At 53.0% G+C, this 57,671-nt stretch carries 47 protein-coding genes (1 of these 47 cut by a window edge); 33 read left to right on the top strand and 14 right to left on the bottom strand.

Annotated features, from left to right (window positions below):
* A protein-coding gene (gene rpiA / locus QMO62_RS16230; RefSeq protein ID WP_284642528.1) for a ribose-5-phosphate isomerase RpiA crosses the window boundary here: on the top strand, nucleotides 1-40 show its 3' end. Its footprint begins 629 nt before the window's first position; only the last 40 of its 669 coding nucleotides appear in the window; the start codon falls outside the window, past its left edge; the stop codon is at nucleotides 38-40.
* 47 nt (nucleotides 41-87) lie between these two features.
* On the opposite strand, the gene QMO62_RS16225 is transcribed toward rpiA, so the two are convergent.
* The 4 genes from QMO62_RS16225 to QMO62_RS16210 all read right to left on the bottom strand — a co-directional run bounded on the left by QMO62_RS16225 (nucleotide 88) and on the right by QMO62_RS16210 (nucleotide 2,597).
* On the bottom strand, nucleotides 88-699 hold the full coding sequence (locus QMO62_RS16225) for a flavin reductase family protein (RefSeq protein WP_284642527.1): 612 nt from the start codon (nucleotides 697-699) through the stop codon (nucleotides 88-90).
* A 7-nt stretch (nucleotides 700-706) separates the two neighbouring features.
* Nucleotides 707-1,321, bottom strand: a complete 615-nt coding sequence (locus tag QMO62_RS16220; RefSeq protein ID WP_284642525.1) for an alpha/beta hydrolase — start codon at nucleotides 1,319-1,321, stop codon at nucleotides 707-709.
* 2 nt (nucleotides 1,322-1,323) lie between these two features.
* Nucleotides 1,324-2,268 carry a ring-cleaving dioxygenase gene (locus QMO62_RS16215; protein ID WP_284642523.1) on the bottom strand — a complete coding sequence of 315 codons (945 nt, stop codon included), beginning with the start codon at nucleotides 2,266-2,268 and terminating at the stop codon, nucleotides 1,324-1,326.
* Between the two features lie 65 nt (nucleotides 2,269-2,333).
* On the bottom strand, nucleotides 2,334-2,597 hold the full coding sequence (locus tag QMO62_RS16210; protein ID WP_284642521.1) for a winged helix-turn-helix transcriptional regulator: 264 nt from the start codon (nucleotides 2,595-2,597) through the stop codon (nucleotides 2,334-2,336).
* Nucleotides 2,598-3,020: 423 nt separating this feature from the next.
* Here QMO62_RS16210 and QMO62_RS16205 point away from each other — a divergent pair, with 423 nt between their 5' ends.
* The 3 genes from QMO62_RS16205 (at nucleotide 3,021) to QMO62_RS16195 (ending at nucleotide 5,562) form a co-directional block, all read left to right on the top strand.
* Nucleotides 3,021-4,361, top strand: coding sequence for an MFS transporter (locus tag QMO62_RS16205; protein WP_284642519.1), 1,341 nt, complete (start codon nucleotides 3,021-3,023; stop codon nucleotides 4,359-4,361).
* Between the two features lie 297 nt (nucleotides 4,362-4,658).
* Nucleotides 4,659-5,036, top strand: a complete 378-nt coding sequence (locus tag QMO62_RS16200; protein ID WP_284642516.1) for a VOC family protein — start codon at nucleotides 4,659-4,661, stop codon at nucleotides 5,034-5,036.
* A gap of 52 nt (nucleotides 5,037-5,088) precedes the next feature.
* The gene (locus QMO62_RS16195; RefSeq protein WP_284642515.1) at nucleotides 5,089-5,562 is read left to right on the top strand and encodes a nucleoside deaminase; all 474 of its coding nucleotides are present in this window, start codon (nucleotides 5,089-5,091) and stop codon (nucleotides 5,560-5,562) included.
* 3 nt (nucleotides 5,563-5,565) lie between these two features.
* Here QMO62_RS16195 and QMO62_RS16190 read toward each other — a convergent pair whose 3' ends face one another.
* Nucleotides 5,566-6,306, bottom strand: a complete 741-nt coding sequence (locus QMO62_RS16190) for an SDR family NAD(P)-dependent oxidoreductase (RefSeq protein WP_284642513.1) — start codon at nucleotides 6,304-6,306, stop codon at nucleotides 5,566-5,568.
* Between the two features lie 130 nt (nucleotides 6,307-6,436).
* On the opposite strand from QMO62_RS16190, the gene QMO62_RS16185 reads away from it, so the two are divergent.
* The 10 genes from QMO62_RS16185 (at nucleotide 6,437) to QMO62_RS16140 (ending at nucleotide 24,044) form a co-directional block, all read left to right on the top strand.
* Nucleotides 6,437-7,318: a LysR family transcriptional regulator gene (locus tag QMO62_RS16185; protein WP_284642511.1), complete on the top strand. Its 882-nt coding sequence runs from the start codon at nucleotides 6,437-6,439 to the stop codon at nucleotides 7,316-7,318.
* An 82-nt stretch (nucleotides 7,319-7,400) separates the two neighbouring features.
* The gene (locus QMO62_RS16180; RefSeq protein ID WP_284642510.1) at nucleotides 7,401-7,994 is read left to right on the top strand and encodes a TetR/AcrR family transcriptional regulator; all 594 of its coding nucleotides are present in this window, start codon (nucleotides 7,401-7,403) and stop codon (nucleotides 7,992-7,994) included.
* Between the two features lies 1 nt (nucleotide 7,995).
* The gene (locus QMO62_RS16175; protein WP_284642508.1) at nucleotides 7,996-8,340 is read left to right on the top strand and encodes a DMT family transporter; all 345 of its coding nucleotides are present in this window, start codon (nucleotides 7,996-7,998) and stop codon (nucleotides 8,338-8,340) included.
* Complete coding sequence (locus QMO62_RS16170) at nucleotides 8,340-8,654, top strand: DMT family transporter (protein WP_284642506.1); 315 nt, start codon at nucleotides 8,340-8,342, stop codon at nucleotides 8,652-8,654. Before QMO62_RS16175 ends, QMO62_RS16170 begins: the two co-directional genes overlap by 1 nt.
* A gap of 186 nt (nucleotides 8,655-8,840) precedes the next feature.
* Nucleotides 8,841-10,085 (top strand): S1C family serine protease, encoded by a 1,245-nt coding sequence (locus tag QMO62_RS16165; RefSeq protein WP_284642505.1) that lies wholly within the window; start codon nucleotides 8,841-8,843, stop codon nucleotides 10,083-10,085.
* A gap of 306 nt (nucleotides 10,086-10,391) precedes the next feature.
* A complete protein-coding gene (locus QMO62_RS16160; protein ID WP_284642503.1) occupies nucleotides 10,392-12,296 on the top strand; it encodes a sensor histidine kinase in 1,905 nt (634 codons plus the stop codon).
* A gap of 287 nt (nucleotides 12,297-12,583) precedes the next feature.
* A complete protein-coding gene (locus QMO62_RS16155) occupies nucleotides 12,584-21,277 on the top strand; it encodes a cadherin-like beta sandwich domain-containing protein (protein ID WP_284642501.1) in 8,694 nt (2,897 codons plus the stop codon).
* A 232-nt stretch (nucleotides 21,278-21,509) separates the two neighbouring features.
* Nucleotides 21,510-21,893: a MarR family winged helix-turn-helix transcriptional regulator gene (locus QMO62_RS16150; protein ID WP_284642499.1), complete on the top strand. Its 384-nt coding sequence runs from the start codon at nucleotides 21,510-21,512 to the stop codon at nucleotides 21,891-21,893.
* Between the two features lie 7 nt (nucleotides 21,894-21,900).
* The gene (locus QMO62_RS16145; protein ID WP_284642498.1) at nucleotides 21,901-23,517 is read left to right on the top strand and encodes an MDR family MFS transporter; all 1,617 of its coding nucleotides are present in this window, start codon (nucleotides 21,901-21,903) and stop codon (nucleotides 23,515-23,517) included.
* Nucleotides 23,518-23,588: 71 nt separating this feature from the next.
* A complete protein-coding gene (locus tag QMO62_RS16140) occupies nucleotides 23,589-24,044 on the top strand; it encodes a CBS domain-containing protein (RefSeq protein ID WP_284642496.1) in 456 nt (151 codons plus the stop codon).
* 24 nt (nucleotides 24,045-24,068) lie between these two features.
* On the opposite strand, the gene QMO62_RS16135 is transcribed toward QMO62_RS16140, so the two are convergent.
* Nucleotides 24,069-24,488: a MarR family winged helix-turn-helix transcriptional regulator gene (locus QMO62_RS16135; RefSeq protein ID WP_284642494.1), complete on the bottom strand. Its 420-nt coding sequence runs from the start codon at nucleotides 24,486-24,488 to the stop codon at nucleotides 24,069-24,071.
* A gap of 151 nt (nucleotides 24,489-24,639) precedes the next feature.
* On the bottom strand, nucleotides 24,640-24,831 hold the full coding sequence (locus QMO62_RS16130; RefSeq protein WP_284645027.1) for a hypothetical protein: 192 nt from the start codon (nucleotides 24,829-24,831) through the stop codon (nucleotides 24,640-24,642).
* On the opposite strand from QMO62_RS16130, the gene QMO62_RS16125 reads away from it, so the two are divergent.
* From QMO62_RS16125 to QMO62_RS16110, 4 genes are all read left to right on the top strand, one after another.
* Complete coding sequence (locus tag QMO62_RS16125) at nucleotides 24,782-26,173, top strand: MDR family MFS transporter (protein ID WP_284642492.1); 1,392 nt, start codon at nucleotides 24,782-24,784, stop codon at nucleotides 26,171-26,173. The genes QMO62_RS16130 and QMO62_RS16125 overlap by 50 nt on opposite strands.
* A gap of 103 nt (nucleotides 26,174-26,276) precedes the next feature.
* A complete protein-coding gene (locus QMO62_RS16120; protein ID WP_284642490.1) occupies nucleotides 26,277-26,744 on the top strand; it encodes an SRPBCC family protein in 468 nt (155 codons plus the stop codon).
* A gap of 41 nt (nucleotides 26,745-26,785) precedes the next feature.
* Nucleotides 26,786-27,154 (top strand): glyoxalase superfamily protein, encoded by a 369-nt coding sequence (locus QMO62_RS16115; RefSeq protein WP_284642488.1) that lies wholly within the window; start codon nucleotides 26,786-26,788, stop codon nucleotides 27,152-27,154.
* 158 nt (nucleotides 27,155-27,312) lie between these two features.
* Nucleotides 27,313-27,729 carry a VOC family protein gene (locus QMO62_RS16110; protein WP_284642486.1) on the top strand — a complete coding sequence of 139 codons (417 nt, stop codon included), beginning with the start codon at nucleotides 27,313-27,315 and terminating at the stop codon, nucleotides 27,727-27,729.
* A 94-nt stretch (nucleotides 27,730-27,823) separates the two neighbouring features.
* Here the strand turns inward: QMO62_RS16110 and QMO62_RS16105 are convergent, their stop codons facing one another.
* Complete coding sequence (locus tag QMO62_RS16105; RefSeq protein WP_284642484.1) at nucleotides 27,824-28,366, bottom strand: hypothetical protein; 543 nt, start codon at nucleotides 28,364-28,366, stop codon at nucleotides 27,824-27,826.
* Nucleotides 28,367-28,665: 299 nt separating this feature from the next.
* On the opposite strand from QMO62_RS16105, the gene QMO62_RS16100 reads away from it, so the two are divergent.
* Complete coding sequence (locus QMO62_RS16100) at nucleotides 28,666-29,616, top strand: macrolide 2'-phosphotransferase (protein ID WP_284642483.1); 951 nt, start codon at nucleotides 28,666-28,668, stop codon at nucleotides 29,614-29,616.
* A 73-nt stretch (nucleotides 29,617-29,689) separates the two neighbouring features.
* On the opposite strand, the gene QMO62_RS16095 is transcribed toward QMO62_RS16100, so the two are convergent.
* The 5 genes from QMO62_RS16095 to QMO62_RS16075 all read right to left on the bottom strand — a co-directional run bounded on the left by QMO62_RS16095 (nucleotide 29,690) and on the right by QMO62_RS16075 (nucleotide 34,660).
* Complete coding sequence (locus QMO62_RS16095; protein ID WP_284642481.1) at nucleotides 29,690-30,262, bottom strand: CBO0543 family protein; 573 nt, start codon at nucleotides 30,260-30,262, stop codon at nucleotides 29,690-29,692.
* A 114-nt stretch (nucleotides 30,263-30,376) separates the two neighbouring features.
* The gene (locus QMO62_RS16090) at nucleotides 30,377-32,968 is read right to left on the bottom strand and encodes an Ig-like domain-containing protein (protein WP_284642479.1); all 2,592 of its coding nucleotides are present in this window, start codon (nucleotides 32,966-32,968) and stop codon (nucleotides 30,377-30,379) included.
* A 287-nt stretch (nucleotides 32,969-33,255) separates the two neighbouring features.
* Nucleotides 33,256-33,777 (bottom strand): SRPBCC domain-containing protein, encoded by a 522-nt coding sequence (locus tag QMO62_RS16085; RefSeq protein ID WP_284642477.1) that lies wholly within the window; start codon nucleotides 33,775-33,777, stop codon nucleotides 33,256-33,258.
* A gap of 58 nt (nucleotides 33,778-33,835) precedes the next feature.
* Entirely contained in the window at nucleotides 33,836-34,324 is a 489-nt protein-coding gene (locus QMO62_RS16080; RefSeq protein WP_284642475.1) for an SRPBCC family protein, read from the bottom strand.
* Nucleotides 34,325-34,327: 3 nt separating this feature from the next.
* Nucleotides 34,328-34,660, bottom strand: coding sequence for an ArsR/SmtB family transcription factor (locus QMO62_RS16075; RefSeq protein WP_284642472.1), 333 nt, complete (start codon nucleotides 34,658-34,660; stop codon nucleotides 34,328-34,330).
* A gap of 166 nt (nucleotides 34,661-34,826) precedes the next feature.
* Between QMO62_RS16075 and QMO62_RS16070 the strand changes: the two genes are divergently transcribed.
* Nucleotides 34,827-35,411 (top strand): GNAT family N-acetyltransferase, encoded by a 585-nt coding sequence (locus QMO62_RS16070; protein ID WP_372516680.1) that lies wholly within the window; start codon nucleotides 34,827-34,829, stop codon nucleotides 35,409-35,411.
* Between the two features lie 148 nt (nucleotides 35,412-35,559).
* The gene (locus tag QMO62_RS16065; RefSeq protein WP_284642470.1) at nucleotides 35,560-37,281 is read left to right on the top strand and encodes a methyl-accepting chemotaxis protein; all 1,722 of its coding nucleotides are present in this window, start codon (nucleotides 35,560-35,562) and stop codon (nucleotides 37,279-37,281) included.
* A 46-nt stretch (nucleotides 37,282-37,327) separates the two neighbouring features.
* On the opposite strand, the gene QMO62_RS16060 is transcribed toward QMO62_RS16065, so the two are convergent.
* The gene (locus QMO62_RS16060) at nucleotides 37,328-37,864 is read right to left on the bottom strand and encodes a DoxX family membrane protein (protein ID WP_284642468.1); all 537 of its coding nucleotides are present in this window, start codon (nucleotides 37,862-37,864) and stop codon (nucleotides 37,328-37,330) included.
* Between the two features lie 409 nt (nucleotides 37,865-38,273).
* On the opposite strand from QMO62_RS16060, the gene QMO62_RS16055 reads away from it, so the two are divergent.
* The 12 genes from QMO62_RS16055 (at nucleotide 38,274) to QMO62_RS16000 (ending at nucleotide 57,664) form a co-directional block, all read left to right on the top strand.
* Entirely contained in the window at nucleotides 38,274-39,230 is a 957-nt protein-coding gene (locus QMO62_RS16055; RefSeq protein WP_284642466.1) for an ABC transporter permease, read from the top strand.
* A gap of 25 nt (nucleotides 39,231-39,255) precedes the next feature.
* Nucleotides 39,256-40,140, top strand: coding sequence for a carbohydrate ABC transporter permease (locus QMO62_RS16050; RefSeq protein ID WP_284642463.1), 885 nt, complete (start codon nucleotides 39,256-39,258; stop codon nucleotides 40,138-40,140).
* A 55-nt stretch (nucleotides 40,141-40,195) separates the two neighbouring features.
* Nucleotides 40,196-41,731, top strand: a complete 1,536-nt coding sequence (locus tag QMO62_RS16045) for an extracellular solute-binding protein (protein ID WP_284642461.1) — start codon at nucleotides 40,196-40,198, stop codon at nucleotides 41,729-41,731.
* Between the two features lie 227 nt (nucleotides 41,732-41,958).
* Entirely contained in the window at nucleotides 41,959-44,241 is a 2,283-nt protein-coding gene (locus QMO62_RS16040; protein WP_284642459.1) for a helix-turn-helix domain-containing protein, read from the top strand.
* A gap of 130 nt (nucleotides 44,242-44,371) precedes the next feature.
* A complete protein-coding gene (locus QMO62_RS16035; RefSeq protein WP_284642457.1) occupies nucleotides 44,372-44,563 on the top strand; it encodes a hypothetical protein in 192 nt (63 codons plus the stop codon).
* Between the two features lie 12 nt (nucleotides 44,564-44,575).
* Entirely contained in the window at nucleotides 44,576-46,288 is a 1,713-nt protein-coding gene (locus tag QMO62_RS16030; protein ID WP_284642455.1) for an S-layer homology domain-containing protein, read from the top strand.
* Between the two features lie 2 nt (nucleotides 46,289-46,290).
* Complete coding sequence (locus QMO62_RS16025) at nucleotides 46,291-50,949, top strand: 3-keto-alpha-glucoside-1,2-lyase-like domain-containing protein (protein ID WP_284642454.1); 4,659 nt, start codon at nucleotides 46,291-46,293, stop codon at nucleotides 50,947-50,949.
* A 387-nt stretch (nucleotides 50,950-51,336) separates the two neighbouring features.
* The gene (locus tag QMO62_RS16020; protein WP_284642452.1) at nucleotides 51,337-52,758 is read left to right on the top strand and encodes a glycoside hydrolase; all 1,422 of its coding nucleotides are present in this window, start codon (nucleotides 51,337-51,339) and stop codon (nucleotides 52,756-52,758) included.
* Nucleotides 52,759-52,887: 129 nt separating this feature from the next.
* Nucleotides 52,888-55,269, top strand: a complete 2,382-nt coding sequence (locus QMO62_RS16015; protein ID WP_284642450.1) for a sensor histidine kinase — start codon at nucleotides 52,888-52,890, stop codon at nucleotides 55,267-55,269.
* 16 nt (nucleotides 55,270-55,285) lie between these two features.
* Nucleotides 55,286-55,933 carry a response regulator transcription factor gene (locus QMO62_RS16010; protein WP_284642448.1) on the top strand — a complete coding sequence of 216 codons (648 nt, stop codon included), beginning with the start codon at nucleotides 55,286-55,288 and terminating at the stop codon, nucleotides 55,931-55,933.
* A gap of 179 nt (nucleotides 55,934-56,112) precedes the next feature.
* Nucleotides 56,113-57,057: a helix-turn-helix transcriptional regulator gene (locus QMO62_RS16005; RefSeq protein ID WP_284642447.1), complete on the top strand. Its 945-nt coding sequence runs from the start codon at nucleotides 56,113-56,115 to the stop codon at nucleotides 57,055-57,057.
* 103 nt (nucleotides 57,058-57,160) lie between these two features.
* Nucleotides 57,161-57,664, top strand: coding sequence for a DinB family protein (locus tag QMO62_RS16000; protein ID WP_284642445.1), 504 nt, complete (start codon nucleotides 57,161-57,163; stop codon nucleotides 57,662-57,664).
* The last annotated feature ends 7 nt before the right edge of the window (nucleotides 57,665-57,671 follow it).

The raw sequence follows: 57,671 nt of genomic DNA, 5'->3' as shown, positions 1-57,671 counted from the left end.
GGGGAGTCAAAGTGGCGTGGTTCAGACGAAAGTCAAATGAGGATGATTGAAAGAGCCGAGGGGAGCCCGAAGACTCCCCTCGGTTCTTTAATTCGGTCGGTCCAACGCAAACATGTCGCCCAGCTTAGCATAGCTGCTGCCGGCTAAGCGGCTGACCGCCAGTAATTTATTGGCATGTATGCGTCCATTTTCATACAAATCCTCTGCGATATGAAAGTAAACGACTTTACCGATTATTAAATCGCAAGCAGGGGCTGAGGGCGTTCCCCCGAGTTCTATTGCTTTTTCTAAAACACATTCCATACGGATCTTTGCTTCTGCAACCCCCGGTACACTTATTTTTTCGCTGGGAACCGGGGTAAGCTTGGCAAGAGAGACTTCACTTTCTTCCGGCGGAAGATTGGCTGCCGTTTGATTGATGGCTTCGATGTTTGTTTCATCCGAAGCATGAACGACAAAAGAACCGGTTTCCAGTATATTTCGAGAGGTGTCCTTGTATAGTCCGTTCTTCCGTTGAATCGAGATGGAAATCAGCGGTGGATTCGCGGTGACAATATTGAAATAACTGAATGGCGCCGCGTTCAATACCCCATTACGGGAAAGGGTTGTGATAAAGGCAATGGGCCTTGGCACAATGCTTCCCGTGAGCAGCTTATAGACGTCCCTCTCACTTTGTGATTCCGGATCAATCCTCAGCATCGTCCGTTCACCTCGATCCCCAATGACTCTGAAACCAAGCGGCCGCGGTGTTCACTTCGGAATGGGTTAAGCGGTGCCCGAATGACTCCCAAGAAACCGTTACGCTGCCCCCGGCGTAGCGAAGGAGCTGTTCCAATTCCTCCGTCTCCTGCGGGGTACAGATAGGATCATTCGTCCCTGCACCGATAAAAATGGGGATCCCATTCAGCTTCGGTATCTCTATGCCCCTCCGCGGGACCATCGGATGATGCAGAATAGCTCCCTTCCACGCCCCCTGATGGTGAAACAAGAGACTGCCGGCAATATTGGCACCGTTGGAATAACCGATGGCTACGAATTGACTACGGTCCAGCCCATAGGCAGCCGCCGCTTCACCAAGAAATTCATGAAGCTCATTTGTTCGAAGGAGGAGATCTTCCTCATCAAAGACACCCTCGCTAAGTCTTTTAAAAAAACGCGGCATTCCATTTTCAAGTACGTTCCCTCGGATACTTAATACCGATGAGGCCGGTGACACGATTTGTGCCACCGGAAGCAGGTCTTGCTCTGTACCTCCCGTACCATGGAATAGAACGAGCGTAGGAGCGGCAGGGTCGGAACCCTTCTGGAAAATATGCTTCATCGTTACTCGACCTCCAGTTCACGAACTTGAATAGGCGGCAAAAGCTTTTCGATTTGTGCCCGATGGGGCTCATACTGTTCGGGAAGCTTCAATCCGGTGCCCAGCTCATCAAAAGCCTCGTCTCGGGTGAACCCCGGCGGATCTGTTGCAATTTCAAACAAGATGCCGCCCGATTCACGGAAATATATCGCATTGAAGTACTGTCTGTCTATAATCGGCGTCGGCTGATATCCATTTTGTGCAACGTGGCTTCTCCACTCCTCGTGATCGGCAAAGTCTTTGGCCCGCCAAGCAATATGATGAACGGTTCCGTATCCTCCCGACCCGTGCTCTACCGGGGTCACATTCAGGTCGATGATATTCCCGACTTCCGCGCTTCCCTTAAACCGAGTCCAGTTCGCGTCCTCCGCAATCTTTTCAAGGCCCATGACATTTTCCAGCAAAGCGGAGGTTTCTTTGGGTGATGTGCTGTAAAGAACCGCACCTCCGAAGCCTTTGATCGCTTTGTCCACGGGGATTCCGCCAAATGACCATTCGCTATTTGCGCCTTCCTGGCGCTCCGTGATTTCAAGCTGCAGCCCGTCATGGTCTGTAAACTGCAGATACGCTTCTCCGAATCTTTCGGTACGGTTATGAGGTACATTGAATTTCAGTAATCGGTTCTCCCAGAAATCCATCGTACCCGCAGGCACAAGGAAGGTGGTAATGCCAACCTGTCCGCCGCCGATTCGTCCTTTCCGTCCCGTGGCCCAAGGGAAAAATGTCATGATAGTACCCGGACTCCCGGATTCATTACCGAAGTAGAAATGGTACACTTCGGGGGCGTCGAAGTTGATCGTTTTTTTGACAAGACGCAGCCCGAGCACACCGGCATAAAAATCAAGGTTTTCTTGAGCATTTCTTGCAAAAGCCGTGATGTGGTGAATTCCGGTAGTGTGTTTATTCATATAAATAGCTCCTTTTCCAATGGATTATTATGATTCCCTCTACTTGGTAGATCAATAATTGATTATTAAGAAATCCATTCCTCCGCCCATTTTTCACATTCCTTCATCATGGGTTCTAACGCGCGGCCCTTCTCCGTTAACTCGTATTCGATTCTAACCGGCGTTTCGTCATATACCCGACGGACGACGATCCCTTCCGTTTCTAGCTCTTTGAAGCGTTCGGACAGCATTCGATCACTCATCTGCTCAATCATCTTGGAGATATCCGTAAATCGTTTGTGCCCACTCAGAAGCGCACGTATAATCAGTCCTGTCCATCGTTTTCCCAATAATTCAAACGCGGCTTCAAAGCTAGGACATCGTTTGTAATCGAGCTCCACCCGTACCACCTCCGATCTGATTAATAGTAAGTGACTTTACAATAGTAAGTATAACACATAGTTTTAATAAATAAAAGTAAGTGACTGTATAAAAGTTAGAGAATTATTTCGACTGCAAGGACGGACTGTCCACTCCAACAAAAGATAACCCGCTCAGAAGCGATGGTGTCCACTGTGAAGGCAATGAAGTGTAGGAAAGTAACGAATTTATGATATGATTAGAATTGCTTGCCAAATCCGTAAGGCAGCTGCGGAATACATTTATACATAAAAGGATGATGGTACAATGACGGAAAATATCTATAGAGAGTGGCCTGCCCGCAGTCAGGTTCATCGTACGCTGCGAGCTCCAGCCGATCGGGGGGCAGGGGAATGAAAAGTCGTACCTCTGTTTTAATCAGCATCGTCTTGGCCATGCTGGTGGCATCGATGGACTCGACCATTATGAACACGACTATGCCTATCGTTGCCGAAGAATTGGGGCGTTTCGATCTGTATGCCTGGTCGTTCGCAGCTTATATGATCTTCAACACGGTGCTGGCGCCGGTAGCCGGGCGGATTTCCGATCTGTTCGGACGGAAGCGGGTGTTTGCTTGCGGTATCCTGCTTTTTCTCGCCGGATCGCTCTTGTGCGGATTGTCCCAGTCTATGGTGCAGCTCGTGATCTTCCGGGCGGTGCAAGGGATCGGAGCGGGGGTAATGATGCCGTTCCCGATGATTATCGCAGGGGACTTGTTCTCGGTGGAAAATCGGGGGAAAATCCAGGCGCTGTTCACATCGATGTGGGGACTCGCGGCGCTGCTGGCTCCGATGCTCGGTGCCTTTTTCGTGGAATACTTGAACTGGCGCTGGATTTTCTACGTGAACCTGCCCATTTGTTTGCTGGCCTTTCTTATGCTGCTTCCTTATAAGGAAGTGTACGAGCCGAAGCCGGCCAAGGTGGATTACATCGGTGCGATCTTGTTTACGATCGGGGTAAGCTTGCTGCTGCTTGTAACGGTCCTGGAGGAAAATCGGGTCATATTCGGAGTTGTCGGTGCCTTATTCCTCATTTGGTTCTATTTGTTCGAAAGGAAGCAGGCGTCCCCGCTTGTGCCGCTCGGCATGCTGAGTGACCGAACGATTCGGTGGGTCAACATCAACGGCTTCGTCGCTTGTCTTGCACTGTTCGGGGTAGGCAGCTTCATTCCGCTGTTTCTGCAGAGCTTTGCCGGAGCCAGCCTGTTCATGAGCGGCCTTCCTCTGCTCGGTCTGGCGGCCGGTTGGATGGTCGTGGCGGTCCCCGCCGGTAAGTGGGTGCTGAAATACGGCTTCCGCAAGCTGCTCATCGCGGGCAACGTGCTGCTCGTTCTGGCCGGCGGACTGCTCACGCTGGTGAATGCCGAGTCAGGTGTCGGCTTCGCAACCGTTTGCCTTACCGTCGTCGGTCTCGCCTTCGGCCTGACGTCGACCGTAGCGATTATTGCCGTACAGCAGCTGGCCGAGCCGCATCAACGGGGAATATCTACTTCGTTCCTAATGTTCTGCCGGAATATCGGCACGGCCGTAGGGGTGACCATCATGGGAGCGATTGTAACCCACACACAGGGCATCGCAGGCTTTCACGGGTTGTTCTTATTTGGCTTTGTCAGTACGCTCGCGGCGCTTGTCACCGCGCTCTTTATCTGCAACCGCAGGCTCGAATCGACCGCGCCGGGTGGGATCGGATCCTAATAACGACAAACCAAACAACGGCTGTCTCCGGCGGCCGTTGTTTTTTCATGCTTAGCAGGACCGTAAAACTACAAGCCGACATCATGGAAGAGCTCGTCATGCTTAAGGAAGGAAAAAAACAAGCCTAGCTGCAATCGCTCACGAAACGAACCTCTGCTGACAAAGAAGAGGTCTTTCGTACGATGACGGGTAAGTTTGGTATGAAAGCAAATGAAAAAAAAAGGTCCCTCTGTATATGCTATACTTTGGAAGGAAGACAAGCTGAATCATTAATTATATTCAAAGGAGAGATAAATTATGATTACCAAACTCGGTCAAGTGATGCTGTACGTCAATAACCAAGATGAATCGAGAAACTTCTGGACGGAAACCGTAGGCTTTCAAGTCATTTCCGAGGAAAGCAACGGGGACATGAGATGGATTGAACTCGCTCCCTCTAAGGATTCGGAAACGAGCATCATTCTTCATAATAAGGAGCTTATAGCGAAGATGTCCCCGGGATTGCATCTCGGTACCCCTTCTTTAATGTTTTTCTCAAACGATCTCGATCAATTGTATAACGACCTAAAGATTAAGAATGTCACCGTGGGGGAAATGGTGAGCCTTCCTTCCGGAAGAGTATTCAACTTTGCGGATCGTGAAGAAAATTACTTTGCTGTCATGGAGAAAAAGTAAAACTCGTTGCCCAATAACGAGTGCCCAACTCGGAAATAGGGGGAAAATCGAAATGAAAACGCATGAGGAATGGATGAACGAAACGATTCAGATGGCGGTGCACAATGTGGATCGGGGCGGCGGTCCGTTTGCAGCCTTGGTCGTACGGGGAGATGTCATCGTCGGTCAGGGGGTCAACACCGTACACTTGCAATCCGACCCTACCGCCCACGCGGAGCTGCTCGCCATCAGACAGGCATGTACCGCCTTGGGGACAACGGATTTAAGCGATTGCATCGTCTACGCCAGCGGCGAGCCTTGTCCCATGTGCATGGGGGCTATCTACTGGGCGAAGCCCAAAGCTGTCTACTATGCCTGCAGCAAAAAAGAAGCGGCGGCCGCGGTTCAGTTCCCTGATCCCTTGAAAAACTACTGGGAGGAAATGAAACGGCCCGCCGAGCAAAGAAGCATTTCGCTGGAGAAGCTTAGCCCGGCCAGCAGCTTGGCTCCATTTCAACGCTGGAGCGAGCGGAGCAATCAAAGCTAAGCTCTACAGCGTTTGTCCGCTGTCTACGGTAATGATCTGGCCTGTCATCGCTTCCTGCTCCAAAGCCGTACAGATCAAGGAAGCGATATCCTCGGGCGCCGCGATGCGCTGCAGCAGCAGCTGAGGCGCCAGCCTGTGCATCTGCTCTTCTCTACCGGCCCACCACCTTGTCGCAACGGCTCCCGGTACTACGCAGTTGACCCGTATATCGGGAGACAAGGCCCGGGCCAGCGACTTCGTCAGACCGTGTACGGCCGCCTTGGATACGGCGTAGGGGAGAGAAGAGCCTAGGCCGGTTTGTCCCGCGATGCTGCCGAGATTGACGATCGCTCCTTGCTTGTTCTTCTTCATGTAAGGGGCGACAGCTCGCGCGCAGTAGAACATTCCTTTGACATTCACATCGAACAGCTCATCCCATACCTCCTCCGTTGCTTCCTCCAAATCGCCAAGCGGGATATGCCGGGTCACGCTGGCATTATTCACAAGCAAATCGATCGTCCCGAATTGCCGCGCTATCTCTTGTACCATTCCCTTAACGTCGCTGTCCCGCGAAACGTCCCCCTGTACGGCTATGGCGTGCCCGCCTTGCCGCTCAATCCATTGTACCGTTTCTTCCGCTTCCGCTTGGGAGCGCGAATAATTGACGGCAACGAGGGCTCCTCTTTCAGCAAGTGCAAGGCAGGTGGCTCTGCCGATCCCTGTCCCCCCGCCGGTAACTAAGGCTACTTTATCTTGTACCTTCATCTGTGTCATCCATCTCCTTTAGCTGAATTACTAATAAGCATGATTGTACAGCGAAGAAATGTATTTGTATAATTGAATTAAATGAATACTTAATTCAAATAAAATGAACCGTAATCAAAGGAGCCGGCCGATGGATCTGAAAACCGTAAAAACATTTCAAATGATTGTGAAGTACGGAAGCTTTCACCGTGCGGCGGAAGAAATGAATTATGTGCAATCCACGGTTACGATGCAAATCCAGAAGCTCGAATCCGAATTGGGCGTCACTTTGCTCGAACGGGGGAAAAAAATCCGATTAACGGAAGCGGGGAGACTGTTCTACGAGCAGAGCTTGCCTATCGTCAAGCAGATGGAGCAATTACAGACGAACATGTCGGATCTGCTCTTAGGGGAGAGCGGGAATATCCGTTTGGGGGTGACGGAGCCGACAGCCAGCTACCGTCTGCCTTGCGTCTTGAAGAAATTTATGGCGCAATATCCGAACATTCGGATCTCCCTGGAATTCGGGAATACACCGGGGTTGACCGCACGGCTTCTCCAAGGGGAGCTGGATTTGGCGTTAGGCTCGGCACCCGAGCTGGGGTCCGAGATCTATTTCGAGCCCTTGTTCCAAGAGGAGTTTGTACTCCTTATGCCGGAGGCTCACTCGCTTGCCTCATTATCTGTAATTGTGCCGGAGAATCTGCGGGATGATCGTCTGCTCATTACTTCAGAAGCTTGTCCGTACCGCAGAAAGCTGGAGATGGTGCTGCAGGAAGCGGGAAACATTCCGATAAATACGATGGAGATCGGCAGTATGACTGCCTTGAAATTTTATGTGGAAAGCGGACTAGGAATCGCTCTTGTGCCTAAGATCATGGTGGAGCCTGTTCCGGCAGGGACGACGATCCGAGCCTTAAGCGGGAGTCTGATCTCCATGAATTTCGGCATTCTCTCCAAGCCGTCGGAATACCCGACGCATCAGGCCGGCTCCAAGCTGTACCAATATCTGAAGCAGGAGCTGCTTGCCTAACTGTCATACCTGCTGGATGCTTCTTGATTTACTAACTTCTCCGTGCTAGAATTACCTAACGACCGTTAGGGAGGTGGCTATCATGACAGTACAACGCATCAAAGAAGCGGCTCTCACTCAATTCGCTATCCATGGCTATGACGGGGCGTCATTAGCGGATATTGCGAGTGAGGTAGGTATCAAGAAGCCGTCCATCTATGCGCACTTTAGCGGGAAGGATGAGCTTTTTCTCGAGGTGTTCCACGACGCGCTAGGCAGAGAATTGGATTTTGTCCGGCATTATTTTCATCGAACGCAGCAGGAACCGTTTAAAGAGGTTCTGTATGGCTTCCTGTTGCAGTATCTCGATCGTTATGTACAGGATCGCAATACCAACTTTTTTCTCAGAACGGTATTTTTTCCGCCCGTCCATCTGAAGCAGAAGACGGTCGACAGCGGCAACGATTTTGTCGATCAGCTGGAAAAATTGCTGGTTCCCATATTTCATAAGGCGATCGCGGACAAAAGCATCAGTCCAGCCGTGAATGAAGAGATCGCTGCTACGGCCTATACCGCAGTTCTGGACGGATTGTTCGTGGAATTGTTTTTCGGCGGCGCAGAGCGTGCTTTGAAACGGGCTCAGGCCTCCTGGCTTGTTTATTGGCGCGGCATTCAATCGCAACCGGAGGTGATTTGAAATGAACAAGGGATGGGTTTTTGTATTTATCGGCTCTGTCATTGAGGTGCTTTGGGTTACGGGCTTGAAGCATTCTCATCATTATTTGGAGTGGACGGGGACGGTGCTGGCTATCGCGTTTTCCTTCTATTTATTAATTCGTTCGATTGGCTCCGGTTTGCCGGTGGGTACGGTGTATGCCGTCTTTACCGGGCTTGGGACCATGGGCACGGTTCTAACGGAAATGATCGTGTTCGGGGAGCCCTTTCGTGTGCTCAAAATCGTACTGATCGTGGTTTTGGTCGCCGGCGTAATGGGGCTAAAGCTGGTAACGAGTAACCCTGAGCCTAAAGGCGGTGCTGTATAATGGCCTGGATGTTTCTTGCTTTTGCCGGCTTATTCGAGGTTGTAGGTGTGATCGGCATGAATATGATCACCAGGAGAAAAGCAGCCGCCTCGTTTCTAGTATTTATCGTAGGGCTGATCATGAGCTTCTCGCTCCTCAGTTTGGCCATGAAAAGTATTCCTATGGGGACGGCCTACGCCATCTGGACGGGCATCGGCACCGTCGGCTCCGGTATCGTCGGCATCTTGTTCTATGGAGAGTCGAAGGATTGGAGAAGAATATTGTTCATGTGCATGGTACTAAGCGCCGCTATCGGCCTCAAATTCATGAGTTGATATGGTACGGTCCCAGACCTAATTGGTCATGGGACCTTTTTTTTCGTTGCAGCATTCAGCCTGCTTTCAGCGGATTCTCACCTAGCCTTCAGTTCATTTTAACCCTGGTTTAAGCAACGGCTTCTATACTGTTCCTTGTAAGGGCGATAAGCAGCCCGCTATGACTTCACGATGGAGGTTCAGTATATGAATAACGATACAGAGTACAATAGACCAAGATCCAAATGGAAGAGCACGTTTGCCGCTTTTATGGCAGGGACCGTCCTGACAGGAGGTTTAATGCTGGCCTCGGACGAATTGAATTTATTTACATCGCATAACTCAGCGGCGGTAGCTGCTGTAAGCAGTGCTTCGGCCGGTAAGCCGGCTGCTGCGGATTCGAAGAACAGCGGCGGGGTGGAGAGCGCCTCCCTAAGCGTGAATTCGACGGGGAACATCTCGCAAATCGTTAAGCAATCGAGTCCGGCTGTGGTGAAAATCGAGACGAAGGTAAAGGCGAGCAGTAGAGCTTCGGCAGCCGATCCGTTTTTCCGCCAGTTTTTCGGAGGACAAGCGAACGAGGGCCAGGGGGCTCTGCAGGACGGAGGCATGGGGACCGGGTTTATTTTTGAAAAGTCGGGTTATATTCTTACGAATGAGCATGTGATTGAAGGAGCCGAAGAAATTTGGGTGACGGTACAAGGATACGACAAGCCGTTCAAGGCGACGCTGCTTGGCAACAGCTACGAGCTCGACCTCGCGGCGCTTAAGATCGAAGGTGAGGCGGACTTCCCTTATCTGCAGCTGGGAAATCCGGATGAGTCGAATATCGGGGATTGGGTTGTTGCGATCGGGAACCCGTATGGATTCGATCAAACAGTGACCGTCGGCGTCTTGAGCGCCAAGGAACGGCCGATTACCATTCCGGATGAGCAAGGCACGCGGGGGTATAAACACCTGCTGCAAACGGATGCGTCCATTAATCCCGGTAACTCAGGAGGGCCGCTGCTGAATCTGGACGGTGAAGTGATCGGAATCAATACAGCGGTCAACGCCGAGGCGCAGGGGATAGGCTTCGCGATACCTACAACTACGATAGCTTCCGTCTTGGATAACTTGAAAAATAACGTAACGATTCCTAAGGAGCCGGTGCCGTACCTTGGTATTGCGATGGAAGACGTGAATGCCGAATGGAGCAAGGACCTTCGATTGAACAATGCGACAGGCGCCGTCATAGCGCAAATCGATCCGAAGGGGCCTGCCTTCGCAGCCGGGATCCGGACGTATGACGTGATTACCGGGATCAACGGACAGGCGGTTGCCAATGCTTCCGAGGTCAGCGCTAAGGTGAAGGAGCTGAAGGTAGGGGATCAAGCCGCGATCTCCGTGATCCGCAATGGACAGAAGAGCGAAGTTACTGTTACCGTCGCGGATAAAAATGCTCAAAAATAATAAACCGAAAAGACGCCCGCGGTTTGAATCCGCAGGCGTCAGAGCCCAAACATGATGCGGAGAGCCGACCCGGGGAAGGTCGGCTTTTTTCTGTTATGTACGGGTAGGAATACCCATGACTAAGTCACAGATTCCGGTCATACTTGTCACAAAGCGTCTCAAATTACTGTCGCATTCATTCAAAGCGCGTTATACTTCTTATTAATATAAGTTGTATGGAAGCGGGAGTGGTGAAGATTGAGGGGATCAGGAAGGCCGCCCTTGTTGTCTGCAGTAAAACCGTTTCGTAACACGATACTTACCGTTATGGCATTACTCCTGTATACGGTCATGGTGTTCGGCATCGTAGGCGCATCCGACAGGCTGGACGCTGGGGAACGGATTCTGGATCTGCGCAAGGACGGACGCTGGGAGGTCTTCATGGGAGAGGTGCCTGTCCGAAACGGTATACCGGAAGAGAGTTCCGTTGCTTGGAGGCCGATCGACGAGCTGCAGGGTACAACGGAGGGGCTTCGGAACAAAGGCGTATTCTGGGTGAAACGGTCGCTGCCCGGCAAGGAAGGCGGCTGGCGGGACCCCCATTTGTGGATCAAGCGGCAGCAGCAGTACACTGTTTATGTCAATGGCGCTTTACTGGGTGAGGTCAATAGGCAGGAAGACAATCGATACGATCATCCGGGGTATATGTGGCGGATGTACGAGCTGCCGTCAGGCGGGAAGCCTCAGACGCTTCTTGTACGAATCGATCCGGCGGTACCGGGATTGAAGCTCGGGCAGTACATCCTGGGAGAAGGAACGGCCTTGCAGTCAGAGATGCTTCGGTACGACACGATGGGTCTGATTTATTCTCTGCTGTTCGGCATGTTAGGTTTGGTTTCCGCTATCGTATATCTCCGCGCTCCCAAAGATTCCGCGTACTTATGGTTTGCCGTTATTACCTTTTGTGGGGGAGCCGCGTATTTACTGCGCACGATGAGCATCCAACGGTTTCCTGTGCCGGATATTTTGCTTTATTTCACCGATATGCCGGGGGCGATAGCGACAGGGGCCTTTTTGATGTTTCTATATCATTTTTTAAGCGGTCCCAGGAATAAGCTTCTCCTTTGGTTTGCCAATATTACCTTTTCCCTAAGCGCGGTCTGCATCGGTTTGGGCATTGCTGCAGACTTCGGCACGTACCGGGCCGTATACGATGCTTTGTTCTTGCCGTTGCTGGCAGTGGAAGCGGTCGTGGCGGTCGTTCCGCTCATCAAGCGCATTCGATCCGATGCGGACCCGGAGACCGGATGGATTATCAGCGGCATGCTGTCAGCCGTCCTTTGCACGATCATGCATACAGCGGGATTGATTTTGGTCAGCTCGCCGGGCACGTTCCGTTTCGCCACGACGCCTTATCTTTATTTTTTCGAGCATGTAGCGGGTCTAGGGGTCCTGATCTTCGTCGTTTCTCTTGGTATGGCTATGGTGACGAGGATGGTCCGGATTCGGCGGGAGCATCACCAATTTACCGTAGCGCTGGAGCATATGGTTAAGGAGAGGACCTTAGAGCTGGAAGGGGCCAACCGGTTGCTCCGGCAGTCGATTCGGGAGCGCTCCGAGGCGCTCGCAGAAATGGCTGTGCTGGAGGAGCGCACTCGAATCGCCAGGGATATTCACGATGTCGTGGGCCATACGCTGACTACGACGCTCGTGCAGATTGAAGCCGCCAAGAAGCTTCTGGCCCGGGAAGTGGAACAGGGTCTGAGCAGGCTTGACCTGTCCATGGAGCTGGTTCGCAAGAGCCTGCAGGATATTCGGGAATCCGTTCACCGCATGCAGTCGGCGGGAGTGGAGTATGATCTGGAGGAGGCTATGCACGAACTGTCCTCCCTTACGGAAATGGCCGCAGGGGTAGAAGTGAATGGAACCATAGGTACCTTGCCTTATCTGAGTCTGCTTCAGAAGAAGGTGATTTTTCACACGCTGCAGGAAGGGATGACGAACGGCATTCGTCACGGGAAGGCGAAGGCGTTCCGTTACGAGCTGTGGCATGACGGGAAATCCGTGTTCTTCGAGCTATGGAACAATGGAGAGTCCTTCCGTCAGGAGGTGCCCATGGGATTCGGCCTAACGAACATGCGCGAACGGATCCAGCAAATTGGAGGCAGCTTGGAGATAAGCTCGCCCGAAGGAGACGGGTACCAGTTGAATATCCGTTTTCCGGTACGATGATCAAGGCTGCCATATAATAAAGGACAGCGTGTCTTTCGAGATGCGCTGTTTTTTGTTGCTTGATTTAGGACTAAAGTTTCATATCGTGTAATCAAAAAGGACTAAAAAAGGAATGGGAAGATGCCGATATAGAAAGCATCACCAACTGACATACTTCGACAGTTTACGGCAGGGAAGGAGTAGTGGTAGTCCTAGTTGAGGACTGTTTTGTTGGATTTTAGGAAAAGAGGATGGTAGTGAACAATATGTTTCATCGCTTGATGTCTTCTTTGTCGAATGGTAGGAGAATGAAAAAACAGTGGAACACCCGAGTGGCCAAGCTGTTGGTGGCCGCCCTGCTGCTGCAGTATTTGCCTCTGCTTCCCGGTGTGTTAGGCGGAGCTCAGGCCGAAGGAACGGTTACGCAGCAAACCTATGGCGGCGGAAGTACCGTGGGGGCGAATACATACACGACGGTCCAGCCCAAAGTAATCAATGATAAGCTTACGGATTACGCCTGGAAGAGAATCTCTCTAAATATTTCACCTGATGCACGACAATCTGCGGCTATGGCCTATGACGAAAGCGCAGGAAATGTGGTGATGTTCGGCGGTCAAGGAAGTACTGGTTTGTTGGACGAGACATGGATTTGGGATGGCAGTCAGCAAACCTGGCAGGAATTACTTAATCTTCCCCTCAAGCCTTCCAATCGTAAAGGGGCGGCGATAGCCTATGACCCGGTCAGTCGGAAGGTACTTTTGTTCGGGGGCGAAGGCCAGGCAGGAGTACTAAACGATACTTGGTTCTGGAATGGAACAGACGCCAAGTGGGAGCAAGTTACCGGGCTCGCTGACGCACCTTCAGCCCGCGGAGGGGCCCAACTTGCCTATGACGGCGAACAATTGGTATTGTTCGGCGGTTATACGGGAAGCGGAGCTTCCAAGACGCTGCTTGGCGATACTTGGCTATGGAATGGAGCTTCCTGGACCCGTGAGCAGCCGATCCAGTCTCCGCCACCGATTTATAACGGACGGATGGCTTATGATGGCTACACCGCGATTTTATATGGAGGTAATTTGGGTTCGATTACCCAATCTTACGTAGGACAAACCGCTACCAATAACGTAACTCATGATGATAGCAGTCCATTATTATGGAAGTGGGATCGTGCAGCTAAATCCTGGAGCTCGAATAATGGTCCTGAGCCATATGGCCGTTGGGGACAAGCTATGGCCTACGACGGACGCCGCGTAGTATTTTTTAGCGGGGAACGGGATTACGTTCATATGTATAATGCTGTCTTGGTGGAGAATTTGAAATTGCCGTCCACCATGTATCCGCCTATGCGGGGCAGCTTAGCCTACGGCTGGACCGGCAGTGCATGGGAATACTACCCTCTTAATGTATCCATGGAAACCGTATATCAAAGCAATAAAGATAGTACGGGCAAGGAATATGAGGTGCAAACCGTTCCCAATAAGCTGCCTTTCCCGTTAAGTGATGCCAGCATGGCATTCGACGGCAAAAATTTCGTTGTATTCGGTGGAAGCCGCAGCCATATTAATATTATGGATAAGGTTTTCGGCAGTGTTGTCGGCGGTATGCCTGCCGGGAATGTGAACGAAACTTGGGTGTTCGGCTATACGCCGCCAACGGCGCCAGGGGTAAAGATGGATCTGGAGCCTCTAATCAATTTTGACCCGCAGCATACGAACGATACGGTTAGTGTAATTACAAATGTATATAATGACGGTACTAGAGCTATTACCTCAAGAGGAGTCCAATACCGGACGTTTACGGAGCAGGGGAATGCTGCTTGGACTGACGTGCCTTATACCGGTTCGGGAAATCAAGGAACGGGTTCTTTTACTGTAACTTTAACAGGGCTGACCTGGCAGCAGGAATACGAGCTTCGTGGCTATGCGACGAATGAAATCGGCACAAGCTATACTGAAGTTAAACGTTTTGTGTTGAAGGACGATCCCAACATGGCCAAGCCCGATGTCGATTACGATCGCGTTGGGGCATCTGTCCTACACGTTAAGGACAAGATGCGTCTGGTTGCGGTTGGCACAGGGGTCACCAATTTGCTGCGCAAGCCGTTGGAGGGAATTCATTACTTCCTGAAGAGTTCCACGGGCGCCGAATATCCGCTGGCTTATAATATTATTAATGACCGCCAGCTGGAGCTGACCTTGCCTGACCCGAAGGCAGTACTGCCTCCGGGAAAATACAGTGTGCACTTGGAGCATGTTTTCTACCAGCATTACGTCTTCACGGATGCGCTGCTGGTCACGGTGCTCGACTTCTACAAGCCGCGCAACTTTGCTAAGGTAGAAGTACCTAGCACGTCGACAAGCAACGAAGTGGACAGCTTGGTGGTACAAGGGCCGTTTACGGAAGATCCGTCCGCACCGAGTATTTATGTGCTCAATGATACATCTGAACCGGTGACGATCAACGAAACGATCCTGTTCAAAGGAAGCCGGCTTGTCGTAGACAAGAGCGGCGCGAACGGAAAAGCTACTATCAGCGGAGAGGGCCGTCTTTACGTGAATGGCGGAGGCTCCGAAGGGGCGAACCTATCCTACACGCTAATGGAAGGTCCATTTATCATCACGTCGGACAGCTTCTCCTTACCTTTTAGCAACAGTGAGGCAACGGATTATTTAAACATGAACATGCCGGTAAAGGCGAGCTCTCTTGTTTTCACCAAGGATGGCCTGCGCCTGACGGGGCAGCTTTCGGTCGGTATGCAGCTCGGAAGTCAGCGGGTTGCGGAATCCGTACCGGTGGATAGCCTCCGGTTCTCGGGTGGCCGGTTCGATCTGTCCGGCAGCTACACAATGAACAATAGCTTTAAGGTAGGTCCATTCACGGCAAAGGATACCAAATTTGTCGTAGAGAGCCGCATCCCTTATGTGGGCGTGCAGGGCAAGGGCAGCCTGCCGGGTACGGATCTTAGCTTTGATCTGTATATGAAAACAAAGCAGGGCCGTCTGGACAGCGTCAGCTTCGGCATGTACCGCAAGGCGAAGCTCGCTTCGACGGGACTGCAGGTAAATTACTTGTACGGTAATGTAGACAAGCTGGCGGAAAAAACACAGGTTCCCCAGAAGTTCGACGTCACCGGCTCCGTCATGGACGTGATTGTACCTGAACTGAAGCACCCTCAGGTGAATTACAAGTTCAACTTGGTAGGAACCGACGCCATCGATATGGACGTTTCCTCCTACGGCTTTAACGCCAGCGGCATCGAATATTATTACTGGCTGCCAGTCAACAACATGAGCATGACAGCAGTGACGGATCCTAAGGCCGCAGGAATCAAAGGCTTCTCGTCCCCGGGCTTTGCGGCGAAGGGTGACATCAATGTATTTGAAGTGGTCAAGGGAGCCGTTACTTCGTACTCCTTTAATCAAAAAGGCTACAACGGCGTAATCAAGGGAACCGTTTATGTTCCTAAAGGGATTCCACGCATCGGCGGGGCTACGGTAAATAACGTTACGCTGAGTGTAAATGAATCCGGAATCGTCGGGACCTTCCGTCATAACGGCGTAGGGGCGAATGTCAAGTATACCTTCAAAAACAACACCATCCTGTTCGAGGTCGAAGCAGAGCCTCCGAAGAAATCGTGGTGGGAGAAGGGTCTGGACTTCGTAAACAATGTTTCCGACTTTATGGAAGCGGCGGAGCCGTGGCTGGATCTGGCGGAAGAGCTGCTGCTGAGCAAGCCGGATTCGGGCAAGCAGGTCAAGGTGGCTTCGGCATCCGCTTCTTCGGCGGCACTGAAAAGAGCCTATGACTTAAAGCCCATCAGCCTGGCCTTCCAGCCGGAAGATACCGCGAAACCGGGTGTACCGGCGCGAATGGTTGAGGGACAGCTGACGACGCTGGATAAGACACCGCCGATGACCTCGGAGGTTAACGCGGCGAGCGGACAGGTAAGCACGGCATTTGCCGTAGACCGTCCGTTCCAAGCTTTGATTGCCATTGCGGGGGACCACTCATCCGCTGTCCTTACCGGTACGGCTCCGGGTCACACCGCGGGGAAAGTCGCAACTCCAGATGTCGCTTACGACCAAGCAGCGAACGTGACCTGGATGCGCATATCGCTTTATCCGGGACATTGGAAGCTGACGACAAGCGGCGGTACCCAAATCAGCATCCATGAGCTATTGTTCGCCAACGCAGCGACGCCGCTCAACCAGTTGATTGAGCTTTGGGGCCAAGCGCCGGATAGACCTGTCACGTCACTTTCGATAAAGGAACGTGGAAGCTACTTGCTCCAAATCGGCGCGGCTAACGGAGAAGTCATCGTATATAAGCCGGACGGACGGCCTTACAGCCTGCAAGCCGAGCAGAGCCAGCCGGACTGGAACGCCTATCGCGATGCCGGAGGCAACCTGTACGTGCTTCTCAATGCCGTGGAAGCGGGCACTTGGATGATCAGCGCGGGCAATAGCCCTCAAGCGGCTTTACACCTTGCACCGGCGCAAACGACAATGGCCGATGTTGTACAATGGGTTCAAGCTGAGGCCTATCCTACGGCATTTGCATTGGATAACACGTCTTTAGGGCAAGCCATCGTTGAGATCTACGGAGCGAATGCACAGACGAAGGTGTACACTCCGGGCGGTGAGCTTTATCCGCTGCAGCTTGATCCGAATCAAGACGGAATGAACGCCTTACTGGATGAGTCGCAGGGAAAGCTGACTCTTCTTCTCGAAGGAGCGAATCTGAAAGGCGAATGGAAGGCGACCGGCAGCCGTTTCGCCAGCGTAGTCGCCTATAAGAACAGCCGGAAATTCAAATCCATCAAGCCGCTGCTTATGGAAGGGCGTTACAGCAAGTATTTCGAGCTGGCGGAATCCGGCAATTACCTTCTTACGGTGAGCGGTGGTAATGAGGAAACGGTTCTCATTTCTCCGAGCGGCGAACCGTATACGCTGAATTTTGATGCTCCGGGAGGCAACGCCTACCTGCAGCCGGCATCGGACCGGATGCCGAACGCAAGCGTGAGCGGAGATCCGCTGCAGCAAACGCAGATCTCGACCCCGACCCCGGCTGTGGACGGACGGGATACCCTGTATGTTTCGCTGCTGAACGCGCCTTCGGGTAAATGGACAGTAAAAAATGTAAAGAAGGTCGACCTGCAAATTCAGAAGCTGCTTCCTGCGTCCGCCGTCAAGGCTTCGGTAACGCAAGCCGGCGGAGCGGATAACCGGATACAGCTCACATGGTCAACGGAAAATGCCGCACCGGATATGAAGGTAACGGTCATGCTTACCGACAACGCCGATCAATATATCGGTGAAGTGATTGCGGACGGCTTGTCCGCCTCCGGAAGTAAGGTGCTGGCCATTCCTGCAGAGACATTACCCGGAGTCTATCGTGTGTCTGTAGCGGCGGTTCATGCCGATAAGGCCCCTGTCTATGCCGTTGCTGAAGGGTCGGTTCAGGTAACGGCTCCTTACACGCTTCCCGCACCTGGGCGACCTGAGGTCATCTCTGGGAACGGGGAAGTATCGCTTCGATTTTCCGCGGTGTCCGGGAATGTAACGTCGTACCGTATTTGGGGACTGGATGCCGCCGGCAATCAACCTCTCGTTCCGCTGATGGACGTAGCTCCGGTTTCGGGGAACGATCAGGCTGCTGTTGTGGCCGGTTTGCCAACAGGTACATCCTACATCTTTAGCGTGTCGGCTATCGGACAAGAGCAAGGACGTATCGTTTGGAGCCCGCAATCCGAGACAGTCACTACGGAGCTGCCTGCTCCTCTGCCGGCGGCCTTGGCTGTATCGCTTGACGCAGGCTCCCAACCCGTTGCCCAGCGTACCTATACGGCGCTTGACGGAAGTGCAGAAACCATGCTGCTTACCGCGACGGAGCAGGCTTCCTTACAGGTAGGTGCGGATCAGAACGTTTCGCTTACGCTCTCGGTTCACGGTCAGCAGGTAGGCAGCGGAATAGTAAGCGCCGGCGGTACTTACGCATTCAAGCTGCAGGACCTGCTTAACGTCAGCGTGCTGAAGGAGCGGGAGTACAACCTGCTGATCGAGTCGGTCAACGAGCGCGGTGATCGAAGCACCGCTTACCGCAAGCTGGTCATCGACCGCACCGGACCGTTATTGATCGCGTCCGCAGGGGATGATAATCAGGGCCAACCGATCGCATTAAACGGCAAAGTAGTTGACGACAGCAAGGTTTACATTATCGGACAAACAGATATCGGGGCGAAGCTGACCGTCAATGGAGTCAGCGTTCCTCTTGATGATGAGGGTCGATTCGCTTACTATGCCCCGCTGGATTGGGTGTCGAATGCGGATCGCAACCAGATCACCATGACGGCAACGGATGAAAGCGGCAATAAGACGGAATATGGCTTTGAAGTGCTGCGTGGCTTGGCAGGAGCTATGCCTAGCTCTCCTGAGGGTCTGTCAGCTCTGACGACAGGCAATGCAAAGATGAGCATGCTTTACCAATTTGGCACGACCTCGTATCAAGCGGTGGCCAATTCAGATAAGGTACGTATTTACGCAGTGCCTATGGCTGCGAATTCCGTAGTAACGGTAGACGGACAGCAGCTTACGGCAAACGGCTATGTGGAGGTAGAAGTGCCTGCGTCCGGCCGCAATGTATCGATCCGTGTTCAGCCTGTTGGCGGAACGGAGAAGCTGTACACGCTGCAATTGACGGGTACAGGCTCCGATGCAGCGGTGCTGCGTACACTGAAGCTGAAGGACGTAACGGCTGCAATGCCGGGTAAGGAGCTCGCCGCTTCGCCGTTCACAGGAACGGAGGACAGCTATCCCGTTTATGTAGATCATGCGGTAGAGAGCGTTACCTTGACTCCGGGGGCATTGAAGGCCGGTTCCGGCATTCGGGTGAAGGGACAATCGGTACCAAGCGGGTTAGCCTCCCAGCCGATCCCATTGCAGGTCGGCGAGAATGCGATTCCGGTTCTCGTTACTTCACTGGACGGTACGCAAACGCGCACCTACAATGTCGTCGTATGGCGTAATCCAAGCAGCAACGCTCAGCTCAATCAGCTGAGTCTGATCTCGGGTGGTGCGGAGCTGCTCTCCGCCTTCACACCGAATACAAGCAGCTACCAGGTATCCGTGCCGCATAGTGCCGCGGCCATTACGCTCCGCGCGACGGCAGCGCAGCCGGATGCTTCGCTTCAAGTCAACGGTCAAGCCGCATTGAGCGGTTCGGCTGTATCGATTCCGTTGGTTAAGGATGCACAGACGCTTACCATTGAGGTTCACGCTCAGGACGGCAGCAAGGTTGTGTATACCGTTTCCGTATTGCGTCAGCAGGCAGTGCCTGCAGAGCCGCCGTTACTGTCGAGCCTTCAGGTAGATACGGTGCTGTCTCGTCCTTTCAGTCCGTATAAGCTTTCGTATGGCACAACAGGACAGACGACCAGTAATAGAGTGAATTTAACGGCAGTAGCTAATGATCCCCAAGCCGTGGTTACCGTGCAAGGGACACCTCTAAGAGGGGGAGGCCGCTTCCAGCCGGCCATTATCCCCGGGGTGAATACCTTGATCGTGAATGTGGAGTCCGCAGACCGAACCGCTTCGCAGACGTATTCTGTCGATGTGGTAGGGTTAGAAGAGGACAACTCTTCGCCGCCGATGCCAAGCAACCTTCGTCAAGCGCCGATTTCGGGCGGCGTCGGTGGCTGGGCCGAGCAAACCTCCATCGTTCGTACACGTACGGAAGAGGGACGGACGCTGGATACGGTGAAACTGGATGCGGGGACAGCGAAAAGCATCGTTGAGAAATCCATACAGAACAAGGATACAACTGCCCGTATCTACGTGACGGATCTTCCTGACGCACCTGCCGATGAGAGAATTGTCAGCTTAAGTGCCGAATCCGTGAGCTTGCTTGCTCAAGGCGGCATGTCCATGCAAATCCTGCTTCCGGACGCGCAAATTTCCTTACCGGGAGCGTCGCTGCAGCAGCTTAGTAAAGACGGCAAGGATGCTTACTTCCGGGTGGTTCCGATTCGGGAGCAAACGGAGCGAAGCGATGTAACGACCCGCGTTCAGAACGCGGAGCTGGTGAAGCAAGCGGCAGGGGGGCAGCCGGTCAGCGTGATCGGTCAGCCTGTCAAAATCGAAACGAATTATGCCGGATATACAACGGAGCTCCTGCTGCCGCTGAATCATTTGGTTTTGCCGGCCGATACGGCAGCAGCTAAACGGATCCTGTCACAGCTCGCCGTATACATCGAGCACAGCGATGGAGAGAAGGCGCTGCAGCAAGGAGAAATTCGTTACGATGCGGACGGCAAGCTTGCCGGTATTGCGATTCAAATCAATAAATTCAGTACGTTTACCATTATTCAAAAAAATGCAGATGCGCTGAAGGTGCTGGAGCCGTATTTGTCCGGTTACCCGGACGGAACGTTCCGTCCTTCGAAAGCCATTACGCGCGCGGAGCTGGCAACGATTGTAGCTCGCATTCAGGGAAGCAGTGCCAAAGGGGAGCCGCTGCCAATCCAAGCTCAAGGCTATCCTGACGTCGCTCCGGATCATTGGGCGGCGGAAGCCATTGCTCATATGCAGCGTACAGGGCTGATGCTTGGCGATAACAACGGGCTGTTCCGTCCTGAAGACGCGATTACCCGCGGAGAGCTGGCCAGCATCGCAGCAAGACTGCTTTCCAAGTCTGCGGGCGCCGCACAGAGCGGCGGTTACTCCGATACTCGGGAGCATTGGGCTTTCGAAGCGATCGAGAAGGCTTCCCGCGCCGGCATTCTGCAAGGGTACCCGGACAGCTCGTTCCAGCCGGACAACCCGTTGAACCGTGCGGAAGCAGTGAAGGTGCTGAACCGACTGTTTGAACGTCCCGCGGCGGCGGTGACAGCCTCCAGCTGGCCGGACGTAGCTCAGGATCATTGGGCGATTCAGGAGATCGAATCGGCTTCCGCTGCATTGAAGCAGATGACCGATGGCAGTGTATTGATTCTGCCCAAGCAATAGAAGCTATTAAGAAGAAGCAGTCTATGCCTTATTTTGGCCTAGACTGCTTTTTTCATGCCGAGAGGCTACATAATCTTCCCGGGTTGGAGAAGAATACAATTGATTCTATCGAGGAAAGTGCTTGACGATTATGTTTAAACAGTTTAATATTTATATCATTGAAACAAGTAATCCTATCGAAAGGGGCAGGTCATTGGAAGAGCATCTCATTGAACGGTTTCAGACAGCCATAATGGCGCTAAGGCGTGGACTGGAGTCCGAAATTCTTCGAGACTCCCCCATTACCGGCCCGCAAATGTTCGTGCTGTTCTACATTCACGTCAAGAAGAAGTGCAAGATCACCCAGCTTGCAGAGAAGCTGGAGGTCAAGCCGAGCGCCGTCACGGTCATGATCGACCGGCTGGAGAAGTCCGGATATGTGAAACGGGGAGATGATCCTGTGGACCGCCGGGCTATCTTGGTCGAGCTTACCGAGGAAGGGAAGGAAAGGGTGGCGTTGATGATAAGGAAGAAGAACGCCATTTTGAGCAGTTATTTATCCAGACTCGAGCCGCAAGAGAGAGATTCGGTCACCGCGATGCTGGAGAAAATGATAAAGACAGAAATAAAGGAGTGAATCATACGTGGAGGAATTATCTCATAAACGAAAGGTAACCATCATGGTTGCCATTGTCACGGCCATGTTTTTCGCCGCGATCAATCAAACGATTGTCAGCACCGCGATGCCAAGAATTATTGCCATTCTCGGCGGGATGGACTATTATACCTGGGTTATCAACATTTACATGCTGACCTCAACGATCGCTACCGTGCTTGTCGGCAAGCTGTCCGATATTTACGGCCGGAAGCCGTTTATCCTTACGGGGATTGTTATATTTATGATTGGTGCGTTGTTAACCGGATTCTCGAAGGATATTTTTCAGTTGATCACGTACCGGGGAATTCAAGGGGTCGGTGCCGGCATTATCATGTCGTCAGTGTTTACAGCGGTGGGCGATTTATTCGCGCCGCGTGAACGAGGCAAATGGACGGGAGTCATGATGGCGGCGTTTGGTTTCTCCAGTGTGCTGGGGCCGACACTCGGCGGCTGGCTCGTTGATCATCTCGAGTGGAAATGGCTGTTCTGGATTTTCCTTCCGCTCGGCATTGTCGCTTTCTTTATGATTCTAATGCTCTTCCCGAAGGTAGAACGGAAGCCTTCCGAGTCGATCGACTATTTAGGCTCACTCTTCCTTACTTTAACGATTGTCCCGCTGCTGCTCGGTTTTTCCTTCGCGGGTACCAAGTATGCTTGGGGCTCCACCGAAGTGCTTAGCTTGTTCGGAGCCGCAGTGGTATTCCTGATCGCCTTTATCTTTGCGGAAACCAAAGCGAAAAGCCCTGTGCTTCCGCTGTCCTTATTCCGTAACGATATCGTGACGATTTCGAACAGTGTCGGCTTCCTAATGAATGCCGGTATGATGGGCGCGCTGATCTATCTTCCTTTCTTTGTGCAAGGGGTAGAAGGCATCTCCCCAACCTATTCCGGTTATGTGACTATGCCGATGTCCATTGCGATGGTCGTGTTAAGCACCATTACGGGCAGATGGATAAGCAAATCGGGAAAATATAAGCGATACGCGCTGCTGGGTCTGCCGATTATGATCATCGGCATGATCATTATGGCATATATGAATACAGTATGGCTGGCTGTGGTAGCCATGATTGTCTTTGGTTTTGGTTTAGGCGTAGGGATGCCGGTATTCTCGCTTACCGTGCAAAACGCAGTCAGCCCTAAGGACCTCGGGGTCGCTACGGCATCCTCGCAGCTGTTCCGAAACCTGGGAGGAACGATCGGGATCGCCGTCATGGGAACGATCATGACGACCAGCCTAAAGAACAACCTGACGAAGGCTGCAGCTGCCCATCCGGGCTTCAACACTTCTACGATGGATCCTCAGCTGGCGCAGCAGCTGGCTCCGTTTCAGAATCCATCCATGCTGCTCGATCAGCCGCGGCTAGCTCAGCTGATGGACTCGATGCCGGCTAACGTCAAGCCGATCATTGTAGAGATGGTCGCCATGCTGCGCGAAGCGCTTAGCACTTCACTTACGACGGTATTCCTGGCCGGTACCGCGCTAGTCGTCGTAGCGTTCGTTCTTACTGTGTTCCTGCGGGAAATTCCGCTTCGTACCTCGAACAAAGTACCTTCGGAGGGCGAGACGGAAAAGGCGCAAGAGGCAAAGCCGGCTTTACAATAACAAGATGCGATGAATGAAACGATGCAGATCGAAGGCGGTCTGCATCGTTTTCCTATGGGGAGGAAGCAGGAATGCAAGCTCATGAAATTATGATCAGTCCGGTCTATAAGGTGAAGGTAGATGATACGGTCAGGTCTGTTGTGGAGAAATTCATCAAGTACCGGATCAGCGGAATGCCCGTGGTGAATGATCGCAATGAGATTGTCGCTTATATTAGTGACGGAGACATTATGCGATACATCGGGAAGCATGAGGATCAGGTGGTGGATTTCTTCTTTTATATGGGAGTGATCCACGGGGATGATGAGCAATATGAGGAGAGGGCTAAGCGGATTTTGAATGTGAATGTGCTGGCAATAGCCCAGAAGAAGGTTTTCACCGTGGCATGGGATGAGGATATTGAGAATATTGCGGCCCTCCTCGGCAAAAAACGGATTAAGAAGCTGCCCGTAGAACGGCGCGGCGTGCTGGTAGGCATTATTAGCCGCGGGGACGTCATCCGTCATTCCTTCAAGTCGCTTCTGTAGGATCGCAGGATGGCTCCCGTCGTCTTATTTCCGAAAGGTTCGGTTGAACTTCACCAGCAGCCTTCCGAAGGTCTCCTGCTCCTCTTCGGTAAATTCCTTCATCAGCTCCGTTATTCGGGCTAAGCGCGCCTGTCTAGTGTTCGCGAGCTCCTGCAGGCCGAGCTCCGTGATTTGAAGGGAGTAAGCCCTGCCATCCGACGGATCGGGAATGCGGGTGACATAGCCCTTTTGCTCCAGTGCGGAGGTTTGCCGGCTCACCGTAGAGATGTCCAAGTAGAATTCATCGGCCAATGCCTTCACTCCGGCCGAGCCGTGCGAAGCGATTTGGTGCAGGAGCAAGTAAGCGGATCGATCAAGCGTGCCTAATTGCTTATTGGTGGAAGTTACCCGGCGAAGCAGGATTGCAAGCTCAAGCTCAACGGTTTCCAGGGAAGGCTGATTCATAACGATAGACACCTCATCGACAGCTAATTTCTATACAGCTTATGGTAGCATATGAACTTCATTTTTAAAAATGGACAGGACGGTGTTCGCATACGTGATTGACATCACGTCATATAGTTGTATAATACAACTAAATACTTTCGTGATACAACTATCTTCGGAAAAGGGGAAGGAAGGTTTCGATGTCGGATTCAAATTCAAATTCAAATTCAAATTCAAATTCAAATTCAAATTCAAATTCAAATACGCCCCCATTCTGGAGCATCATAGCCGCCATTTTCTTCGGGAATTTCATGGCTGTACTAAGCACGACGACCATCAACGTGGCTTTGCCGGTGTTCATGGACGATTTTCAGGCGCCGCTGCATACCGTCCAATGGATGATTTCCGGCTTCATGCTGGCGACGGGGGTCATTGCCCCGGTCATCGGATTTCTTGGAGATAAGCTGAGCTATAAGCGGCTCTATGTAGGGGCTTTGGTCGGCTTTACTCTAGCCTCAGCGCTGTGTATGTTCGCTTGGAACGTGGAATCGCTGATTGCCTTCCGAATCGTTCAAGGCTTGTTCAGCGGCATCATCATGCCTACGACGATGACGATCATCTACCAGGTCATCCCTAAGGAGAAGCAGGCGCTCGGCATAAGCTTGTGGAGCGCCTCCGCCATGCTGGCTCCGGCCTTCGGCCCTACGATCGGGGGATGGCTAACGGAATATTGGGACTGGAAGGCGCTGTTTGCCCTAAATATCCCAGTCGGACTAATAGCCATTGCGGCGGCCGCGAGGAATATTCCGTATTACCGTTTAAGCCGCGGCGTTACTCTCGATGTGCCGGGTTTTGTGTCCGTGATCCTCGGCACCAGCTCATTACTCACCGTATTTAGCCAAAGCGGCAGCTGGGGATGGACCTCGTGGAAGACGCTGACCCTCCTGGGAGCGGGCCTTCTCTTGATCACGTACTTTATCGTTCGCAGCCTCAAGGTAAAGCAGCCGCTGCTGCAGCTGCGATTGTTCCGAATTCCACGCTTCACGTACAGCTTGATTCTCAATTGTATCATTACCATTTCACTATATGCGGGGACGTTCCTGGTTCCCATCTATATGCAGAAGATTCAGCACTCGACGACGCTTCATACCGGTCTGGTCATGCTGCCGGGGACGCTGGCTATGGCGCTCTTTTCCTTCGGGGTCGGCAAGGTGTACAACAAGGTAGGCCCGTTCCGGCTCATCCTTAGCGGTGCCGTGCTGATGGTCATCTCTACCTGGGCGCTGAGCCGGCTGGATCTTGCTTCCGGGACCTTCTTTATTGCAGCCTGGATTGCGGTCCGGTATATCGGGATCGCCCTTAGTAACATGCCGGTAACGAACGCAGGGATGAGCTCTGTGCCAAGCGAGCTGTCGGGGCAAGCCTCAGCGCTGATGAACTGGATTCGCCAGGGCTTGGCCGCGTTATCCGTCAGCATTTTCAGCTCCATCCTGACCACGAGAACCTCGACACACCTGAGCAAGGCGGGAGCGACGGACAGTAAAGCAACTGTATGGGCCCTTTCGGTGAGCATCCAAGAGGTGTTCTTAATCAGCGCTCTGCTTGTTGTTGTGGCGCTGCCGCTTACCCTGGCCCTTCGACATAAGAAAGTACCGGCCCAAGAAGGGGCACAGGTGCTGGCTTCCAAGCCTGCTGCGAAATAAACGCGGCGGGCTTTTTTGCGTGTTTAGCAAAATACAAGAAATGGAAAAGGGGGTTTTGCGTTATAATGAGAGGGAATCCTGTTGATGGAAGGGAGTACAGAGCATGACCATGTTGACACAGCAGCCGATTGTCAAAGCGGAGATGCTGATAAGAAAGCCCGTGAATGAGGTGTTTGAAGCTTTTGTCGACCCGGCCATAACGACCCGGTTTTGGTTTACCAAGAGCAGCGGCCGACTGGAAGAAGGAAAGCAGATTCGTTGGGATTGGGAGATGTACGGCGTAGGAGATGACGTGTACGTGAGGCAATTGGAGTCGAACCGTCGGATTCTGGTTGTGTCGTCGGATCAAACGGAGATCGAATGGGTTTTTACTCCGCGCGCGAATAACGAAACCTTCGTTACCATTACGAACTCAGGGTTTATTGGTACAGGGGATGAGATTGTGGGACAAGCCATCGATTCAATGGGCGGATACACGATGGTGCTTTGCGGTCTTAAGGCGCTTCTCGAGCATAACGTTGTCTTGAATCTTGTAGCGGACAAGGCTCCGGATTTTCACGTCAACCGGTAAGGGCCGGCTCATACCATTTAATGAAAAAGGGGAAATTGAAAATGCAGCGGGTGATTCCATCCTTTCGCATAACCGATTATGCCAGAAGTAAACCGATTTATGTGGAGGGCATGGGCTTTCATATTGACTGGGAGCATCGGTTCGAAACGAACTTCCCTGTTTTTGCTCAGTTGACGAGGGATGACATGACGCTTTATTTGACCGAGCATGCGGGAGACTGCCAGGTAGGCGGATTGATTCATTTCTTCGTTCCGGATGTCGATAGCTGGTATGAGGAATTGAAGGAGAAAGCGCAGGTCCGTATTGCGGAAGCACCGAATGAGAGCCTGGAAGGGCTTCGAATGATGACGATCGTTGATCCGGACGGCAATCAGCTGCGCATTTGTACTCGTATTGCGTCGAATCATTGAAAATAACATATTTTCTATAGCTGCCATGCTTATCTATGTTCAGTTCGATTCATGAGTATAGGAGGCATGGTGATTTTTTCGTTTAAATATACCTTTACAGGAATATTCCTTGTATGGTATATTCTGATTGTGGAAAATAAACGATGAGGTGATAGGAAATGGCATTCCGGACGAAACAAATTTTTGTGAATTTGCCCGTGAAAGACGTGAAAAAATCGATGGAGTTTTATACGAAGGTAGGCTTTGAATTTAATCTTCAATTTACCGATGAGAAAGCCGCATGCTTGGTCATTGGGGACAATATTTTTTCGATGCTGCTTAGCGAGGAATTTTTCCAGACCTTCACGAAGAAGTCCATTGTCGATGCGGGCCGGTCCACCGAGGTGATTCTGGCCATCTCCGCCGACAGCAAAGAGCAGGTTGACGAGATCGTGAATAAGGCGATTGAAGCGGGCGGGAAGCCTTCGAACGAATCACAGGATCAAGGCTTCATGTATTATGGAAGCTTCCAGGATATTGACGGCCACTTGTGGGAAGTGGTGTATATGGACCCCAGCGCGGTGCCTCCGCAATAAACGGAGGTGTTCTACAAGACCCGCGAGTTCCAATAGTGAATGGACCGCCGCAAGCGTTGAAGCTTCGGCGGTCTTTTCGCAGCATTACTTAGCCCTATCTGCGCACAACAATATACTGCCGTTCCTCCCAATGGAACTCATCCTCTACTCGGAACGTTGTCAGATCAATCATAAGGTCCAGCTCTTTACGCCGCGGCTCCAGGAAGCGCTCGCTTCCATGCGCCCAGCAGGAGTAAAGCTCGACCTCCTCACCAGGCTCCATATTCCGGTACAAATAGCTGAATAGCTCGGATACACATTTCCTTGCATTCCGGTAGGAGTCGGGATATTGCTCTCGCATGTCCAGACTGACGCGGAAGGCTCCTCCCTCAGGATTGACCTGGTACACGAGAGGAAATCGGAAGACGCTGTAGGTATCTTGGCCCTGCATCGGACCAGTAACATATAAACCCGCCGCATCCTCTTCCGTTTCATAAATATCGATATGGAGATCTTGAGGGGAGTGTTTCTCCAGCAAGGCTTGCATGGAGACCTGTTCTTTAGCGGAAGGATTGATGTCGGTTAAATAATCGATCAGCTTCATTGTCGTTTTCTTCTGGCCGAAGGAGCCGGTGGGGAGTTCTTTGGTTGAAGCCATATAGTAAAATAAGGTCATATACCCATTCCCTTCTTCCTTTCATAGGGGAAGTATACCACTAGGCCGTTCAGGGAGGAAGGCGCTTTCGTCTGCAAAGGTATAGCTGTCTTCGGATTTAAAAGAGTGCCGGAAAGTCCTTTTATAAATAAACGCTCCCTTGTGACCCCTTAAGCAATTGGATTATCATAACGCTGCAGGATACATTTAGGAGGTACATGACGATGGGGATCGGGTACATTCGTTTACGTTAGGATAAGCAACCATTATAACAATAAACGAATGGATGAGGTGTATTGGTGATGACGATTAACCATCAAACGAATTCAGTACAGCATATACTCGAACTGGCCCGGAATCACGGTATTGAAGTGGAGCCTTCTACAGCCATGAGCAATGAATCCGGCTTGGATTTCTTTGCCGTCTTTGCGAACGGCAAGGAAGGCGCTCGCTGGGTGCTTCGCTCGCCCCGTCGAGAGGATGTTATCGAATCGGCGGCCTACGAGCGGAACGTGCTGCGCCTTGCAGCCGGCCGGCTGCCGGTATCCGTGCCGAGCTGGGAGGTTCATACGCAGGAGCTGATCGCTTACCGCATGCTCGAAGGAACTCCAATGGCTACCATCAACATGGAAACCAAGAGCTACGATTGGCATATGGACCCGCAAGCCATCCCCGAAGCCTTCATCCAGTCCTTGGCCGAAGCTCTGGCGGCATTGCATGGGATCCGTTCCGACGAAGCTCTACGGGACGGAGTACGTGTGAAGGAGCCGGCTGAGGTGCGAGCTGCAATGGCGGAGCAAATGAACGATATCCGGCATGCCTTCGGAGTCTCCCGAGTCTTATGGGACCGCTGGCAGCAGTGGCTGGCCGATGAGACGTACTGGCCGCCTTACACGGGCCTCGTACATGGCGATCTTCATCCGGGACATATTCTTGTCAATGCCGAGGGCAAGGTAACCGGGCTATTGGATTGGACCGAAGGGGAGGTCGCAGATCCGGCTGCGGACTTTACGAACTACTATGCCTTGTTCGGAAACGAAGGATTGGCGGATCTGCTGGTTCGGTACGAGAAGGCAGGGGGCCGCGTATGGCCGCGAATGCACGAGCATATTGTGGAAAGACTGGCCGCCTATCCCGTACTCATCGGCTTATTTGCTTTGAAGTCCGGGCTGGAAGAATATAAAGTCATGGCCAGACACGCACTGGGTGTGAATGAGCAGGGAGAAGAGCTCCCGGCTCCGGCAGAGGCGTAATAATAACAGCAACAGCCCGGGAACCTGTATCCCGGGCTGTTATTGTAAGCTCTTATGAGCGACAAGCGCTGTATCATCTGTATGATTGAATGGGATCAAAGCTGCGAACTCGGCTTAACCGGTCTGCAAGGAGGTAAATGATCAGGTAGATAGGAAAGGAATACCACATTTCCCAATGAATCGTGACATAGAAACCAAGCCACATGAAAATCGGCTCCCCGACAAAGGCACATAGGGATGCAAAAATCAATCCCTTCAGCAAGGGAGACCATCGCGGCTTAGCTTGGATCAGCAGCATAACGCCGACAGGCAGGAGACTTACATCCCATGGCATATAACTGGGCATAGTGGGGACAAGCTTGCCCGTGTAGAACCATAAACCTAGACTGATGCCGATAAAGTCCAGCCAGGAGGAAACGATCAAGACAAAAAAGCCGGCGAATAAGAGCCGGGCGGTGCTGCTTTTGTGCCTATAGCGGATCCACAGCAGCCAAGGAACGATCGTTAGGGCAAATGAAGTCCACCAGTCCCAGTGAAGAAAGGTGTGCGATTGCCAATATTGTATAAAATCTTTATTGGCGGCCGTTACCCGCCGATAAAATTGACCCACTTGCTCCATTTTTTGCGGATCTTGCAGAGACGGCATACATACCCTACTTTCCTAATATGGGAATAAGAGCAATGACTATTGTTCCCAAGTTCCCATACACACATGAAAAGGAAAAAAGCAGACCCCAGGGGCCTGCTCCATTGCTTTGCCTTATTTCACTGTCACATAAACGCTCGTCTTCTTGCCGGCGTACGATATGGTAACCGTAGCCGTGCCTTTCCCCGTTGCCTTTAAGATCCCGTCCTTCACGTCGACAACCCGAATGTTCGAGGTACTCCATAAGCCGTCGATCGAAACGTCGGCCTCCGTTTGATCGGAGAAGGTAGCCGTCGCCTTTACCTCGGCGGTTTTCCCTGTCTCCATAGTTAAGGTGACAACGTCAGTCTTTAAGTACTTCAGTACGTCGATCTCTACCGGGATCGATACGGTCTTGCCTCCGAACGTAGCGGTGATGGTAGCTTTGCCTGAGCTTACGGCGGTGATCATTCCGTTCGATACGTCGGCTATCTTATAAGCGCTGGATTTCCATTGAGCCGAGGAGGCAAGATCCTTCTTGCTTCCGTCGGTCAGGGTCGCCAGCAGCTCGAGCTGCAGCGTCTGGCCGGTGCGCATAACGGCATATTTCTTATTGATTTCCAGCACATCCACAACGCCGATTTCAACGGGAATGGTGACCGTTTGGCCGCCGTACTTGGCGGTGACGTTCACTTTGCCGCGCGCGACAGGGATGACGAGACCGCCGCTAACTTCGGCAACCTGAAGATTATTGGAGGTCCACTCCGCTTCACCGGTCACATCGATGGTTTGACCTGTACCATCCTTAGCCTCCAGCTTGAGCTGCTTCCTCTCTCCCAAATCGATCGAAACGTAGGAAGGAGTCGCCATGAGCTTATCGGCCAAATCGACACGAATCTCGAAGGTTAACGTTTTACCGTCAAATTCAGCCGTCACGTTAGCCTTACCCGAGGTTAATGCCGTAACAACACCCGCATCGACCTTCACGACTTTCGTGTCGGAGCTCGCCCATGTCGCTTCGTTCGTAACTGTCTTGGTCGTCCCGTCTACATAAGCCGCGGTTACCTCCAGCGTTTGCTTGGCTCCCTTTTTCAAGGAGAGATTGCTTTCCGCCGTACTGGTCAAGCTTTTCAATACGCCTACCGAAACCTGCACCGTCGTTTGTCTTGTGCCATACTTGGCCGTAACCGTGACAGCCCCTGTACCCACGCCGGTAATCAGCCCTTTGCTTACCTCGGCGACGGAGGTGGAGCTGGAGGTCCATTCGGCCTTATCCGTGATGTCCGTCTCGCGTCCGTCCGAATAAATGGCTTTTAGCGTGATCTGCTCACTTCCGCCGTTTTGGAAGCTGACGGCTTTCTTGCTCGCAATCAGGCTGATAGGGATGTCGACTGCGATTTTGGCGGTGACCGTCTTCCCGCCGTACTCGGCTGTCACCGTAGCTTCGCCGGCGCGGTAGGTCGTAACCTTCCCTTTCGCTACATAGGCGATCTGTTCCTTATCGACGGACCATACGCCAAAGGCGGTTACATTCTTGGAAGTTCCATCGGCATAGGTGGCAGTTAATGTAAGCTGCTCGGATTGCTCTGTCTGCAAATAGACGACTTCCTTGTTCAGCTCCAGGCGCCGCGGAACCTCGACGTCAACCTGAAGCGATGCGCTTTTGTCCCCGTAGTTGGCGGTAATGATCGCTTCACCGATAGCGTGGGCAACAATGCGGCCGTTTACTACACTAGCCACCTCTTTATTGCTGGATGTCCAAACGGCTCTTTCGGTGATATCCTCCGTGCTGTCGTTGCTGTAGGTAGCTGTGAGCTTAGCCTGATACGTAGCATCCTTGTCCAGGAGTAGGCTGCTCTTGTCCAGCCCGAGCTTGATTGCGCGATCGACTTCGACGTTGATGGTGGTCGACTTGGTGCCGTACGTGGCCACAATCTCCGTCTGGCCTGGGCCGTAGCCTGTGACGGTCCCCTTCAATACATCGGCAATGGAAGGATCCGCCGACTCCCACTCCGCTTGATCGGTGACATCTTCCTTCGTGCCGTCGGGATAAGTAGCTTCAAGCTTGATAGTCTCCGTGCCGTTCAAGAGCAAGGATACCCGGCTTAACGAAGGGTCTACTCTTTTGACGATTTCGATGCTGACAGGAATGGATACGCTTTGACCGATGTACTTGGCCGTAATAATAGCGGTTCCGGCACCCTGCGCAGTCACCAGGCCGTTAACCACAGTGGCTACCTGACCGTTGTCGATGTTCCATTCAGCCTTCGAGGTGACCTCCTCGGAGGTGCCGTCGTCATAATAGGCCGTGAGCTTGATTTGCTCGTCCTGACCTTTACGCAGGTCGATCCTCTGCTTATCCTTAATCAGGGAACGAACCTTCTTGGTGACGGTAACGTTCACAATGACCGTTTTGCCCATATAGGTAGCTGTAATGACAGCCTTTCCTTCCTTCTTCGCCGTAACGGAGCCGGCGTACACGGTTGCTATGTCCGGGTCACCGGAGTTCCAGTCCGTCTTGATCGTGACCGATTCCGTATTGTTACTGACATAGACTGCGGTAGCCGTAAGGCTCGCCGTGCCTCCTACTTCCATGGTGAGCTCGTTCTTGTTCAGCACCAGCTTGGATATTTCCTCCGCGTAAGAGACGGTGCCGCCGAGAAGCCCGGAAGAAGCAAGCAGGGTCACAAGTAGAATCAGAAGGAGCTTTCTTGTTCCGGAAAACATGAGTTGCGGATCATCACCTTTCTTTTTTTTGACAGAATATATATTTTATCGACAGAAAGCTCCCTATTTTTTAGCATGATTTTCCACGTAGGGGGGTGGCGAGGAGGCGACGCGAAATATTGGATCGTGGCCAGAACAACGTCGGCGCTTTTGCGCAGGTTTTTTTACTTATCGGAGGGACTTGTTACCATAGCTCAGTGGTATGCATCAACCGAGACGTAAAGGCCGGTAAAGCATAAAGAAGCGGAGAATCTTTTTACAGATCCTCCGCTTGCTTATCTTCCCGGTTATTTCAATGTTTCCAGCAGCTCGCTCAGGCGGTCCCATGTCTCGGTAACGCCCTGCAGCATGCCCATATCCATCACCTTTTGCAGTTCTTCCGCAGATTGATATTCCCCTCGGCTGATGAGCTTCGTCTTACCCTCAAAGTCCTCGAAGATGGTGGTAATCAACGAACCCGGCATTCCTTCGGCAATATTCCCTTCCTCATCGGAGAACCAGTCGGTCTGAACGATCCGCTCGTCGTGGACGATGTCTTTGTATTCGGACTTGCCCCAGGACTCCATCCCGTAGAAATCGCCTTGATTTTTATCCAAACATTTCATGCAGTAGTGCCAGAACCCGCCCACGCGGAAATCAAGGTCGCAAACCGTCAGCCCCCAGCCGCGCGGACCCCACCAATGTTTCAGATGCTCCGCTTCCGAGAACGCTTGATATACAAGGGAGCGGGGAGCATTGAAGACGCGCTCCAGCACAAGGGTCTGGCCTTCAATTCGGGACATCATAGGGTAAGAAGTATGGTTTGACATGGATATGATTCCTCCTTAGCCATTACGGCATCATTTATATTCGTTTTCATAGCAAAAGCTACATGGTCAGCTTGACAAGCTCGGCTTCCAGACGATCCAGCGTCTGCTTCGCGCCTTCGACGGCGCCGTATTGCTCCACGGCCATCTGCAGATCCTCGGCGGACGGGAAGCGGCTTAGCATGGTCAGCTCCGTTGTGTTCCCTTGGGCGACGAAGGTGACCGTCACATGAAACTGCTCTTCATTCTCGGTATCGCCGTGGTTGTAGACGAGCCTCTCCGGCCGGACGACCTCCAGGTAACGGATGACATTGTCGTAGTCCGTCCCGTCCGGGCCGTGCATGATGTAGCGCCAAGCGCCGCCCGGTTTTACCTCCATCGAATGAATCGTAATCGTGAACCCGCTCGGTCCCCACCAATTCGGCAGGTGCTTCGGGTCAGTCCATACCTCGAACACGAGTTCCCGGGGAGCTTGAAACGTGCGTTTCACCTGAAGCTCCCGTCCTTGTATGGACGTTTGTGCATTGCCTAGGGAAGGTCCTTGTACCATCGGTTATTCCTCCTGCTTTTGCTCTTTTTGGAAAAGCTGCTGCAAATAATGATTCAGGTTATCGAAACGATTCTCCCAGATGTCGCGATAGCCCTCCAGCCAAGCGTTCAGCTCCTTAAAAGGCTCGAGCCTCAGCTTGTAAATGCGCCGGTTGGCGTCGGCTTCGACCTCGACAAGCCCGGCTTCCAGCAGCACCTTCAGATGCTTAGAGGCCTGCGGCTGGCGAATATGAAGCCGATCTGCGACCTCTCCAACCGTAAGAGGACCGCTGCATAACAATTCTACAATCTGCAATCGGTTCGATTCGGCCAATGCGCTTAACATGGTTGTATTCATAGCATGGAGCAGATACCTCCTTGGATGCCGTGTGTTATCGTGGCTCTCTTTGATGAACTTAATATACCATAATAGGAATATTCCCGTCAAGGAATATATAAATTATTCTCGGAATTTTTTTATCTTATGTTAAAATGATTTACAGCTTAATTAAGAGGAGAGCCTTATGATGGAAAATATAAATAAAAACACTATACTCATTGGTAATAAAATCAAATTGGTTCCGATGGAAGCGGGTCATGATGAAGGAATTTATGAAGCCGGAAGGTTCCCGGAGATTTGGGAGCTCACCCAAGGACGAATCGAATCCCTAGATGATGCACGGGCTTACATAGCGAAAGCACTCGAGCAATCCAATGCCATACCCTTCGTCATCAGTGAGCTGTCGTCTAACAGAATAGTTGGCAGCACACGACTATTTGATTTTTCGCATGCGAATCGAGGGGTGGAGATCGGCTCCACCTGGTTAACCCCGGCCGTTTGGAGAACCTTCGTGAATACAGAGTGCAAGTATCTGCTGCTGAAGCACTGCTTCGAGTCGCTGGGAATGATTCGGGTACAGCTCAAGACGGACAGCCGCAACCTCAGATCGCAGCGGGCGATCGAACGGCTTGGAGCGGTGAAGGAAGGAATATTGCGCAACCATATGATTTTGCCCGACGGCTATGTGAGGGACTCCGTCTACTACAGCATTACGGACAAGGAGTGGCCTGAAGTCAAACAGCGTCTGGAGAAATCTATGGAAGACTAATCGACGGAACAGCTCACCATGCCGGAATTGGAGGTGAGCTGTTTGTGTATTAAAAAGATTTTGTCAAATCCTATCGGAAAATGTGGTATCTTAATACCATATGAGTCTAACAACCTAATACTAATTACACTCAGAGGTGAGATCCTGCTTGAAGAGCCTTCATCTGCGCATTACGCTCGTCTTTTCCCTTATCCTGTTATTATCCGGTTCACTCGTAAGCTATCAGCTTTATACCTCCTCCGTTGATCTGATTACCCGTTCCGTTGGGGAACAAGCCAGAAGCATTGCCGAATATGCATCCAAGCAAATTCAAATTGAAAAATACCGGGGGATTACACCGGAGACGGGAGAGAACGCCTATTATCGGGAGCTGAGGCTTCAGCTGAATCAAATCCGCGAGGCCAACCATCTGAAGTATCTATACACAATGGCCGAGCGCAAGCAAGGGGATCGTTCGCAATACATTTATATGGTAGATGGAATGCCGCTGGATGCCCCAAGTGACGATTTCTCCCCGCTCGGCTCGGTGGAGGAGGAGATGGGTAAGGAGCAAATCGCTGCGCTTCATGAGGGCAAGGCTCAGGTAGGCGAGCTTATGGAGACGGAAGCCTACGGCGCGGTGCTGTCGGCGTATGTCCCGATCGTCACCCCCTCCGGCGAAATGCTGGGCATCGTTGGAGCGGACTTTGATGCATCGGGCGTTTATGCATTGCTCAAGGAAAATAAAAAGAAAACGCTCTACACCATGGGAGCGGTTTTATTGGCAGCGATTGTTATTACCTATATTTTCTCGAGATTGATTGTCTCTCCGGTGGTAAGGCTGACCCGGGATATACAGAAGGTGCAGGAAGGCGATTTAAGAACACGCGAGGAAGTCAAGGGTCGGGACGAAATTCATCGCCTGGCCCAAGCATTCCGGACGATGGTTACCGTGCTGAGAGAAATGATACAGGAAATCCAAAGAAGCGTGCAGGATTTGCGGCAGTCTACCCGTGTGCATGCGGAGAGTGCGGAAGCCACGAGCATTTCGAATCAGAGAATCAACGCGTATCTTGCAGAAGTCGCCGGAACGGCGAAGCGTCAGGTTCAGTGCAGCGAAGAAACGTTTAAGTCGATGAATGAGGTAGGAGCAGGCGTTCAACGCGTGGCCGATTCCTTATCCGTCTCCGCAACGGCGGCCCAAGAGGCGTCCGCTGCGGCAAGAAGCGGAAACGGGCTCATCCGGGAGGCTGTCAGGCAAATGGAGTCGATTCAGGCTTCGGCTCAGGGGATGGCTAAGGACGTGGATTACTTGACCGAGCATTCCGGTCAAGTAAGGCAGATCATAGACGTTATCAGAGCCATTTCGACTCAAACCAACCTGCTCGCGCTTAATGCGGGGATTGAAGCGGCGAGGGCGGGTGAGCACGGCAAAGGATTCGCCGTTGTGGCCGATGAAGTGCGGAAGCTTGCGGTGCAATCGGAGGAATCGGCGGCTCGGATCAACGAATTGATCGATGCGATTCTGACCAGCACAGAGAAGGTGGTGAAAGGCTTCAACGCGGAGACGCAAGAGGTGGAGGCCGGTCTGGTTGTCGTAGCCAAGGCGGGAGAGGCGTTCGAGCGGATTGTCAACGAAGTGGACAAGGTAGCGGCGCAAATTCAAGAGGTATCCGCTGTTTCCGAAGAGATTGCCGCGGGGACCGAGCAGGTTCTGGCTTCTGCGGATGAAACCGATCGTTTAATCCGTTACACGTCCGAGCAGTTCCACGGCATTTCCCAGGCATCGGAGGAGCAGCTGGCGGCCATGCAGCAGATGACCGACTCCACAGAACATCTCAAGATGATGTCCGAGCGGTTGGAGCAGCTTACGAGAAGGTTTACCTTATAACTGGTAGTAGGAGAAAACCCGCAGCCGGCTGGCTGCGGGTTTTGTATTATCCATGCGCCGGAGCAGGCTTCGTACCGGTACCGGCGGCGCCGTCCTTCTTATGCGTAAACAGCTTGCGCAGCGCCGGGAGCAAATAGTAGTCGAGGCCGAATCTGCCGGCGTTGGCACCGGCCAGGATTACGATTCCGCCGATCAGTACCAGCCATGGGTTCGTGCTTACCGTGCCGGCGAACATGAACATGAAGTTCATCAACAAACCGAAGAAGGCTGCGGCAGCGGTCAAACCGCCAAGGACCAAGCCGAGGCCAACCAGGAATTCACCGAGCGGGATCAGGAAGTTAATGATTTTTACGTTAGGCAGCGCGAAACGATCAACGAATGCGGTGAAGGTCGGATAAACCAGATCGCCCGTCGCTTTATCGACAATTGGTTTGGCGACGGCATTTTTGAGGAATCCGCCGGCATCGAAGCCGCCTGTAAGCTTGTGCCAGCCTGCCGTAAGCCACTGATATCCGAGGTACAGCCGGACGAAAAGCAGAAGCCCTGCCGCATATTTATTTTCTCTGAGCCATTTTGCCATCATGACCATCATCTCCTAGGTTAAGTGGTGAAATTTTTCACATAATATTCTGAAATAAGTCAACCAGGATCGTGCAGAGGAACGTTTTCTTGTGTTCATCGCTCAAGTTCCTTTCTAATGATTCTCTGCTTCTTCCTTACATCTATACTTTATCATGCCCGGGGCCTTAGCGATGTGACAGGCGTCACAGGCAGGTATCAATAAGTTATAGTCAAACAATGACTATAGCTTATTTCATGATGACTATACCCTGGAAAAACCATTGATTTATCAGGGTTTCAGATGTGCGGGGGAACTCGTGCAGGAATGACTATGGACGGCAATGAAGAGCCTCCCCTATGATGCAGGAGTAGCAGCCGGAGCCAATCGGCGGCACGATCATTCGATGTAAGAACAGAAAGGAAGGAACACGATGCGCACGGAAACGGCCATAGCCGCCCAGGTCCCGGAGAGTAAAATATATCGAAAGCAGCGTGCAAGACGCATGCTCCGCAATCGGTGGCTGTATATCATGCTGCTCCCCGGCGTCCTCTATTTTCTCATTTTTAAGTATTTACCCATGTACGGAGTACTCATCGCCTTCAAAAATTATCAGCCGTTCCTTGGCTTCTGGGATAGTCAATGGGTAGGGATGAAGCACTTTAACCGGTTTTTCGGCGACCCGCTGTTCTGGCAGCTGCTGAAAAACACGTTTATCCTGGCGATCTACAATATCGTGTTTTTCTTTCCCTTGCCGATCATTATGGCCTTGATGCTGAATGAGCTGCGGATGGAGTTTTTGAAGCGCACGATTCAAACGGTCGTCTACGTACCGCACTTTATGTCCTGGGTCGTTATCGTATCGATTGTGTACTTGTTTTTCACAACCGAGGGAGGACTGGTTAACGAGGCGATCGAGTCTCTCGGCGGGGAGAAAATCAATTTCCTGCTCAGCGCCGACTGGTTCCGTACCTTCATCACCGCCGAGGTGATCTGGAAGGAGACCGGCTGGGGAACGATCATTTTCCTCGCGGCTTTGGCAGGCGTCGACCCGCAGCTCTATGAAGCGGCACGCATGGACGGGGCGAACCGGTTCCAGCAGCTGCTCCATATTACGATACCGGCGATTCGCTCGACGATTGTCATCCTGCTGATTCTAAGGCTCGGCAACTTCCTCGACACCGGCTTCGAGCAAATTTGGCTCATGCTGAACGCGATGAACCGCGAGGTAGGCGAGGTGTTCGACACCTACGTGTATTCCACAGGGATCTCGGAGGGGCAATACAGCTACAGTACGGCTGTCGGCTTGTTCAAATCGATCGTCGGCTTGGTGCTAGTCGCGGCTTCCAACTATATCGCCAAAAAAATGGGCGAGGAAGGCATAGTGTAATTTTACTTGGAAAGGAGGCTGTCCCATGGTTAAAGACCGTTCCTTAGGCAGCAGGCTATTCGATACCGTCAATATCTCGCTGCTGCTTATTTTCGCACTCTCGACCCTGATTCCGTTCATCTATATCATTGCGGGCTCGTTCGCTACCCAGAAGGAGCTGCTGGAGAGAGGCTTCATTCTGTTCCCGACCGAATTTACGCTGAGCTCGTATGAGTACATCTTCTCCACCGGCACCTTGATGAAAAGCATGGGAGTGACCATTTACATTACTGTCGTAGGTACACTGATCAATATTTTCATGACGTGCCTGATGGCCTATCCGTTGGCCCGAAGGGATCTGGATTACCGCAGGCCGATCCAAATGGCGGTTATTTTCACGATGCTGTTCAGCGGTGGGATGATCCCGACGTTCCTGATCGTCAAGGAGCTCGGCATGATCGATACCTATTGGTCCTTGCTCATTCCGGGCGCTATCAGCGCATTTAACCTGATTATTTTGCGCAACTTCTTCCAGCAGATGCCGGAGGGTCTGGAGGAATCCGCCAAAATCGACGGCTGCAGCGACCCGGGCATTCTGTTCCGCATTGTCATGCCGCTCTCGCTGCCGGCTATCGCGACCTTCTCGCTGTTCTACGCGGTAGGGCATTGGAACACCTTCTTCAGCGCCGTGCTCTACATTAACGATTCCACCAAGTGGCCGATTCAGGTGCTGCTGCGGCAGATCGTTATCATGTCCGACGGCGGCGGGCTCGGGGATTCCACGGCGCTTGAGGCCGACTTCGTTCAGCCACCGGAGCAAAGTATCAAGATGGCCGTGATCGTGGTTTCCACACTGCCGATTCTGATTGTGTATCCGTTCTTGCAGAAGCATTTCGCCAAGGGCGTTTTGCTCGGTTCCGTCAAAGGGTAAGCTGTTTACACAGTTTCTCGATAACTATATCATTGAACAAAAGGGAGGACTTCAAATGAAACAAATGAAATCCGAAACGCTTCGCAAATCCGTTCTCATGGCTTCCGTACTGACGCTCACCGCAGGTGTTGCGGCTGGCTGCGGCGGCGGAGCGGCGGCGACGAACGACGCAAGTAAGCCGGCGGCCAGCGGCGATGCTTCCAAGCCTGCAGCGCCTTACAAGATGTCGATTATGCTGCCGAGCTTCAATCCGGAGCCGATGTCGACCGACGGAGAGATTTTCAAGAAGATCCAATCGGTTACGAACACCGAGCTGAAGTTCAACTGGGTGCCGTCCGCCACGTATTCGGACAAATTGTCCGCTACCGTTGCTTCCGGAGAGCTGCCTAGCGTCATTACCGTACTGAACCAGAAAGCCCCTTTCATTGTAAACTCGGTTCGCTCCGGCATGTTCTGGGAGCTCGGACCTTATTTGAAGGAATACAAAAACTTAAGCCGCATGAATCCGATCGCCCTCAATGCCATTTCCATCGACGGCAAGGTGTACGGGATTTACCGGGAGCGTGACCTCGCCCGAGACGGAATCACGCTACGCAAGGATTGGTTGGATAACCTTGGACTCAAGGAGCCGAATACGATCGATGAATTTTACAATGTAATGAAGGCGTTTACGCTTAACGATCCGGATAAGAACGGCAAGAACGATACGATCGGCCTTGTAGAACAGCAGGAGCCTGCGGGCTGGAGAACGATGCTGGCATGGCATGGCGGTCCGGCGGACTGGGAGATCAAGGACGGCAAGGCAAGCCCGGCGCATCTGTCCCCGGCGTATATGGAGACGATGAAGTTCTATAAGAAGCTGTATGACGAGAAGCTGATGAATCTCGACTTTGCGGTTGTGAAGGATGGCCGTCAGGTGATGAATAAAGGCACGGCGGGCGCGTGGGTAGCGAACCTGAACGATGCCAACGGAATCGAGGAGCAGGCGAAGAAGGTAGATCCGAAGGCGAAGATGACGCTGATCGGCGCTTTGGAAGGGCCGAAGGGCAAGCGGACAATCGCCGGCTCGGGCTCTTACGGGATCTTCATGATCCCGAAAACCTCGGTTAAGACAGAGGCTGAGGTGAAGCAGATTCTGAACTATTTTGACAAGCTGTCGGACAAAGAGATGCAGAACATGCTCTACAACGGTATCGAAGGACGCCAGTATACGGTGGAGAACGGAGAATACAAGAAAACAACCGATCCGAAAATGCTCGTGGAATACGGCATGGGCGATTCCTCGCAGCTTGCGGTGCTGAGAGACGAGGTCACCACGTACGGCTCCGAGCTGGTGCATCAGCGCGACAAGGTATGGAAGGAAAATGCCAAGATCGCTATTGAGAATCCGGTGAATGCCTTTATCTCCGACACCTACAGCGAGAAGGGCAAGGAGCTCGACAAGCTGATCGCCGATGCAAGAACGAAGTTCATTATGGGTGCCATCGACGAGAATGCTTGGAAGAAGGTTACGGAGCAGTGGATGCAAAACGGCGGCAGCAAGATCATCGAAGAATACACCGCCGAATATAACAAAGCTGCCAAGAAATAAAGAGGAACGACTTGCCCGCGGTTAGGGTCTGTGTGAATCCCCACGGCACAGGCCCCTTTTTTTTGATAATATTAGAAAGGATAAGTTCGAACCGGAGGTTCGCCTTTCTGATATTGCAAGAAAAGCTTCCCTTTAAGCACGAATGCACTTCCTCGAAAGGGCTTCGATAGGAGCTTTTCTTATATACTTAGGGCAATCAGGACGAGTCGTTGAAGGAGACACAGCGCATGAAAACACATAAGTATTTTCGCAAACTCATATTGCTGACGCTCGCGGTGGGGGCTTTTCCGGTGCTCATTTTGGGATGGTACTCCTATAATTACTCTTCCCGTACCGTGCTGGAAAAGGTGAACGAAAGCAACGCGCAAATTTTGCGGCAGACGCAGCTGCGCGTAGAGCAAACGCTCAAAACGATTGATTATTCCGCATCGCAGCTATTGAATACGCCCTTGATTACGAAGGCCATCGGAACGCGTCTGACCGCCGAGGATTCGGAGATCATCGCCGATCTTTACGATAGCCTGGTGGGCATCCAGACGTTTGAGCTCGGGATTCGGGATGTTTTTTTGTACAGTATGGAAAAGGATTGGCTGATCAGCAATTCGGGGCTGGACGATTACAGCTACCCGGGGATGAAGGAGCTGCTCGCCAGGTTTGCAGCCATGCAGCAGGGCTCCAAGTGGGCCAGTCTCGATCTGTCTGGACGGTATGAAACGGGAATCGACCCTACGGCCAATAAGCTGACGATTCTGAATATAAAGAAATGGCCGATAAATTCCCTCAATCCTCAAGGCATGCTGGCCGTGGTGCTCTCCGCCAGGGAAACGAACAATCTGATCGACCTGGAAGGCAGCGAAATGGGCCAGATTTACATTGTCGATGAAGGCCGCATAATCGCCCATGAGGACAGCGGCCTGATCGGCAAGGATTTGTCGCAGGAGGACTTCATGCGCCGGATTGTGCAGTCCGGGGAAGCTACAGGGGTGCTTACCTCGAAAATAGCTGACGAGGATATGTCAATTTCCTACCGGAAGTCGACCTATAACGGCTGGGTCTATGTATCTGTGCTGCCGATCAGCGAAATGACCGAGCGGGCGCAGGGGATTGCGTGGACCTCATTATGGGTCAGCATCATCGCCTTGGGCATTTCCGTCGCCATTGCCGTGCTGGGAACACGAAGCGTATACAGCCCTGTGCGAAGTATTTACCGCGTGCTTTCGGAGGTACGGGCTCCGCGGGAGGGCAAGGATGAGTTCGGCGTGATCACAGAAGGCATCGAGTCGCTGATGTCCAACCAATCGAAGCTGCAGTTTCAGCTGGAGGGGCAGCAGGAGTACATGACGGAGCTGCTCGTTCGCAAAATGCTGACGGGTGAAGCCAAATCGTCGGAAATCCAGGAGCGGCTGCAATATTACGGCCATACGCTCGCTTGGGAACGGATGCGGGTGCTCCTGTTTCAAATCGACGATCTGGAGGGAAGCCGCTTCGATGAGAAGGACCGCGACCTGCTGCTCTTCGCCATCGGCAATATCGTATCGGAGCTCGTTGACAAGCAGGAACGGCTGGCTCCCATCGTGTATCGCGATGCGGTCGTACTGATCGTCGGTACGCAGGCCGGCTCGGAGGAATCGTTCAAGGAGAAGGTATTCCGTGTGGCTGTATCCGTACAGGAAGCCGTGAAGCGGTATTTATCCATCGAAGCCAGTGTGGGCATCAGCCGGAGCTTCGACCATTGGACGGATGCCGCCCTAGGCTATGAGGAGTGCGTATCGGCTTTGAAGTACCGGGTTCAGCTGGGAAGAGAGGCGGCCTTGTTCATAGAGGATGTTCAGCCGAAAAAAAGCAATGAGTTGCATTATCCGAAGGAGCATGCCGCGCAGCTGACGGATGCCATTCAATCCTTCGACGCGGGCCGTGCGAAAGAGGCGCTGGCCGGCTTCATTGAGAACGTTTCCAGATCGGCGGGAAATCCTAATGATTATCAGCTGTCGCTGGTGCGGCTGTTCGTTGATGTGAGCCGTCTGCTTCAGGATTCGGGCATTTCCTTATATGAGCTTAACGGAAAGGAAGGCTCGCTGTTCGAGGAGCTGCTGCATCTTCATGCAGAACGGGATATCGAGACTTGGTTCTACGAGCAGATCATCGAACCGGGGATCGTGCTGCTGGAGCAGCGGCGGGATACTCAGTTCCGTACCATTTCGGAGGAGGTCAAGCGCCTGATCGAGGAGGCGTTCGATACGGATCTTACGCTGGAGAAGTGCGCGGCGCGGATCAATTACCACCCGCAGTACATCAGCCGCGTGTTCCGTCAGGAAACCGGAATCAATTTTGCCGATTACTTGGCTCAGTACCGGCTGAATGTCGCCAAGCGCTGGCTGCGCGATACGGACATGACCATAACCGATATCGCCGAGAAGCTGAAATATAACAACCCGGCCAATTTCATTCGTTACTTCCGTAAGATGGAGGGAATGACCCCGGGGCAGTACCGGGGCAAGCCGGAGAAGTAAGGTGAAAAGGTGTGTATGCGATTGAGCATAGGGCAGGCGGCCTTGGTGCCAACGAGCTGTGTCTGATAGGAGACGGAGCTAGGAGTGACCCGATCAACGGTCAGGGACGGCGCGGCAGAAGGGAATCGGTTTGAAGCTCGATGGCGCTCATCTATTCTGTCAAGACGCTGCTCCCGCTAATGCCGTCTGCGCCGAGATGAACGCGCGCGGCATTGCGGAGCCGATCGTTGACGGAACGGCATGGGAAGGGGCTCTGCTTCCGTATGAGGCGGGGCGAGCCTATCAGGTAACGGTTCGTTTGGGGAGGAGTACGTCTATATAACCTATTATTACTATGGGAAAGCGAGGGAATGGTTTGTTCAAAAAGCGAATGATGTGCATGATGCTGATCTTCGTGATGCTGACCTCGGCGGGCGTTGCTAATGCCGCCGAGCCGGCAGCCGTACTGGCTCCGATCGGGTCCAAGGTACAGGGAGAGTCATTTACGATTCAAGGGACAACGGGCCTGCCGGAGGTCATCGTCATGATCTTCAGACCGAACACCACGGTACTGGAGATGGACCAGCTGACGTCGGATCAGCTGCAGAGCGGCAAGACGGTGACCCTGCCTAATGATGCTCCTGCGGGCACGTACACCGTTAAGGTGGGCTCGGGCAGCAATGTGGCGGTCACTACCTTTGCGGTTGCAGCTAAGGCAGGGGGCGGAGACGGAAATGGCAACGGTAACGGAAGTGGGGGTGACAATGGGAGCGGAAATGATAACGGTCACGGCGGTGGCCATGGCGATGATGACGGCAATGGCAATGGCGGCGTTGGAGGCGGGAATAGCGGAGGCAGCATGCCCGGGCGTCCTGCGATGCTGCCGGACGGGTCCGTAGGGCTTATGCTGCAAGCGATCGACCGTACGGATGCTTCCGGAACAGCCAAGGCTGCAGTAACCAAGGACATCATTGATCAAGCGATAGCCCTTATCAAGGACAGCAAAGGCTCGAAGCTGGTCATCGAGCTGCCCAAGGCGCACCGAGCCAAGGCCTACGAAGCTGTTTTACCGGCCTCCCTTGTAACGGAGAACGGCAGAAGCTTGAAGCTGGAGCTCCGAACGGAGCTGGCAATCGTTACGGTGCAGGGCAACATGCTGAAGAGCAGCCAGGCCGGAAGCGCGGCCACCGTATCGTTCCATGTGGCCAAGGCGGACCCCGGGCGTCTTCAGGAGCAAGTCCGAGCAGTGGTTGGTGAACGGCCGGTCATAGATCTGAGCGTGAAGCTGGATGGGCAAGCGATCACTTGGGCGAATCACGAAGCGCCGGTCTTGGTCTCGGTGCCGTACCTGCCTTCGGCAGGCGAGTTGGCGAACCCGGAGGGTATTACGGTATGGTACCTTGACGCGAGCGGCAAGCCGGAGCCGGTTTCGAGCGGCCGTTACGATGCGGCTTCGGGCATGGTGCAGTTCAAGACGACGCATTTCAGCCAATACGCCGTGGTTCATGTCGTCAAAACGTTCGCTGATCTTGCGGAGCATGCGTGGGCCAAGAAGCCAATCGAGGCGCTTGCGGCCAAAGGCATCATCGCAGGGATCTCCGAGCAGGAGTTCACTCCGGGAGCGCCAATCAAGCGTGCAGACTTTGTGCTGCTTCTAGTCCGGACCCTGGGACTAACCGCAGACATTGGCAGCAGCTTCAGCGATGTATCGCCGGTAGACTACTACTACGAAGCACTGGGCATTGCCAAGGGCCTCGGCATCAGCGAAGGCGCAGGAGACAATCGATTCCTGCCGCAGAAGGAGATTTCCCGGCAAGAGATGATGGCGCTTACAGCACGCGCGCTGCGCATCGCAGGGAAGCTGGAGGGCTCGGCATCCCCTGCTGGCTTGAGCCGCTTCCACGATGCAGGAGATGTTGCGGATTACGCGGCCGCCCCAATCGCGGAGCTGATCGGCAAGGGCATCATCGAGGGCAGCGACGGCATGCTGCACCCGCGGAGCAGCACGAGCCGTGCCGAAACCGCTGTGATGCTGTACCGCATTTATAACCTTGGAGGAGGAATGTAAGGATGGCATACGTAGGCACCAAGCTTTACCGCAGCGTCAAGAAGCAGTTCGCTCTGCTGGCCGCGGCTGCGCTGCTGGCCACTGCAGCCGCAGGCTATGCGCCTCAGACGGCGCAGGCGGCCAGCCTGAATCTGGAGGCCGATTATGCGGTCTCGGAAGGGACGCTTGTTCGTACAGAGCAGTTCAACAACACGAACTACACCCCCTTGCCGGTGCATGTCGTCGATGAACTGAAGGGGATCAAGACGAAGGTTGTCCGCGATTTCGTCAAGATCAACTGGTATTACAATAAGGATAGCAGCAACAGCGATTATCTCGCTTATTCCATTGAGGACCCGCGGAACGCTACGAATGCGGATCTGCAGCACGCACGCAAAGAAACGTACGACTTCATGTCGCAGTTCTCCGACTCTCTGCTGATTTCGCTTGCTTATTCCTACGGGGGAGACGCCAACCCGGGCAAAAACCGCCTGATCGCCGGTGAAACCGAAATGAACTGGCCGGAATTCGACAAGGCGATGAAAAAGATCATCTACACCTTGAAGGAGAAGAACCCGGAGCTCGAATATATCGAGGTGGGCAACGAGCCGAACCTGGAGCCTGCGTTCTACGGGCATGTTAAGGACGATATTCCCGGCTATATGCGGATGTATAAAGGGATGTCGGAGGCGGTCCAGTGGGTCAACACTCAAGGCCTAGCGGGACATACGCTGAAGGTCGGGGGCCCGGTCTTGTCCGGCTACAATTTTGAAAAACAGAAGCAATTCGTCGATATCGCCTATCAGCAAGGCTATCATGTGGATTTCGTGTCCTGGCACCGTTATCAGGAAGATGTTCGAATGAATGAGACGCAAGAGCTTCAGATGAAAGCTTATCTGCGTCAATTTTTCCCGCAGGCCACTACGATTGTCAGTGAGTATGGCTGGAAGGGAGGCGGCGGCTTAAGCGACCCGACCAATAATGTGGGGCTGGCGAAGCAAGCGGCTTTTATGACCGATTCGGCCTATTTCTATGCACGCGGCGGCACGGACATCCCGATGAACTGGGTTGCGGTGCATACGCTGAACGCCTACTTCAAGAACCAGTTTGATGTCGATTACGCACTCAGCAACGGGAATACGACGGAGTTCCAAAGTTTTACGAACCGCGATCCAAGACCGCTGCAATACTTGAATCTGCGGGGCTGGAGAGAATCGGCCTCCTCCTCCAAGCCGATGAAGATTAAGGAAATCCGCTTTTATGACAGTGGTAACAACCCGATTCCCATTCCGAATCCGACGAATGACGTCAACCTTGCGGCCGTTACGGACAACAACGATGCCACGATGTTTACCCAAGCGGATTACTGGACGTGGCTGAAGTTCGATCTGGGAGCGGGCGCTCCGGCCATAGCACGAGTAGATATCAAATGGGGCAATACCGACATCAACACCTTCCAGCTGATTGGAACCGCCGATAAGCTGAAATATTACGAGGTACTGGGCAAAACCTTCTTTACTCCTTATTTCAACACGATGCGGATGTTTGCCCGGCTGGGGGATACCCGTGTGAAGTCGACGGGAGGGGATACCTCCATCTACGGAACGAGAATGCTGGCAACCAAGAACAGCGACACGAAGGCGACCTTGATGGTCTGGAACAAGCAGGGGGACGGCATTGCCTCCTCGAACGTGAACATCAGCGTGAAGAATTTGCCGGCGGGCTTCCAGGGCAAGAGCCTGCGCTACAAGAAGTATCTCGTCGACGAGACGCACAGCAATTTCGCTTATAACAAGATCGATGAGCTCCAAGTGGTGGAGGAAAACGTAGTTAATGTAAGCGACAATCTTGTGTTCAGCCAAACGCTTGAGAAGAATGCAGTCATGCTGCTTGAGCTGGAGGCGGTGGATCCCAGCATTAAGAATATCGTTTCCGCAGGCAAAACGGTCACCACCTCACCGGGTATGACGAACGGGTTGAATGTGGTGGACGGGATCAGCTCTACGGCTTCCGTCGCTGCGGACAGCACGTATCCTCAGACGGTTCAAGTGGATCTAGGCAAGGAATACTATTTGGCCGGTATGCAGATCGATTGGACGAATAGCGCTTCCAGAGGATACAAATATTCGATTGCCACCAGCTCGGATGGCACTACGTTTACTACCGTAACGGATAAAACATACGGCTCGGACCCAAGCTATGTGCCTCCGATGGGTAACAGCCTGGAGTTTTTCAAGACCAAGGCCCGTTATGTGAAGCTCACGGTAACCGGCTCAACCTTCGATGGACCGCTGTCGATTAATGATGTGAAGGTGTTCGCGGAGGCGCTGTATAAGAGCGGCTTTGAGACGGCGCAGGAGAAGGACTTGTCCGGTTGGACCCAAAAGGGCTATAGCAGCTTGGATACGCCGTGGACTCTCGTGACGGACAGCGTCACCAACAATACGTATGTACAGCCTACCGGTGTCTACGATACGACCCCCAGCTTCGCGATCTTCGGAGAAAATTTGAAGGATTATGGCATCGAAGCCCGCGTCCAAGAAATACCGGGCAGCAGTGCTGCGGGCAAAGCCCAGATGGGACTGCTGGCACGGGCAGGCACCAATTATAACGATTTGTATTACTTCAAACTGTTCCGAAACGGTAGTACGAGTCAAGCGATTCTGGAAAAGCGGGTGAACGGCAGCAACACCACACTGAGTACCTACAACCTGCCGAATGACTATCTAATGGAAGGCAAGTGGTATAAGCTCAACCTGGAGGTAGTAGGGACGACTCTTACAGGCTATGTCGACGGAGTAAAGGTGCTGCAGCATACCGATACGAGCCGCACGGCAGGAAGATTCGGCTTGCGCAGCCATGAGGCGAAGGCAGCGTTCGACGACGTCAGAGTGTACCTGATCGTGCCGCTGCTGGGCGACATTCAAGTGAACGGCGCGAGCATCGCCGGCTTCGATCCGCAGGTCAACAGCTACACCGTATTGGTGCCGTCGAACACGACGACCTCCACGATTACTGCGGCTGTGTATGGAACGGCGAATGCCGCGGCCTCTCCGGTATCCGGCCAGGTTACCTTCACCGGGGTCGGCCAGGAGAAGCAATATACGGTAGCCGCTTTGTCGACCGAAGGCAATGGCGCTAACTATTATAACCTTACGCTGAGAACGGCCAATTCCGACACCTCGCTGAGCAGCCTGCGGATTTCGGTCATCTCCGATCCGTTGACCGCGCCCCGCACGGAGCTGCCGCAAACCAGCATTGCGCTTGTTCCCGGCAAAACCGAGTACCGCATCACCGTGCCTTCTCGCACGCACTATGTGAAGGTACTGGAGGCGGTTCCTACGGCAAGCAATCTGTCGGCCGTACAGATTACCGATGGCGTCCTCGTGAACGGAGCGGGAACAGCGAAGGTACGGGTCACCTCCGAGGCAGGAACGGCTGCAGAGTACATCCTGCACATCCAGGCGAACCCGCCGGCACCGGTAGGCGCGATTTTGCACGAGGAGGATTTCAACGGCGGTTCATATGACCAAGCTGCAGGAACCGGCTGGAACAACGGGGCTACGCCGAACGGAGCCGCGAATCATCTAAGGGTCGTCGATGAGGAAGACGGCAAGGTATTGGAGAAGCATACGACGGGCAGCATGGCCTTTACCGTAGGTCAAAGCGGATGGACGAATTACGAGGTGCGGGCAAGAGTGAAGCCCCAAGTCGGCACTTCCCTTCCGGGAGTCATTGCCAGAGCCTCCGACGACGCCAAAAATTTCTATATGCTGCGCATCCATAACGGCGAGAACGGCTTGCCGGGCGGCAGCACAGGCTATGTCGTGCTCGGACGCATCCATAACGGTAACATCCGAGAGCTGGACAGCAAAAAGATGCCGTATCCTTATCTTGTCGGCAATTGGTACCAGCTTCGACTGGTCATTGACGGCAACCGACTGAGAGGCTATGTGGACGACAATCTCATCTTCGATGAGGTGGATAACGGAGCCTTGTTCCCGCAAAGCCCTCCCGCTTTAACGCAAGGCAAGGCAGGCATTCGGGTAGCGAATCAGCCGGGACGAATCGATGACTTCCAGGTGGCTGAGCTTGCATCCGGTCCGGTAGACACGGAAAAGCCGGTTATTACGCTGAACGGATCCGAGACGGTGGAGGTAACGGTAGGCAGCACGTATACGGATGCCGGCGCCACGGCTGCGGATAACGTAGACGGCGACATCAGCGGTCGGATTCAAGTGACCGGCACCGTGAATACGGCGGTGGTCGGTACGTACACCCTTACCTACAACGTCAAAGACAATGCGCTTAATGCGGCGATTCCGGCGGTGCGGACCGTCCGCGTCGTGCCCGCAGGAGATAAACCGTTCACGTTAGCACTCAACGGCCAACTGAACCGAACCGGAGGCCTGAGCGCAAAGGTCGATGTGTCCCGCACAGCGGGAGCGGCCGACCATGCTGGAACGGAGGTCGTGTACTTCCAGCTGCTGAAGGGCAGCACGCCGATCTCCCACGTCGCGCTGGAGACGGACATCGCAGGCTCCGGCCGCTTGACCGGCCACTTCGATGTGCAGGATCCGGGGGATGCGCAATACCAGATCCATGTATTTGTGGTCGATAAGCTGGATCCTCAGGATTCCACTCTGCCGGTTTCGTTATCGAATAAGCTGGAAGTGAAGTAAATCAGAGCAAGCTGCAGCCGAATGGATTCCATGGGGCTGCAGCTTGCTTTATTACTGGAATGTAGTTTCTGCAATGCGGTTCGCGCGAACAAGGCATTCTTTCGCTTTTTAAGCCTCTTTTGCACGGAACGGGGTGGGTTTGACTGCAAAAACTGCAATGAAGCGAATCCGAATGGGGCTAAGTAGGGGCATTCCATTGCATGAAGTGCAATGCAGGCGGAAGGCTCCCGGGGACGATGCACTTGAGATCGATGATAACGATAAATCCCGGAAAGAAAGTACGGTAATGACTATAGACGGAAATAATTGTATGCGTTTACAATGACAGCAGCTTCCCGGTAACGCGCGGCCAGGAGGTAACTTACCTGCGTGAGGAGTGAATTCATATTGAAGCTGGATAGCAAAGGGATCGTCACAAGGTCATTGGCGTTTGCCGCTGCTTGTGTGCTGCTTGCCTCATTTCCGTCTCTTATTCCGGGAGCCGCGGCTGCCGACACCATTACGATCGACAAAGGGACGACGTTTCAGACCATCGACGGCTTCGGAGCGGCGGCGAATAAACCGGTGCATTACCTCAAAAACAATATGAGTGCCGCGAATCAAACCGCCATACTCGATAAGCTGTTCTTAAACAGCGGCTCCAACGCCGGGCTGACGATCATCCGCTGGGAGATCAACCCGTTCAAGCCGAGCGAGGACTCCTCCGGGATCGAAGTGTCCTACTGCGGCTGGAATGGCTGTACCGAGGACTGGAGCACCGATGCTCATCAACGATGGTTCGCTGATCAAGCTCTGGCCAGGTACAGCCCCATGCAGTTCTATGCGGTGCCCTGGAGTCCTCCGTCTTGGATGAAGGACAGCGGATCTACGAACGGTGGCCACTTGCTAAGCGCACGGTACGCGGATTTTGCCAGCTACGTAACCAGGTGGGTGGAGAAATACAAGAACGATTTCGGCTACAACATCAAGTGGCTGAGTGTCCAGAATGAAGCCGATTACGAGAATACCCAATGGGCAACGGCCAGATACTACAATGCCGAGATGGACAGTGCCATCGGCCACATCGATACGGCGCTGATAAACCGGGGGCTCCGCACCCAGATCAAGCTGACAGCCCCCGAGGCTACGTCCGAGAATGTAGCGATGAACTTCCTGAACAATATGCCGCTTAATAAAAGCAAGGTAGACTACATCGCCTATCACAATTACGGCAATAACAACAGCACGCTGTATAACGAATCCAAGCCGAAGCTGCAAACGGAATTCAATTTCAAGGACGAGGTCAATAACCTGTGGAAGCCCGGCGACACGGCCTATGATACGGAGCAGGCCGTAGAGCTTGCGGCCAAAATCCAGCGTACGCTGACCACAGGGGGCTCCAATGCAGCCAGAGGCTTTCTGTACTGGTGGAGCGTGGGCAAGGATGAGGCTCTGGCCCAGCAGCTCGTCAACCTGAATATTTCGAATGGGACGTATTCCGTCAGCAAGGTGCTTTACGCCATGGGGAACTTCAGCCGTGTGATGAGACCGGGCTATCAGCGCATTCAAGCCACCTCCAGCAACCCGTCCCTGCTCGTCGCTGCCACCAAAATCAACTCCACCGGAAAGTCGCAGCTTGTCGTCGTGAACACGTCCTCTTCCGATATTACCGCCACTGTGAGCGGCTTCTCGCCCGCCTCCACGGCGGCTGCCAAGCTCAAGACAAGCGCTACCGACAATCTTACCAACATGGCGGATGTGATCTTAGCGAACGGCTCTTTTACCCAAACCTTCTCGGCGAAGTCGATCTATTCGTTCTCAGAGAAATAAGCTTCCTTTGGGGATGCCTGCACTTTTTGCGGGCATTCCCTATTTTTTTGCGCGGCAGGATGCTCTCCGATTCGATATAATGTAGCTATTCACTGAATCATTCATTACGGCCATAAAAAGGAGATCGGCATGGGAGCTTATCGGAAGGTGATCGAGGGAGCGAGGCAGTGGCTGACGAATCTCCCCGATCCCATGTATATCATAAATCTGGAGGGGCAATTCCTGTGGGGAAACCGGGCTTTCGAAAGCCGGTATGGCAGCGCCGGGGAGCTTCCCGAAGCATCGGTTACCTTGGTGCCGATTGTAGATACGGATAACGTTACCGTTGCCTATACCGCTGTGCTGAAGGACGATGCCGCAGCGGCGGAACGGGAGGAACGGCTGCGGCTCGTCGCCGAGAACACGTGGGATACCATCGTGCTGGTGGACAATCAGGCGGTAGTCCGCTATGTTTCCCCTTCCATGAATGCGTTGTCAGGCTATCAGATCGCGGATTATGAGGGGATGGATGCCTTTGATGTCATACATCCGGAGGACAAGGACCGTGTGAGATCGGTCCATGCCGAGGTTGTGCGAACCAAGCAGCCGGTGGAGCTGACGTATCGCCTTGTTCATGCGGAAGGCCATACAATTCATATCGAAGCCCGGGTTAGGCCGGTTTTCGATCATCAGGGGGATGTCAAGTACGTGGTGGCCGTCGCCAGGGATATCTCCGAACGGAAGAAGGCCGAACAGCTGCTGGAGAACATTCTGGACAACGTCAACGCGGCGGTATGGTCGACCGATAAGGATTTTACAAGATACACGTTCTGCTCGGAGAGCATCGAGAGGATATCCGGCATCCCTCGGCGGGAGATTATGCATAACCCGATTCGGCTGCACGATCACATCCACCCTGACGATAACGCGATTCTCATGGGGGAAGTGAAGCGGAAGCTGGATGAAGGGCTATCCGTCCGTCAGCCGATCCGTTACATTCATATCGAGGGGGAAACCCGGTGGGGCCAGCTGGTCGTTCATCCTTGGAAGGATCATACGGGGGCTGTGGAGCGGCTGGACGGCATGATCATTGATATTACGGAGAAAATGCGTTCGGAGCTGGCTCTCGAGGAAAGCGAGCAGCGGTATAAATCTTTGTTCGAGAACAACCTGGACGGTGTGTTTTCGATCGAGCTGGACGGCTTTTATTTTGTCAATGCGAACCGGTCCTTTGAAGCCATTACGGGCATTCGCATGTCCCAGCTGACGGGCCGCTGCTTTCTCGGCATGATCTACGACGAGGACCATCCGCAGGTGTACGAATGCCTTCTCGAGGTGCTGCAGCAAGGGAAGCCGAGGGATATCGAGTGCCGCCTAAGCCATACGAACGAAGGAGAGCGGATTGTCAGCATTACGTTCGTGCCGATCTACTTGTCGGGGAGCCTTAACGGCGTTCACGGGATCGTTAAGGACATTACAAAGCGGAAGCAAGAGGAGCGGGAGCTGATCCAAAGCGAGGAGCGGTATAAGTTCCTGCAGCAAAGCCTGAACGGCCTGTCGAGTGATTTGGCCAATGTCATGAAGGTTTCCGAGCTAGAGCATCGCCTGCTGGAGGAAGTAAGGAACGTTCTGCAGGTGGGTGATGCATCGATCGAGGAGGTGCCGCGAGGACAGGAGACAGAGGCGATGGGGGCTCAAGCCACCTGGATTCCGATCGGGGAGAAAAAGCATCCCGTGTACCTGCGGATCGCTGCAGATCGCACCTTCCTTCCGATAGAAGAAGAGTGGCTGGAGACCGCCGTGCATTATGTAACGCTTCTGTATGATAACCTGAGGCTGATTGAAGATCTGATGAAGCGGCTCGAGGATCTGGTATCGACGAGCCAGACGCCGAAGTGGATGCTGAGACTGTTATTTAAGCTTTCGGAAAAGGAACGGTTTGCCTTGTCGGCCGACCTGCACGATTCCGTGCTGCAGGACCTGATCATATGGTACCGTAAGCTGGAGTCGCTGCGTTCGGCGGGATTTTTCGGAGATGCGGGGCAGGAGGAGCTCAGACAGATCGAGGAAGGGCTGCTGGACGCGATCCATCAGATTCGCATTACTTGCAATGAGCTGCGTCCGCCGTTCCTGCTGAAAATGGGGCTGGTTGAGTCGCTGAAGAGCTTATTTCAATACACGCGGATGTTTGCCAATTACGAAATCGAATTCCAGGCGGGGCAGCAGCTGGACGGCCTGAGCGAGGAGCAAATCTTGGGGATGTACCGCATCGTGCAGGAGCTGCTGAATAATGCGTCCAAGCATTCGAAGGCCGAGAAAGTCACAATGACGCTGGACGAAAGCGCAGATGCCGTGCGGTTCCATTACGCCGACGATGGGGTTGGGATGGATTTGTCCGCATTCGACGGCTCCTTCCAGCACATGGGGCTTGCCGGGATTGAGAAGCGGGTGCTCAGTCTGGAAGGGAAGGTCGAGTTTCAATCGGCTCCGCAGCAGGGCGTTCGGGTGACGATTCATTTTCCAAAAAATTAACTGACAGGTGAGGGACATGGAAATCTTATTGGTGGACGACCACCGCTCGGTGGTAGAAGGGACGAAAATGCTGATCGAATCCGAGCCGGGGATGAAGGTGACGATCGAAACGGATGTATACTGCGTGCCGGATCTGGTGCGTTTGAAGAAATTCGACGTCATGCTGTTCGACCTTTATATGCCGAATGTGAACGGCGCCGATTTGACGAGGAAAATTCTCGATTATGTGCCGGATGCCGTGATCCTCATCTATTCCGGCTTTGAGATCGCGCCGCATTTCAATCTGCTGATGGAATCGGGCGTCTCCGGGTTCATTGCCAAAACCTCCACGCGCGAGCAGCTCATTCAAGCGATTCGCTGCGCGGCCAGGAAGGAAGCGATTGTCCCGATGCAGCTGCTGAAGCAGCTGAGGCGGCAGGAGATCGTGGTCCAAGGCGACAAGGGACGGGAGGAGACGACGATCACGCAGGAGGAGGATAAGCTGCTGCGGGAGCTGGCGAAGGGAAAGAGCAACAAGGAGATCTCCCAGGCGCTGATGATCAGCCAGCGTTCCCTCGAGTACAGTCTGACGGAGCTCTTTCAGAAGCTGCAAGCGAGCTCGCGCGTGGAAGTGATTAAGAAGGCGAAGATATTAGGGATTTTGCCGACTGAGGATTTATATTAGAGAGAGTGGCGCCGCTTGCGGCGTCATTTTTTTTGACTCTCGAGGGGGAACGAGGGGTTATCTCTACTTTGTTGTATCAGGTAAAATGAAGACATGGAGCCGAACATTCTTAAAGAACGGTACGGCAGATGGGGTTTGGCGAAATAAGGTAAGGGTCTTATCCCGGGAGGTTGCTATCATTGAAGCTTCAACGATTGCTAGGAATTACCATGCTGCTGCTCAGCCGCAAGAGAATAGGCGCCCAAGAGCTGGCCGACCGGTTTGAGGTCTCGCTGCGCACGATTTACAGAGATATTGAAGCGATTAATGACGCGGGAGTTCCTGTCGCTTCGTTTGCTGGGTTGGATGGCGGTTATGAGATCATGGACGAATTTCGCATTGAAAGGCAAATCGTCACCCTCGACGATCTGTTATCTATTGTTACGGCTCTGAAAGGAATGCAGACGACCCTGCAGGATCAACAATTGGATCATTTGCTGGACAAGATCAATGCACTTTTTGCCAAATCCGAGCAGCATCGGATAGAGGAAGCGGGAGAGCAGCTGATTATAGGTATGAGCCCGTGGACAAGGGTGGACACGGATAAGGACAAGCTGGCTGAGCTTCGGCTGGCGGCAAAGAACCGTAACGTGGTGTGGCTGACTTACTTAAGCCCCGAAGGAGAGGCGGAGGAGAGGGCCGTAGAGCCGATCGGGCTTGCCTGGAAAGGAAGTGCCTGGTATCTGTACGCGTACTGCAGACTGAGAAAAGATTTCCGGACATTCAAGCTTTCCCGAATCCGGAAGCTCCGGGTTGATATGGAAGTGTTCCCCCGCCGGAAGGAACGCTTGGTGGATCTCGATGCCAAATGGGGGCGGTGGAAAATGGGGCCTTACATAACGATGGTGCTTCGCTTTCATCCGAGAGTGAGAGTACGGGTTGAGGAATGCTTTGGTCCGGAGCAGATGACGGTGGAAGAGGACGGATCGCTGCTCGTAAGGTCGGAACTTCCTATAGACAGTTGGCTCTACGGGCTGCTGCTCAGTTACGGACCGGATGTGCGCGTGCTGGAGCCGGAATTTCTTGCCGAAGAAATTAGCGGACAAGCCAGGCGAATCGCTGAGCTCTATGGGCAATTTCCGTAATAAATTTTGAAGTCTGCTGACAACACGCTGTCAGTGGACCCCAAGTATACTAAAGCTGCCGGATTCATCCCCGGCCTGAAAAAATGACTAGGAGGCTAATCTTATGTACACATCATTGCAAAATTTTATAGCGGAGTATACCAACGAAGCGGAGGGCACCCAGAGGCTGCTGGACCTCTTGACCGATGCATCCCTGAAGCAGGAAGTTATGCCCGGCTACCGGACCCTCGGGAGATTGGCATGGCATATCGTGACCACGATACCGGATATGCTTCACCGCACGGGCCTGAAGTTCGATGCGCCTTATGAACATAACGAGCCGCCGGCATCGGCCGCCGAAATCGCATCAACTTACCGGACAACCGTTCAATCCATGCTGGATGCAATCCGCACGCAATGGACGGATGAGACTTTGCTGGAGGAAGCCGACCTGTATGGAGAGCTTTGGAAAAACGGATTTACCTTAAATGCGCTTGTGAAGCATGAGATTCATCATCGTGGCCAATTCACGATCCTGATGCGGCAAGCCGGTTTACCGGTGCCGGGGGTGTATGGTCCTGCCAAAGAAGAATGGGCAAACATGGGCATGGAAGCTCCTGCTGTTTGATATCGGC

This window comes from Paenibacillus silviterrae (assembly GCF_030167925.1).
GTDB lineage: Bacteria > Bacillota > Bacilli > Paenibacillales > NBRC-103111 > Paenibacillus_G > Paenibacillus_G silviterrae.
Note: the sequence above shows the minus strand (reverse complement) of the source record. Positions and strands in the feature narration are given on the sequence as shown.

What these genes read in the sequence shown, in the direction of transcription:
- QMO62_RS16215 (WP_284642523.1), bottom strand. Translation starts at nt 2,268, where the DNA reads ATGAATAAACACACTACCGGAATTCACCACATCACGGCTTTTGCAAGA.
- QMO62_RS16115 (WP_284642488.1), top strand. Translation starts at nt 26,786, where the DNA reads ATGCAGCGGGTGATTCCATCCTTTCGCATAACCGATTATGCCAGAAGT.
- QMO62_RS16195 (WP_284642515.1), top strand. Translation starts at nt 5,089, where the DNA reads ATGAAAACGCATGAGGAATGGATGAACGAAACGATTCAGATGGCGGTG.
- QMO62_RS16030 (WP_284642455.1), top strand. Translation starts at nt 44,576, where the DNA reads ATGGGAAAGCGAGGGAATGGTTTGTTCAAAAAGCGAATGATGTGCATG.
- QMO62_RS16015 (WP_284642450.1), top strand. Translation starts at nt 52,888, where the DNA reads ATGGGAGCTTATCGGAAGGTGATCGAGGGAGCGAGGCAGTGGCTGACG.
- QMO62_RS16135 (WP_284642494.1), bottom strand. Translation starts at nt 24,488, where the DNA reads ATGAATCAGCCTTCCCTGGAAACCGTTGAGCTTGAGCTTGCAATCCTG.
- QMO62_RS16175 (WP_284642508.1), top strand. Translation starts at nt 7,996, where the DNA reads ATGAACAAGGGATGGGTTTTTGTATTTATCGGCTCTGTCATTGAGGTG.
- QMO62_RS16085 (WP_284642477.1), bottom strand. Translation starts at nt 33,777, where the DNA reads ATGTCAAACCATACTTCTTACCCTATGATGTCCCGAATTGAAGGCCAG.
- QMO62_RS16170 (WP_284642506.1), top strand. Translation starts at nt 8,340, where the DNA reads ATGGCCTGGATGTTTCTTGCTTTTGCCGGCTTATTCGAGGTTGTAGGT.
- QMO62_RS16225 (WP_284642527.1), bottom strand. Translation starts at nt 699, where the DNA reads ATGCTGAGGATTGATCCGGAATCACAAAGTGAGAGGGACGTCTATAAG.
- QMO62_RS16150 (WP_284642499.1), top strand. Translation starts at nt 21,510, where the DNA reads ATGGCGCTAAGGCGTGGACTGGAGTCCGAAATTCTTCGAGACTCCCCC.
- QMO62_RS16100 (WP_284642483.1), top strand. Translation starts at nt 28,666, where the DNA reads ATGACGATTAACCATCAAACGAATTCAGTACAGCATATACTCGAACTG.
- QMO62_RS16130 (WP_284645027.1), bottom strand. Translation starts at nt 24,831, where the DNA reads ATGAACACCGGCAAAGCCACGTTGATGGTCGTCGTGCTTAGTACAGCC.
- QMO62_RS16190 (WP_284642513.1), bottom strand. Translation starts at nt 6,306, where the DNA reads ATGAAGGTACAAGATAAAGTAGCCTTAGTTACCGGCGGGGGGACAGGG.
- QMO62_RS16075 (WP_284642472.1), bottom strand. Translation starts at nt 34,660, where the DNA reads ATGAATACAACCATGTTAAGCGCATTGGCCGAATCGAACCGATTGCAG.
- QMO62_RS16110 (WP_284642486.1), top strand. Translation starts at nt 27,313, where the DNA reads ATGGCATTCCGGACGAAACAAATTTTTGTGAATTTGCCCGTGAAAGAC.
- QMO62_RS16105 (WP_284642484.1), bottom strand. Translation starts at nt 28,366, where the DNA reads ATGGCTTCAACCAAAGAACTCCCCACCGGCTCCTTCGGCCAGAAGAAA.
- QMO62_RS16160 (WP_284642503.1), top strand. Translation starts at nt 10,392, where the DNA reads ATGGCATTACTCCTGTATACGGTCATGGTGTTCGGCATCGTAGGCGCA.
- QMO62_RS16220 (WP_284642525.1), bottom strand. Translation starts at nt 1,321, where the DNA reads ATGAAGCATATTTTCCAGAAGGGTTCCGACCCTGCCGCTCCTACGCTC.
- QMO62_RS16010 (WP_284642448.1), top strand. Translation starts at nt 55,286, where the DNA reads ATGGAAATCTTATTGGTGGACGACCACCGCTCGGTGGTAGAAGGGACG.
- QMO62_RS16050 (WP_284642463.1), top strand. Translation starts at nt 39,256, where the DNA reads ATGGTTAAAGACCGTTCCTTAGGCAGCAGGCTATTCGATACCGTCAAT.
- QMO62_RS16090 (WP_284642479.1), bottom strand. Translation starts at nt 32,968, where the DNA reads ATGTTTTCCGGAACAAGAAAGCTCCTTCTGATTCTACTTGTGACCCTG.
- QMO62_RS16200 (WP_284642516.1), top strand. Translation starts at nt 4,659, where the DNA reads ATGATTACCAAACTCGGTCAAGTGATGCTGTACGTCAATAACCAAGAT.
- QMO62_RS16125 (WP_284642492.1), top strand. Translation starts at nt 24,782, where the DNA reads ATGGCTGTACTAAGCACGACGACCATCAACGTGGCTTTGCCGGTGTTC.
- QMO62_RS16060 (WP_284642468.1), bottom strand. Translation starts at nt 37,864, where the DNA reads ATGATGGCAAAATGGCTCAGAGAAAATAAATATGCGGCAGGGCTTCTG.
- QMO62_RS16025 (WP_284642454.1), top strand. Translation starts at nt 46,291, where the DNA reads ATGGCATACGTAGGCACCAAGCTTTACCGCAGCGTCAAGAAGCAGTTC.
- QMO62_RS16205 (WP_284642519.1), top strand. Translation starts at nt 3,021, where the DNA reads ATGAAAAGTCGTACCTCTGTTTTAATCAGCATCGTCTTGGCCATGCTG.
- QMO62_RS16180 (WP_284642510.1), top strand. Translation starts at nt 7,401, where the DNA reads ATGACAGTACAACGCATCAAAGAAGCGGCTCTCACTCAATTCGCTATC.
- QMO62_RS16140 (WP_284642496.1), top strand. Translation starts at nt 23,589, where the DNA reads ATGCAAGCTCATGAAATTATGATCAGTCCGGTCTATAAGGTGAAGGTA.
- QMO62_RS16095 (WP_284642481.1), bottom strand. Translation starts at nt 30,262, where the DNA reads ATGCCGTCTCTGCAAGATCCGCAAAAAATGGAGCAAGTGGGTCAATTT.
- QMO62_RS16155 (WP_284642501.1), top strand. Translation starts at nt 12,584, where the DNA reads ATGAAAAAACAGTGGAACACCCGAGTGGCCAAGCTGTTGGTGGCCGCC.
- QMO62_RS16000 (WP_284642445.1), top strand. Translation starts at nt 57,161, where the DNA reads ATGTACACATCATTGCAAAATTTTATAGCGGAGTATACCAACGAAGCG.
- QMO62_RS16045 (WP_284642461.1), top strand. Translation starts at nt 40,196, where the DNA reads ATGAAACAAATGAAATCCGAAACGCTTCGCAAATCCGTTCTCATGGCT.
- QMO62_RS16185 (WP_284642511.1), top strand. Translation starts at nt 6,437, where the DNA reads ATGGATCTGAAAACCGTAAAAACATTTCAAATGATTGTGAAGTACGGA.
- QMO62_RS16040 (WP_284642459.1), top strand. Translation starts at nt 41,959, where the DNA reads ATGAAAACACATAAGTATTTTCGCAAACTCATATTGCTGACGCTCGCG.
- QMO62_RS16055 (WP_284642466.1), top strand. Translation starts at nt 38,274, where the DNA reads ATGCGCACGGAAACGGCCATAGCCGCCCAGGTCCCGGAGAGTAAAATA.
- QMO62_RS16120 (WP_284642490.1), top strand. Translation starts at nt 26,277, where the DNA reads ATGACCATGTTGACACAGCAGCCGATTGTCAAAGCGGAGATGCTGATA.
- QMO62_RS16080 (WP_284642475.1), bottom strand. Translation starts at nt 34,324, where the DNA reads ATGGTACAAGGACCTTCCCTAGGCAATGCACAAACGTCCATACAAGGA.
- QMO62_RS16070 (WP_372516680.1), top strand. Translation starts at nt 34,827, where the DNA reads ATGATGGAAAATATAAATAAAAACACTATACTCATTGGTAATAAAATC.
- QMO62_RS16165 (WP_284642505.1), top strand. Translation starts at nt 8,841, where the DNA reads ATGAATAACGATACAGAGTACAATAGACCAAGATCCAAATGGAAGAGC.